Origin of the sequence: Kitasatospora sp. NPDC092286 (assembly GCF_044755565.1) — a bacterium.
Taxonomy (GTDB): domain Bacteria; phylum Actinomycetota; class Actinomycetes; order Streptomycetales; family Streptomycetaceae; genus Kitasatospora.
Map to the genome: position 1 here is coordinate 1 of NZ_JBIVRD010000048.1, position 57,671 is coordinate 57,671.

39 protein-coding genes and 2 pseudogenes (1 of these 41 running past the window's edge) are annotated in these 57,671 nt (G+C 74.9%); 19 read left to right on the forward strand and 22 right to left on the reverse strand.

All coding sequences use genetic code 11. The features are described from left to right. Window positions 1–97 precede the first annotated feature (97 nt). The 3 genes from bioD to bioB are packed head-to-tail and all read right to left on the reverse strand — an operon-like array spanning window position 98 to window position 3,360. A complete protein-coding gene (gene bioD, locus ACIQIB_RS33735) occupies window positions 98–832 on the reverse strand; it encodes a dethiobiotin synthase (protein ID WP_363611490.1) in 735 nt (244 codons plus the stop codon). Beyond that, a complete protein-coding gene (locus ACIQIB_RS33740; protein WP_363611492.1) occupies window positions 829–2,133 on the reverse strand; it encodes an adenosylmethionine--8-amino-7-oxononanoate transaminase in 1,305 nt (434 codons plus the stop codon). The genes bioD and ACIQIB_RS33740 overlap by 4 nt, the downstream gene beginning before the upstream one ends. Before the next feature lie 21 nt (window positions 2,134–2,154). Beyond that, window positions 2,155–3,360, reverse strand: coding sequence for a biotin synthase BioB (bioB, locus tag ACIQIB_RS33745; protein WP_400656760.1), 1,206 nt, complete (start codon window positions 3,358–3,360; stop codon window positions 2,155–2,157). Between the two features lie 225 nt (window positions 3,361–3,585). Here bioB and ACIQIB_RS33750 point away from each other — a divergent pair, with 225 nt between their 5' ends. Then, window positions 3,586–4,407 carry a hypothetical protein gene (locus tag ACIQIB_RS33750; RefSeq protein ID WP_363611496.1) on the forward strand — a complete coding sequence of 274 codons (822 nt, stop codon included), beginning with the start codon at window positions 3,586–3,588 and terminating at the stop codon, window positions 4,405–4,407. Between the two features lie 132 nt (window positions 4,408–4,539). Here the strand turns inward: ACIQIB_RS33750 and ACIQIB_RS33755 are convergent, their stop codons facing one another. Continuing rightward, complete coding sequence (locus ACIQIB_RS33755) at window positions 4,540–7,032, reverse strand: DEAD/DEAH box helicase (protein ID WP_400762733.1); 2,493 nt, start codon at window positions 7,030–7,032, stop codon at window positions 4,540–4,542. 257 nt (window positions 7,033–7,289) lie between these two features. Between ACIQIB_RS33755 and ACIQIB_RS33760 the strand changes: the two genes are divergently transcribed. After that, the gene (locus ACIQIB_RS33760; protein ID WP_400762689.1) at window positions 7,290–8,471 is read left to right on the forward strand and encodes an 8-amino-7-oxononanoate synthase; all 1,182 of its coding nucleotides are present in this window, start codon (window positions 7,290–7,292) and stop codon (window positions 8,469–8,471) included. 20 nt (window positions 8,472–8,491) lie between these two features. Here ACIQIB_RS33760 and ACIQIB_RS33765 read toward each other — a convergent pair whose 3' ends face one another. The 3 genes from ACIQIB_RS33765 to ligD all read right to left on the reverse strand — a co-directional run bounded on the left by ACIQIB_RS33765 (window position 8,492) and on the right by ligD (window position 11,099). Further along, entirely contained in the window at window positions 8,492–9,370 is an 879-nt protein-coding gene (locus ACIQIB_RS33765) for an aminoglycoside phosphotransferase family protein (RefSeq protein ID WP_400762691.1), read from the reverse strand. Then, on the reverse strand, window positions 9,367–10,017 hold the full coding sequence (locus tag ACIQIB_RS33770; RefSeq protein WP_400762693.1) for a GNAT family N-acetyltransferase: 651 nt from the start codon (window positions 10,015–10,017) through the stop codon (window positions 9,367–9,369). Before ACIQIB_RS33770 ends, ACIQIB_RS33765 begins: the two co-directional genes overlap by 4 nt. 74 nt (window positions 10,018–10,091) lie before the next feature. Continuing rightward, window positions 10,092–11,099: a non-homologous end-joining DNA ligase gene (gene ligD / locus ACIQIB_RS33775; RefSeq protein WP_400762694.1), complete on the reverse strand. Its 1,008-nt coding sequence runs from the start codon at window positions 11,097–11,099 to the stop codon at window positions 10,092–10,094. A 66-nt stretch (window positions 11,100–11,165) separates the two neighbouring features. Here ligD and ACIQIB_RS33780 point away from each other — a divergent pair, with 66 nt between their 5' ends. The 4 genes from ACIQIB_RS33780 to ACIQIB_RS33795 all read left to right on the forward strand — a co-directional run bounded on the left by ACIQIB_RS33780 (window position 11,166) and on the right by ACIQIB_RS33795 (window position 24,762). After that, complete coding sequence (locus ACIQIB_RS33780; protein ID WP_400762696.1) at window positions 11,166–12,227, forward strand: ATP-dependent DNA ligase; 1,062 nt, start codon at window positions 11,166–11,168, stop codon at window positions 12,225–12,227. A gap of 424 nt (window positions 12,228–12,651) precedes the next feature. Continuing rightward, complete coding sequence (locus tag ACIQIB_RS33785) at window positions 12,652–15,705, forward strand: amino acid adenylation domain-containing protein (RefSeq protein ID WP_400762698.1); 3,054 nt, start codon at window positions 12,652–12,654, stop codon at window positions 15,703–15,705. A 136-nt stretch (window positions 15,706–15,841) separates the two neighbouring features. Further along, window positions 15,842–21,514 (forward strand): amino acid adenylation domain-containing protein, encoded by a 5,673-nt coding sequence (locus tag ACIQIB_RS33790; protein ID WP_400762700.1) that lies wholly within the window; start codon window positions 15,842–15,844, stop codon window positions 21,512–21,514. Then, the gene (locus ACIQIB_RS33795) at window positions 21,511–24,762 is read left to right on the forward strand and encodes an amino acid adenylation domain-containing protein (protein ID WP_400762702.1); all 3,252 of its coding nucleotides are present in this window, start codon (window positions 21,511–21,513) and stop codon (window positions 24,760–24,762) included. The genes ACIQIB_RS33790 and ACIQIB_RS33795 overlap by 4 nt, the downstream gene beginning before the upstream one ends. Before the next feature lie 81 nt (window positions 24,763–24,843). Here ACIQIB_RS33795 and ACIQIB_RS33800 read toward each other — a convergent pair whose 3' ends face one another. Next, a complete protein-coding gene (locus ACIQIB_RS33800; protein WP_400762704.1) occupies window positions 24,844–26,331 on the reverse strand; it encodes a serine hydrolase domain-containing protein in 1,488 nt (495 codons plus the stop codon). A 239-nt stretch (window positions 26,332–26,570) separates the two neighbouring features. Then, window positions 26,571–29,738 (reverse strand): AMP-binding protein, encoded by a 3,168-nt coding sequence (locus ACIQIB_RS33805; protein ID WP_400762735.1) that lies wholly within the window; start codon window positions 29,736–29,738, stop codon window positions 26,571–26,573. A gap of 372 nt (window positions 29,739–30,110) precedes the next feature. Between ACIQIB_RS33805 and tdh the strand changes: the two genes are divergently transcribed. From tdh to ACIQIB_RS33820, 3 genes are all read left to right on the forward strand, one after another. Then, window positions 30,111–31,139, forward strand: coding sequence for an L-threonine 3-dehydrogenase (gene tdh, locus ACIQIB_RS33810; RefSeq protein ID WP_400762706.1), 1,029 nt, complete (start codon window positions 30,111–30,113; stop codon window positions 31,137–31,139). A gap of 19 nt (window positions 31,140–31,158) precedes the next feature. Next, window positions 31,159–32,352, forward strand: coding sequence for a glycine C-acetyltransferase (locus ACIQIB_RS33815; protein ID WP_363611520.1), 1,194 nt, complete (start codon window positions 31,159–31,161; stop codon window positions 32,350–32,352). A gap of 279 nt (window positions 32,353–32,631) precedes the next feature. Then, complete coding sequence (locus ACIQIB_RS33820; RefSeq protein WP_363611522.1) at window positions 32,632–33,543, forward strand: LysR family transcriptional regulator; 912 nt, start codon at window positions 32,632–32,634, stop codon at window positions 33,541–33,543. 266 nt (window positions 33,544–33,809) lie between these two features. Here the strand turns inward: ACIQIB_RS33820 and ACIQIB_RS33825 are convergent, their stop codons facing one another. Then, window positions 33,810–34,409: a TetR/AcrR family transcriptional regulator gene (locus ACIQIB_RS33825; protein ID WP_400762736.1), complete on the reverse strand. Its 600-nt coding sequence runs from the start codon at window positions 34,407–34,409 to the stop codon at window positions 33,810–33,812. Between the two features lie 53 nt (window positions 34,410–34,462). On the opposite strand from ACIQIB_RS33825, the gene ACIQIB_RS33830 reads away from it, so the two are divergent. The 3 genes from ACIQIB_RS33830 (at window position 34,463) to ACIQIB_RS33840 (ending at window position 37,401) form a co-directional block, all read left to right on the forward strand. Next, the gene (locus ACIQIB_RS33830; RefSeq protein ID WP_400762708.1) at window positions 34,463–35,326 is read left to right on the forward strand and encodes an alpha/beta fold hydrolase; all 864 of its coding nucleotides are present in this window, start codon (window positions 34,463–34,465) and stop codon (window positions 35,324–35,326) included. Between the two features lie 170 nt (window positions 35,327–35,496). Then, window positions 35,497–36,183: a ribonuclease H gene (locus ACIQIB_RS33835; protein WP_363611526.1), complete on the forward strand. Its 687-nt coding sequence runs from the start codon at window positions 35,497–35,499 to the stop codon at window positions 36,181–36,183. 261 nt (window positions 36,184–36,444) lie between these two features. Continuing rightward, window positions 36,445–37,401 carry a rhomboid family intramembrane serine protease gene (locus ACIQIB_RS33840; RefSeq protein ID WP_400762710.1) on the forward strand — a complete coding sequence of 319 codons (957 nt, stop codon included), beginning with the start codon at window positions 36,445–36,447 and terminating at the stop codon, window positions 37,399–37,401. Between the two features lie 153 nt (window positions 37,402–37,554). On the opposite strand, the gene ACIQIB_RS33845 is transcribed toward ACIQIB_RS33840, so the two are convergent. The 3 genes and pseudogenes from ACIQIB_RS33845 to ACIQIB_RS33855 all read right to left on the reverse strand — a co-directional run. Continuing rightward, a complete protein-coding gene (locus tag ACIQIB_RS33845) occupies window positions 37,555–38,952 on the reverse strand; it encodes an FAD-dependent oxidoreductase (protein ID WP_363611530.1) in 1,398 nt (465 codons plus the stop codon). Window positions 38,953–39,048: 96 nt separating this feature from the next. Beyond that, window positions 39,049–39,216 carry a PaaX family transcriptional regulator C-terminal domain-containing protein gene (locus ACIQIB_RS33850; RefSeq protein WP_400762738.1) on the reverse strand — a complete coding sequence of 56 codons (168 nt, stop codon included), beginning with the start codon at window positions 39,214–39,216 and terminating at the stop codon, window positions 39,049–39,051. A 197-nt stretch (window positions 39,217–39,413) separates the two neighbouring features. Next, window positions 39,414–39,557, reverse strand: a pseudogene (locus tag ACIQIB_RS33855) (PaaX family transcriptional regulator); the annotation flags it as partial. Between the two features lie 7 nt (window positions 39,558–39,564). Between ACIQIB_RS33855 and ACIQIB_RS33860 the strand changes: the two are divergent. Together ACIQIB_RS33860 and ACIQIB_RS33865 are read left to right on the forward strand one after the other, a co-directional pair. Next, a pseudogene (locus tag ACIQIB_RS33860) lies at window positions 39,565–39,925 on the forward strand (amidohydrolase family protein). Between the two features lie 58 nt (window positions 39,926–39,983). After that, window positions 39,984–40,289: an IclR family transcriptional regulator C-terminal domain-containing protein gene (locus tag ACIQIB_RS33865; protein WP_400762712.1), complete on the forward strand. Its 306-nt coding sequence runs from the start codon at window positions 39,984–39,986 to the stop codon at window positions 40,287–40,289. Between the two features lie 50 nt (window positions 40,290–40,339). Here ACIQIB_RS33865 and ACIQIB_RS33870 read toward each other — a convergent pair whose 3' ends face one another. Continuing rightward, window positions 40,340–41,110 (reverse strand): TetR/AcrR family transcriptional regulator, encoded by a 771-nt coding sequence (locus ACIQIB_RS33870; protein ID WP_363611536.1) that lies wholly within the window; start codon window positions 41,108–41,110, stop codon window positions 40,340–40,342. A 15-nt stretch (window positions 41,111–41,125) separates the two neighbouring features. Continuing rightward, a complete protein-coding gene (locus ACIQIB_RS33875; RefSeq protein ID WP_363611538.1) occupies window positions 41,126–41,404 on the reverse strand; it encodes a substrate-binding domain-containing protein in 279 nt (92 codons plus the stop codon). 231 nt (window positions 41,405–41,635) lie between these two features. Here ACIQIB_RS33875 and ACIQIB_RS33880 point away from each other — a divergent pair, with 231 nt between their 5' ends. The 4 genes from ACIQIB_RS33880 to ACIQIB_RS33895 all read left to right on the forward strand — a co-directional run bounded on the left by ACIQIB_RS33880 (window position 41,636) and on the right by ACIQIB_RS33895 (window position 47,863). Further along, the gene (locus tag ACIQIB_RS33880; protein ID WP_400762715.1) at window positions 41,636–43,084 is read left to right on the forward strand and encodes a carboxylesterase/lipase family protein; all 1,449 of its coding nucleotides are present in this window, start codon (window positions 41,636–41,638) and stop codon (window positions 43,082–43,084) included. A 397-nt stretch (window positions 43,085–43,481) separates the two neighbouring features. Then, window positions 43,482–45,065 (forward strand): APC family permease, encoded by a 1,584-nt coding sequence (locus ACIQIB_RS33885; RefSeq protein ID WP_400762740.1) that lies wholly within the window; start codon window positions 43,482–43,484, stop codon window positions 45,063–45,065. An 89-nt stretch (window positions 45,066–45,154) separates the two neighbouring features. Beyond that, entirely contained in the window at window positions 45,155–46,792 is a 1,638-nt protein-coding gene (locus ACIQIB_RS33890) for an amidohydrolase (RefSeq protein WP_363611542.1), read from the forward strand. Between the two features lie 171 nt (window positions 46,793–46,963). After that, on the forward strand, window positions 46,964–47,863 hold the full coding sequence (locus tag ACIQIB_RS33895; protein WP_363611577.1) for a Gfo/Idh/MocA family oxidoreductase: 900 nt from the start codon (window positions 46,964–46,966) through the stop codon (window positions 47,861–47,863). A 112-nt stretch (window positions 47,864–47,975) separates the two neighbouring features. On the opposite strand, the gene ACIQIB_RS33900 is transcribed toward ACIQIB_RS33895, so the two are convergent. The 3 genes from ACIQIB_RS33900 to ACIQIB_RS33910 form a co-directional block, all read right to left on the reverse strand. Next, entirely contained in the window at window positions 47,976–48,212 is a 237-nt protein-coding gene (locus ACIQIB_RS33900) for a DUF5302 domain-containing protein (RefSeq protein ID WP_363611544.1), read from the reverse strand. Window positions 48,213–48,362: 150 nt separating this feature from the next. After that, window positions 48,363–49,658, reverse strand: a complete 1,296-nt coding sequence (locus tag ACIQIB_RS33905; RefSeq protein WP_400762717.1) for a lanthionine synthetase LanC family protein — start codon at window positions 49,656–49,658, stop codon at window positions 48,363–48,365. Next, entirely contained in the window at window positions 49,655–53,008 is a 3,354-nt protein-coding gene (locus tag ACIQIB_RS33910; protein WP_400762719.1) for a lantibiotic dehydratase, read from the reverse strand. Before ACIQIB_RS33910 ends, ACIQIB_RS33905 begins: the two co-directional genes overlap by 4 nt. A gap of 248 nt (window positions 53,009–53,256) precedes the next feature. Here ACIQIB_RS33910 and ACIQIB_RS33915 point away from each other — a divergent pair, with 248 nt between their 5' ends. After that, on the forward strand, window positions 53,257–53,388 hold the full coding sequence (locus tag ACIQIB_RS33915; protein ID WP_363611550.1) for a hypothetical protein: 132 nt from the start codon (window positions 53,257–53,259) through the stop codon (window positions 53,386–53,388). Window positions 53,389–53,540: 152 nt separating this feature from the next. Here the strand turns inward: ACIQIB_RS33915 and ACIQIB_RS33920 are convergent, their stop codons facing one another. The 4 genes from ACIQIB_RS33920 to ACIQIB_RS33935 form a co-directional block, all read right to left on the reverse strand. Continuing rightward, window positions 53,541–54,473: a JmjC domain-containing protein gene (locus tag ACIQIB_RS33920; protein WP_400762720.1), complete on the reverse strand. Its 933-nt coding sequence runs from the start codon at window positions 54,471–54,473 to the stop codon at window positions 53,541–53,543. A 582-nt stretch (window positions 54,474–55,055) separates the two neighbouring features. Continuing rightward, entirely contained in the window at window positions 55,056–55,607 is a 552-nt protein-coding gene (locus tag ACIQIB_RS33925; protein ID WP_363611554.1) for a DUF2087 domain-containing protein, read from the reverse strand. Window positions 55,608–55,671: 64 nt separating this feature from the next. Further along, window positions 55,672–56,004, reverse strand: a complete 333-nt coding sequence (locus ACIQIB_RS33930) for a DUF6204 family protein (protein ID WP_400655291.1) — start codon at window positions 56,002–56,004, stop codon at window positions 55,672–55,674. A 124-nt stretch (window positions 56,005–56,128) separates the two neighbouring features. Beyond that, a protein-coding gene (locus tag ACIQIB_RS33935) for an MFS transporter (protein ID WP_400762722.1) crosses the window boundary here: on the reverse strand, window positions 56,129–57,671 show its 3' portion. The gene runs 131 nt beyond the window's last position; 1,543 of the gene's 1,674 nt are visible here — the last part of the coding sequence; the start codon falls outside the window, past its right edge — the gene reads right to left on this strand; its stop codon occupies window positions 56,129–56,131.

The following is a 57,671-nucleotide window of genomic DNA, read 5'->3' on the forward strand; positions in this document are numbered from 1 at the left end:
CCCCTCAAACGCGCCCAACACCGCAACTGGCCACCACCCCAACCAGCCACCGTCACGATCACCAAGCGAGACACGAATTAAGTCACCGGCATTGGCCCTAGGCCGGCCGGTGCGCCCGGCCGAACTCCTCGGCGTCCCACCGGCCGCCCAGCTCCGGGGCCAGCGAGGCGAGCGCCAGGGCGGCGAAGTCCCCGGCGCCGGCGGCCCGTTCGGGCAGCGCGCCGAGCAGGGGCGCGCCCGCCGAGCGCGGCAGGTCGGCGAGGTTGCACCGGTCGGCGAGGCCGGGCGCGTCCGGCCAGGCGCCGATGACCACCCCGAGCAGGTCGAGGCCGCGGGCGGCCAGCGCCTCGGCCGAGAGGGCGACGATGTTGAGCGTGCCCAGACCGGCCGTGGCCACCAGCAGCACCGCCACCGGCAGGCCGCGGTCGCGGGTGGCCCGGGCCTGGTCGGCCAGGGTGCGGCCCTCGTCGTCGTAGCGGACCAGCAGGCCGCCCGCGCCCTCGACCAGGACGAGGTCGTGGCCCTCGGCGAGCTCCGCGACGGTGGCCGCCACCCGCTCGGGCGAGACGCGGGGCAGCCCGGCCCGGCGGGCCGCCGTGTCCGGGGCCAACGGCTCCGGGTAGCGGCCGAGTTCGCGGGTGGTCAGCCGGCCGGCCAGCCGGGCCACCTCCTCGGCGTCCCCGGGCTCGCCCGGGCCGACGCCGGTCTGCCCGGGCTTGAGCACCGCGACCCGCAGGCCCGCCTGGAGGGCGGCGGAGGCGACGGCGGCCGTGGCCACCGTCTTGCCGACCTCGGTGTTGGTGCCCGTGACGAACAGGATCCGGGCGCTCATCCGGCCACCGCCGCGGCCGTCACGGCGGCGCAGATCCGCGCCACGTCCTCGTCCCCCGTCACATAGGGCGGCATGGTGTAGATCAGGTCCCGGAAGGGGCGCAGCCAGACGCCCTCCCGCGCCGCCGCCTCGGTGGCCGCCGCCACGTCCACCGGGTGGTCCAGCTGTACGACGCCGATCGCCCCCCGCACCCGGACGTCCCGCACCCCGGGCGCGTCCGCCGCGCCCGCCAGGCCGTCCCGCAGGGCGACTTCGATCCGCTTCACCTCCAGCTGCCAGTCCTGCCCGAGCAGCAGGTCGATCGACGCGTTGGCGACGGCGGCGGCCAGCGGATTGCCCATGAACGTCGGGCCGTGCGCCAGCACCGGCATCTCGCCCCGGCTGATCCCGTCCGCGACCTCGCTCGTGCACAGGGCCGCGGCCATGGTCAGATAGCCGCCGGTCAGCGCCTTGCCCAGGCACATCACGTCCGGCGAGACGCCCGCGTGGTCGGCGGCGAACAGGGCGCCGCTGCGCCCGAACCCGGTGGCGATCTCGTCGAAGACGAGCAGCACGCCGTGGCGGTCGCAGAGTTCGCGGAGCATCCGCAGATAGGCCGGGGAGTGGAACCGCATCCCGCCGGCGCCCTGCACCACCGGTTCGACGATCACCGCGGCCAGCTCACCGGCGTGACGCTCCATCAGTTCGTCGAACCGGTCGGCGTATTCGGTGTCCAGCGGGGCGTCGAAGCCGGCCGGCGGCTGCGGCGCGAAGAGCTGGTCGGGCAGTACGCCGCCCCACAGGTGGTGCATGCCGCCCTGCGGGTCGCAGACCGACATCGGGTGGAAGGTGTCCCCGTGGTAGCCGCCGCGCCAGGTGAGCAGCCGCCGCTTCTCCGGGCGGCCGACGGACTGCCAGTACTGCAGGCACATCTTCATCGCGACCTCGACGGCCACCGACCCGGAGTCGGCCAGGAAGACGTGCCGCAGCGGCTCCGGCGTGATCTCCACCAGCCGGGCGGCCAGCCGGACGGCGGGCTCGTGGGTGAGCCCGCCGAACATCACATGGCTCATCCGGCCCAGCTGCTCGCGCACCGCCTCGTCCAGCACCGGGTGTCCGTAGCCGTGGATCGCCGCCCACCAGGACGACATCCCGTCGATCAGCTCGCGCCGGCCGCCCGCGACGGGCTCGGCGAGCCGCAGCCGGACGCCGGACGCGGACTCGACCACGTACGGGGTGGCGGTGCCTGGCATCGGCCCGTACGGGTGCCAGACGTGCGCCCGGTCGAGCGCGAGGAGGGTGTCCGCGGACAGCTGGGTCATGATGAGGGTTCCCCCGGATCGTCAGGCGTTGGGCGCGAGTTCGGTGCCGGCGCCGCGTCGGCGGACCCGGACGAGGCCGTTGCGCGGCTCGTCGTTCTGGTCCTCCTCGGCGGCGGGCTCGTCGCCGTGGCCGCCGCAGGGCCCGCAGCCGCCGCCGGTGCCGCAGGGGGAGACGGCGGCGCCGGGGGCGGTGCCGCAGGAGCCGGCCGGGGCCGTGACGTCCGCGCGGTGCCGGGGCAGGGTGGCCTCGCCGGCGCCCTCGACCTCGAAGCCCGCGTCCTTGATCATGTCGAGGTCGGCCTGCCCGGCCTGGCCCTCGCTGGTCAGGTAGTCGCCGAGGAAGATCGAGTTGGCGATGTGCAGGCCCAGCGGCTGCATCGAGCGCAGGTGCACCTCGCGCCCGCCGGCGATCCGGACCTCGACGTCCGGGCAGACGAAGCGGACCATCGCCAGGATGCGCAGGCAGCGCTGCGGGGTGAGGTTCCACTCCTTGGCCAGCGGGGTGCCCTCGAACGGGATCAGGAAGTTGACCGGCACCGAGTCCGAGCCCAGCTCGCGCAGCGCGAAGACCACGTCCACCAGGTCCGCGTCCGTCTCGCCCATGCCCGCGATCAGGCCGGAGCAGGCGGACAGGCCCGCGCCGTGCGCCTTCCGCACGGTGTCCACCCGGTCCGCGTAGGTGTGGGTGGTGGCGATGTCGCCGTAGGTGCCCTCGGAGGTGTTGAGGTTGTGGTTGTAGGCGTCGGCGCCGGCCGCCTTGAGCCGCTCGGCCTGGTTGTCGGAGAGCAGGCCCAGGCAGGCGCAGATCTCGACCGCCGGGTCGGCGCCCTTGATGGCGGCGATGGTGTCGGTGACCCGGTCGATGTCACGGTCCGTCGGGCCGCGGCCGCTGGCCACCAGGCAGACCCGCTTGGCGCCGCCGGAGACCCCGGCCCTGGCCGCGTCGGCGGCCTGGTCCGGCTTCAGCCAGGTGTACTTGAGGATCTCGGCCTTGGAGCCCAGACGCTGGGAACAGTACGAGCAGTCCTCCGGGCAGAGCCCGCTCTTCAGGTTCACCAGGTAGTTGAGCTTCACCCGGCGGCCGAACCACCGCCGGCGCACCCGGCCGGCGGCCGCGACCACGTCGAGCAGCTCGTCGTCGGTGGTGGCGAGGACGGCCAGGGCCTCTTCCCGGGTGGGGGTTTCGCCGCGCAGGCCCTTGGCGGTGAGGGTATCGAGCAGATCCATGGGCCTGATCCTGCCTGCTGGTCCGTGAGCGACGCCAGAGCAAACCCACCAGAAGATCCAGGGGAGGATGTGCGAGTTGTCACAGTGTCGCAGCTCACGGTAGTGGCGCTGGTCACGTCGGCGAGCCGCGGCCGGTGCGGCCCGTTACCCGTCGGTAGCGGACGATGATCGTCAACGACCGCCCCCGTGATCTGCGCCACCCGCGCACTGCTTAGAATCTGCGCCATGACCACGCAGGGGGAGCGCACCCCGTCATCGGGAGAGCAGGAAGAGCACGGATCCGGCACGCCGGCCGGAGCGTACCGGGGGAGAAGGATCAGTGCCCGCCGGGCCGTGGGCTGGATCGTCGTGGTCGGTGTGGTGGCGGCCGGCGGCTGGATCATCACCCGCCCGACGCCCGGCGACTTCATACCCGGCCTCGGCCCGTCCAGCAAGGACGCGAGCAAGACGCCGCGGGTGGTCGGCGCACCGCCGCCGCGCACCGTGACCGACCCCGAGGGCCTCAACGTCGACACCTACTTCCCCGCCCAGCGGCTGGTCGAGGTCGGCGCCTACAAGGGCAAGCGCTCCGGCGTCCGGCAGGGTGTCGACTGCGCCGAGGCGCTCCAGGACCGGACCCAGGACCCGCTGCGCGACAGCGGCTGCCAGGGCTATCTCACCGTCAGCTTCGTCGGCCAGGAGAAGGCGGTGCTCAGCAGCGTCACCGTGCTGCGCTTCCCCGACCAGGCCACCGCCACCAGGGCCACCGAGGCCCTGCGGGCCAAGCCGGGCGCGCTCGCCTTCATCCTGCAGGACGCCACCACCGCCCCCGCGCAGCCGGCCGGTACCGCCAAGCCCGGCTCGGAGCCCCGCGTCGAGGCCGTCGGGCACTACGTGACCGTCACCAGTTCGCGCCCCGGCGAGGGCCGCACCGCGACGGCCACCGCCTCCGGCGGCGCCACCCCGTCCGGTGCGGCGTCCACCGCCGCGGCCGGCTCGGAGCAGGCGCTGGAAGAGGCGACCCGGGCGATCTCCTACTCGGTGGGCCTGCCGTTCATCTGGATGTGACGGTGGCCGCGTCCTGGGGCCGTGATCCGGGCAGCGCCGATGAGCGGAGCCGATGAACAGGGCTGATGATCCGACAACAGCGGGGGCCCGCGCCTGTGCGCGAGCCCCCGCTTCCGTTCCGTCCTCCGGGCGTCAGCCGCCCAGCCGGTCCACGGCGGTGATCCGGACCACCGCCCGGCCCTCCTCGTCCGAGCCGTACAGGTCGACCTCGGCGCTGATGCCCCAGTCGTGGTCGTCCTCCGGGTCGTCGAAGATCTGCCGGACCCGCCAGGCGGAGTCCTCCTCCTCGATCAGCAGCATCTTCGGGCCACGCGCGTCCGGTCCGGTGCCGAGGTCGTCGTACTCCTCCCAGTACCCGTCCATGGCGTCCGCCCAGCGGTCCCCGTCCCAGCCGTTCTCGCCGTCCAGCTCGCCGAGCGCGTCGTAGTGCTCCAGCGCCGCCAGCTCCACCCGGCGGAACATCTCGTTGCGCACCAGCACCCGGAACGCCCGCGCGTTCGCCGTCACCGGCGCCGGCTTGTCGTCCAGGGTGACCTCCGCCGCCTGCGGCTCGGTCGGGTTGGCCAGCTGCTCCCACTCGTCCAGCAGGCTGGAGTCGACCTGGCGGACCAGCTCGCCGAGCCAGGCGATGACGTCCTTGAGGTCGTCCGTCTTGAGGTCGTCGGGGACGGTCTGCTCCAGCGCCTTGTACGCGCCGGCGAGGTAGCGCAGCACGATGCCCTCGGTACGGGCCAGCTCGTAGTGGCCGACGTAGTCGGTGAAGGTCATCGCCCGCTCGTACAGGTCGCGGACCACCGACTTCGGCTGGAGCTGGTGGTCGCCGATCCACGGGTGCGCCCGCCGGTACACCTCGTAGGCGTGGGTGAGCAGCTCCTCCAGCGGCTTCGGGTAGGTGATCTCCTGGAGGCGCTCCATCCGCTCCTCGTACTCGATGCCGTCGCGCTTCATCTCGCCGATGGCCTCGCCGCGCGCCTTGTTCTGCTGCGAGGCGAGGATCTGGCGCGGGTCGTCGAGGGTCGCCTCGACGACCGAGACGACGTCCATCGCGTACGAGGGCGAGGTCGGGTCGAGCAGTTCGAAGGCGGCCAGCGCGAAGGTGGAGAGCGGCTGGTTGAGCGCGAAGTTCTCCTGGAGGTCCAGGGTGAGGCGGACGATCCGGCCCTCGGCGTCCGGCTCCGGCAGCCGCTCGACCACGCCGCCCTCCAGCAGCGAGCGGTAGATGGCGATCGCGGTGCGGATGTGCCGGCGCTGGGCGGTGCGGTCCTCGTGGTTGTCGGTGAGCAGGTGGCGCATCGCCTCGAAGGCGTTGCCGGGCCGGCCGATCACCGACAGCAGCATCGCGTGGCTCACCTTGAAGCGGGAGACCAGCGGCTCGGGATCGGCGCCGATCAGCCGGTCGAAGGTCTCCTCGGTCCAGCCGACGAAGCCCTCGGGGGCCTTCTTCCGGACGACCTTGCGCTTCTTCTTGGGGTCGTCGCCCGCCTTGGCGATCGCCTTGTCGTTCTCGATCACGTGCTCCGGCGCCTGGGCGACCACCTGTCCGACGGTGTCGAACCCGGCCCGTCCGGCGCGGCCCGCGATCTGGTGGAACTCCCGGGCGCGCAGCATCCGGACCCGCACGCCGTCGTACTTGGAGAGCGCGGTGAACAGCACCGTGCGGATCGGCACGTTGACGCCCACACCGAGGGTGTCCGTTCCGCAGATCACCTTCAACAGGCCCGCCTGCGCGAGCCGTTCGACCAGCCGGCGGTACTTGGGCAGCATCCCCGCGTGGTGCACGCCGATGCCGTGGCGCACGAACCGGGACAGGTTGCGGCCGAACTTGGTGGTGAAGCGGAAGTTGCCGATGAGGGAGGCGATGGCGTCCTTCTCCGCCTTCGAGCACATGTTGATGCTCATCAGCGACTGCGCCCGGTCGACGGCCTCCTTCTGGGTGAAGTGCACGACGTAGACCGGGGCCTGACCGGTCTTCAGCAACTCCTCCAGGGTGTCGTGCAGGGTGGTGCGGCGGTACTCGTAGAACAGCGGGACGGGCCGGGTGACGGAGCGGACCACGGTGGTCGGCCGGCCGGTGCGGCGGGTCAGGTCCTCCTCGAAGCGGCGCACGTCACCGAGCGTCGCGGACATCAGCAGGAACTGCGCCTGCGGGAGTTCGAGGATCGGGATCTGCCAGGCCCAGCCGCGGTCCGGCTCGGCGTAGAAGTGGAACTCGTCCATGACCACCTGGCCGACGTCGGCCCGCCGCCCGTCGCGCAGCGCGATCTGCGCCAGCACCTCGGCCGTGCAGCAGATGATCGGCGCGGTCGGGTTCACGCTCGCGTCGCCGGTCATCATGCCGACCTGCTCGGTGCCGAAGATCTTGCACAGGTCGAAGAACTTCTCCGACACCAGCGCCTTGATCGGCGCCGTGTAGAAGGTCCGCTTGCCCTCGGCCAGCGCCGCGAAGTGCGCCCCGGCCGCGACCAGGCTCTTGCCCGACCCGGTCGGCGTCGCGAGGATCACGTTGTTCCCCGACACCAGCTCGATCAGCGCCTCCTCCTGGGCCGGGTACAGCGCGATCCCCCGCTCCTGCGCCCAGACGGCGAACGTCTCGTACAGCGCGTCGGGTGTGGCGGGCTTCGGCATCAGATCAAGGAGGGTCACCCCGCTATCTTGCCTGGTCGCCGTAGTCCCCGGCAAAGCCCGGGGCCGCTCACCGGGCGGGAACGGCGGGCGGGGCGTCCACCGGACCGAGGCCCTCGCGGCGCTCACCGGCGATCGCCCTCCGTACGGTCCGCCGGCCGACGGCGGCCAGGACCCCCCACCCGCGGACGGAACGGCCGGTCCGGCGTGTACCCCGGCGCACGTTGCCCGGCCCGTGGCGCGCGTGCCAGAGTGCCGCCATGGCTCACCGCACCGTGTCCGAACCGCACCTCGCCGCCCCCGCCGCCGTCTTCGACTGGCTCGACGAGGCGGCCGGCCTGCGCGCCGCGGCGGGCCTCACCCGCACCCTGCGCAGCCGGCCGGCCGAGGACCGGGTGCTCGACCTCGCGGGCAACGACTACCTCGGGCTGACCCGCCACCCGGCCGTCACCCGGGCCGCCGCCGACGCCGCCCTGCGCTGGGGCGGCGGCGCCACCGGCTCCCGGCTGGTCACCGGCACCACCGCCCTGCACACCGAACTCGAAACCGAGCTGGCCGAGTTCTGCGGGGCGGAGGCCGCGCTGGTGTTCTCCTCCGGCTACACCGCCAACCTCGCCGCGCTCACCGCGCTCACCGACCCCGACACCCTGATCGTCTCGGACGCCTACAACCACGCCTCGCTGATCGACGGCTGCCGACTCGCCCGCGGCGACGTCCACCGCGCCCCGCACAGCGACCCGGACGCCGTCCGCGCCGTCCTCGCCGGACGCGCCCGGCGGCGGGCCCTGGTGGTCACCGACTCCGTGTTCTCCGTGGACGGCAACGCCGCCCCGCTGCCCGAACTCTCCGCCGCCGCCCGCGCGCACGGCGCCGCGCTGCTGGTGGACGACGCACACGGGCTCGGCGTTCTCGGCCCCGGCGGCGCCGGGGCGCTGGCGGCCGCCGGCCTCGCGGGGGAGCCGGACACCGTCGCCACCGTCACCCTCTCCAAGTCGCTCGGCGCGCAGGGCGGCGCGGTGCTCGGCCCGCGCCGGGTGATCCGCCATCTCACCGAGACGGCCCGCACCTTCATCTTCGACACCGGCCTCGCCCCGGCCGCCGCCGGCGCCGCCCTCGGCGCGCTGCGCCTGCTGCGCGCCGAACCGCACCGGGCCGACCGCGCCCGCGAGGTCGCCCGCACGCTCGCCACCCGGCTCGCCGCCGCGGGCCTGCACGCCTCCACCCCGGACGCCGCCGTCGTGTCGGTCCGCGCCCCCGGCCCCGAGGCCGCCGTCACCTGGGCCGCCGACTGCCGCCGGGCCGGGCTCGCCGTCGGGTGCTTCCGCCCGCCCTCCGTCCCGGACGGCGTCTCCCGGCTGCGCCTCACCGCGCGGGGCGATCTGACGGACGCCCAGATCGCCGACGCGGTGCGGATCGTCGCGGCCACCGCACCCACCCAGTAGCCCGGCGCCCGCCGGCCCGGTCAGACCCCGGCCAGCTCCAGCAGGAACGCCGTCCCCGCGTCGCGCCGGCCCGCCGCCGCCCGCGGAGCGGCGATGAGCACGGCGGTGGCGCGGCACCAGGCGAGCACCCGCTCCGGGTCGGAGCCGGGGACGAGGGCGGTCAGGCCGGTGATCCGTTCCTCCAGGGCGGGCCGGTCGGTGACACCGTCGATCACCCAGTCCACCAGGTCGAAGTCCGGATCCCCGAGGGACGGCCGCGGGTCGATCGCCACCGGGCCGGCCGGGCCGTCCAGGACGTTGCCCGGGTGCAGATCGCCGTGGACCAGCGCGAGCGGACCGCCCGCCGCCAGGTCCAGCGCGGACGCCCGCGCCCGGGCCGGCACCGCGCCCGGGGCCCGCCGCCCGGTGAGGTCGAACAGGAAGTCCACCCGCCCGGCCAACGGCGACAGCACCGACCCGCCCGCCGGTCCCGCCACGGGAACCGACCGCAGCGCGGCCAGCAGCGGCGCGACCTCCGCCGGCCGCCAGGTGCGCTCCCGCAGCGTCGAACCCGGCCTGACGTCCGCCAGCAGCAGCGCGCTCGACGCCGCGTCGTACTCCAGCAGCCGCACCACCGAGGGCAGCCCCGCCCACGCCCGCAGCGCGGCGGCCTCCTGCGCGGCCACCGAGGGGTCGGGGGTGAGCTTCAGCCAGACGGTGTCCCCGGCCGCCCGCGCGCAGCGGAAGACCCGGGCCGTCCCGCCCCCGTCGGCCGCCCGGACCGTCAGGCCCCAGCGCCGGGCCAGCCCGTCCACCAGCGCCGGCAGCGCCTCGCACCACGCCTCGGCGGACGGCCCGAACCGGACCGCCAGCCGGGCCCGCACCCCGTCCGGGACCACGGACAACCGCTCCGCGCTCACGGGCGCCCCGCCACCAGCAGCGTCTCCGCGCCGACCGGGCGGTAGCCGGCCGTCTGGAACGCCCGGACGCTCGCCGCGTTGCCGGGCGCCTGCTGTGCCCAGATCCACTCGCCCTCCGGCAGCAGGTGCCGGGCGCTCAGCGCCAGCGCCCGCCCGAGACCCCGGCCGCGCGCCCGCGGCCCGACCTCGATCGCGCCCTCCCACCGCCCGGCCACCCCGCGCCCCAGGACCAGCACCCCGCCGTCCACCGTGAACACCCGCACGTCCTCCCGGTAGCGCAGGGCGCGCACCACCCTGGGGTGCTCCCGGTCCGTGACCGGCTCCAGCGGCAGCGGCGGCACACCGGGCAGCCGGCCCGCCACCGTCAGCAGGTCGATGCTGCCCGCCACCCGGCCGGTGCGCTCGGTGAACGCCGTCAGAAAGGGCGGACAGAGCGGGGCGGCCAGCGGATCGCCCGGCACGGCGGCGAGCACGCCCCGCACCCAGGCCGGGTCCTCGTCGGTGAACACCACCGCATGGGCGGAGAACGACAGCACCCCGGCCTCGCGCGGCGACGGCTGCGGCACCACCGTCACCCCGCCGTCCGGCGGCGGGAACGCCCCCTTCGCCGCGTCGGCCAGGATCTCCCGCAGCCCGCGCCCGCCCATTCCCGCACCCCTCCGCCACCACCGGCCCCCGAAGGGCGTCAGCCTACGTGATCACCGCCGGGCCGGCGCCGGGCTCACCGCTTCCTGGCCCGGCTCGGCTGCACCCGGGGCGGCTCCCCGGCCGCCTTGGGGTGGTCCGGCGGATACGGCAGCTCGCCGAGGCCGTCGTCCCGCAGCTGCCGCTCGTACAGCTCCAGCAGCGCGTCCAGCCGGTACGCCTCGCCGTCCATCCCGGCCTGCGGATCGCCGACCTCGGCGAACCGGGCGGGCACCGTCCGCAGGTCGAAGTCCTCCGGTACGGCGTCGTCCAGCTCCTCCCAGCGCAACGGCGTGGAGGCCGTCGCACGCGGCCGGGCGCGCAGCGAGTACGCGGACGCGATGGTCCGGTCCCGGGCCATCTGGTTGTAGTCCACGAAGATCCGCTCGCCGCGCTCCTCCTTCCACCACGCGGTGGTCACCCGCCCCGGCATCCGCTGCTCCAGCATCCGGCCGAGCGCGATCACCGCGTGCCGGCCGTCGGTGAACGTCCACCGCGGCTCCAGCGGCACGTACACGTGCAGGCCGCGGCCGCCGGACGTCTTCGGCCAGCCGCGCAGCCCGTACTCCTCCAGCAGCGCGCGCAGCTCGTGCGCGGCCCGGACGGCGTCGCGGAAGTCGGTGCCGGGCTGCGGGTCGAGGTCGATCCGCAGCTCGTCCGGGTGGTCGGTGTCGGAGCGCCGCACCGGCCAGGGGTGGAAGGTGAGACAGCCCAGGTTGGCCGCCCAGAGGACGGCGGCCGGCTCGGTCGGGCAGATCTCGTCGGCCGACCGCCCGCTCGGGAAGCTGATCCGGGCCGTCGGCAGCCACTCGGGCAGGCTCTTGGGCGCGCGCTTCTGGTAGAAGAACTCGCCCTCCACACCGTCCGGGAACCGCTGCAGCGTGGTCGGCCGGTCGCGCAGCCCGCGCAGCACGCCGTCGGCGACCGCCAGGTAGTACTCCGCGACGTCCAGCTTGGTGAACCCGCGCTCCGGGTAGTACACCTTGTCCGGGTTCGACAGCCGGACGCTGCGCCCGGCGACATCCAGTTCCACGGCTGAGCCCATGCCTCTCACGCTAGGCGGGGTCCGCCCGACGCGCGCCCGGTGGCCGTGCGCGCGAGGATCGGAGCCATGGACCTGCCCGTGATGCCGCCGGTGGCGCCGATGCTCGCCAAGTCCGTGGCCGAGATCCCGCCGGGGATGCAGTACGAGGCCAAATGGGACGGCTTCCGCACCGTCGTGTTCCGCGACGGCGACGAGGTGGAGCTCGGCAGCCGTACCGGAAAGCCGCTGACCAGGTACTTTCCCGAACTGGTGGAGGCGCTGCGGCGGGAGCTGCCGCCGCGCTGCGTGCTGGACGGCGAGGTGGTGATCGCCCGGGAGGGGCGGTTGCGGTTCGAGGAGCTGCTGGAGCGCATCCACCCGGCGGCGAGCCGGGTGCGGCTGCTGGCCGAGCGGACGCCGGCCTCCTTCGTCGCCTTCGACCTGCTCGCGCTCGGTGATGCCGCGCTGCTGGACGAGCCGTTGTCGCGGCGGCGTCCGGCGCTGGAGGCGGCGCTGGCCGGCGCCACCGACCCGGTGTTCACCGCGCCCGCCTCCCTGGACCGCGAGGTGGCGCGGACCTGGTTCGCGCAGTACGAGGGGGCCGGGCTGGACGGGGTGGTGGCCAAGCCGCTGGACCAGCCGTACCGGCCGGGGGCGCGGACCATGTTCAAGATCAAGCACGAGCGCACCGCCGACTGCGTGGTGGCCGGTTACCGAGAGCACAAGAGCGGCCCGGTGGTCGGCTCGCTGCTGCTCGGCATCAACGACGCGCAGGGGCGCCTGCAGCACGTCGGCGTCTGTGCGGCGTTCCCGATGGCGCGCCGCCGGGAGCTGGCCGAGGAGCTGGCACCGCTGCGGATGACCGATGTCTCCGCCCACCCCTGGGGAGCCTGGGCGGAGGAGGCGGCGCACGCCGGCGCCCGGCTGCCGGGTGCGCAGAGCCGCTGGACCGGCGGCAAGGACCTCTCCTGGGTGGCGCTGCGGCCCGAGCGGGTGGTCGAGGTGGCGTACGACCACATGGAGGGGGCACGTTTCCGGCATACCGCGCAGTTCCGCCGATGGCGCCCGGACCGGCGGCCGGAGAGCTGCACCTACGAGCAGCTGGAGGAGCCGGTTTCCTACGATCTCGCCCAGGTGCTGAGGAGTTGACGGCTTGTCAGTGAAGCTGCCCGTTCGGGTGGCCCGAACGGGCATCCCCGCAGGCTGGGCGCGTACATGACGGCCTGCGGCGGGTGCGTGGACAACCCTTGACGGGGCATGGGGTCTATGCGAATCTCTCGGCAGGTCTGGGCCATTGGTCTTTCACGGGGGGAAGACCGGATCCGTTTCGGCGCATCAGGGGGGTGATCCTGGGATGCCGGGCGGGCCGGGCCGCAGCGGCCTGTCGGCCGGTCCCGGGGGCGGGCCGGACACCACCCGGCGGCCGTGCCGTCAACAAGCCCGGGGTCGCCATCGTTGTCGCCGTCCGGGTGCGCGCCCCGCACCGTTCTCCGACTGTCGAAGCGAGCCGCAGATGCCTGAACTCCTCCCCGCGTCCGACCCTGTCGCTCCGGCACCGCCCGTATCGCCCGCTGTGCCGGCTTCGCCCGCCCAGCAGGGGATCTGGCTGACCGAGCGGCTGGGCCTCGCCCGCGAGGCGTTCCACATGCCCGTCCGGATCTCCTTCGACCGGATCGACGCCGAGGCGCTCGCCCGCGCGGTCGACGCCGTGACGCGACGTCACCGGACGCTTTCGGCCCGGCTGGTGGAGCGCGATGGACAGGTCGTGCTCGAACCGGCCGACCGGGAAGCCCGGTTGGAGCTGGTGGACGCCTCCGCGGACGCCATCGGCGGCCTGGAGAAGCGCCTGGCCGAGGAGACCGCCCGCCCCTTCGACCTGGAGACCGGCCCGCTCGCGCGGTTCACCCTCTACCACGGGCCCGGCGGGGCCGCCGAGTTGCTGGTCGCCGCCCACCACGCGGTCTTCGACGGCAACTCCAAGGACATCCTGGTCGCCGACCTCGCGACCGCCTACGGCGAGGCCCTGTCCGGCGCCACCCCCACCCTCCCCGGCCCACCGGCACCAGCACTGATACCGGCACCGGCCGCACCGGACCTCGTCCGGCGCGCCGCCGACCGGTACGGCCCGCGCTGGGCCGCCGCCACCGAACCCGTGCTCCCCGGAGCCCCGCGCGCGACCACCGCCGCCGGGCCGGGCGAGGCCGTCGGCCACCGGCTGGACGCCGCCGGGCGCGCGGCCCTGGACGCGGCCGCCCGGGAAACCGGCGTCACCGTCTTCGAGTTCGTCCTCGCCGCCCTGCACGCCCTGCTGCGCCGGTACGGCGGCGAGGCCGTGCCGGTCTCCGTCCCGCTCTCCACCCGCACCCCCGAACAGGCCGGTGAGCTGGGGCCGTTCGTCAACGAGCTGCCCGTGCACGCCCCGACCGGCCTGCCCGCCGAAGCACCCTTCGCCGACCACGCCCGGGCCGTCCGCGCCGAACTGCGCGGCGGCTACCCCTTCCGCACCGTGCCGTTCGGCACGGCCGTAGGCGGGCTCACCCCCCGGATCGGCCTGGCCCCCGTCTCCCTCGGCTACCGGAGAAGGACCGACCGGGAGCCCCGGTTCGCCGGCACCGACGCGCGGACCGACTGGGCCGTGTACAACCGCACCGCCCGCAACACCCTGCACCTCCAGGCCGTCGAAACCACCGACGGCATCGACTTCTCCCTCCAGTACGACCCGTCGGTGCTCGCCCCCGAGACCGCTCAGCGCATCACCGGCCACTACACCACCCTGCTGGCCGCCGCCGTCGCCGACCCGGACACCGCGGTCGACGCGCTGCCGCTGCTGGACGCCGCCGAGCACCACCTGGTCACCGAGGCCTGGAACGACACCGCCCGGGCCTACCCGGCCGACCGCACCGCCCTCGACCTGGTACGCGCCCAGGCCGCCGCCACCCCGGAGGCCGTCGCCGTCACCGCCGGCGGGACCCACCTCACCTACCGCCGGCTGATCGCCCGCGCCGACGACCTGGCGCAGGCGCTGACCGCCGCCGGGATCCGGCCCGGCGACCTGGTCGGCCTGCACCTCGACCGCACCGCCGACCTGCCGGCCGCGCTGCTCGCCGTCCACGCCGCGGGCGCCGCCTACCTGCCGCTCGACCCCGGCTACCCCGCCGAGCGGCTGGCGTTCGTCCTCGCCGACTCCGGCGCCGCCCTGCTGCTCACCGACGGCGAGCCCGCACCCGAGGTGGCCGCCGCCGCCCCGGCCGTGCTGCGCCTCGCGGACGCCCGGGGCGGCGGCGAGGCCGTACGCACCGAGCCGGGGAACGTCGCCTATGTGCTGTACACCTCGGGGTCGACGGGGCGGCCGAAGGGGGTGGCGGTGGGGCACCGGGCGTTGGTGAACCTGCTGACGTCGTTCGCGGACCGGCTGGGGTCGGGGGCGGGGGACGTGTGGCTGGGTCTGACGTCGTTGTCGTTCGACATCTCGGGTCTGGAGCTGTGGCTTCCGCTGGTGACGGGCGGCCGGCTGGTGGTGGCGGCCGGGGGTCTGGCGGTGGACGGTGCGGGGCTGCGGGCGCTGGTGGCCGGGGAGGGGGTGACGCATGTGCAGGCGACGCCGTCGGGCTGGCGGGTGCTGCTGGCGGGCGGGCCGGTGCCGGGGGGTGTGACGGCCCTGGTGGGCGGCGAGGCGCTGCCGTTGCCGCTGGCGCGGGAGCTGCGGGCGGCCGTGGGCCGGTTGTTCAATGTGTACGGGCCGACCGAGACGACGGTGTGGTCGACGTGCGCGGAGGTCGCGGCGGAGCCGGAATCGGTGGGGATCGGGCGGCCGATCGCCAACACCCGGGCGTATGTGCTGGACGGGCGGCGCCGCCCGGTGCCGGTGGGCGTGGCGGGTGAGCTGTATCTGGGCGGTGACGGCGTCGCGGAGGGCTATCTCGGGCGCCCGGAGCTGACCGCGGAGCGCTTCGTGACGGATCCGTTCGGCGGGCCGGGGGACCGGCTGTACCGGACGGGCGACCTGGCGACCTGGACGGCCGGGGGTGAACTCGCCTTCCTGGGGCGGATCGACGACCAGGTGAAGATCCGCGGCCACCGGATCGAACTCGGCGAGATCGAGGCGGCGCTGCTGGAACACCCGGCCGTCGCCGAGGCCGCCACCGCCGTGCACGAGGAGAACCCCGGCGAGCCCTTCCTCGCCGGCTACCTCGTCCCCGCCCCCGGCACCGCCGCGCCGGCCCCCGCCGAACTGCGCGAGCACCTGCTCCGCACCCTGCCCGGCTACATGATCCCGCAGCGCTTCCTGACCCTCGAACGGCTGCCCCTCACCCCCAACGGCAAGCTCGACCGCCGCGCCCTGCCCGTCCCGCCCCGCGAGACACCGGCCGCCACCGACCCCGGGCAGGCCCCGGGCGACGCCCTCGACGAGGTGACCGCGACCGTCCTGCGGATCTGGTCCGAGGTGCTGGACCTGCCCGACCTCGGCCCGGACGAGGACCTGTTCGACCTCGGCGGCCACTCACTGACGATCATCCAGATCAGCGCCCGGATCCGCGCCGCGCTCGGCGTGGAGCTCGCCTTCGACGTCTTCTTCGACGTCCCGACCCCGGCCGGCATCGCCGCCGCCGTCCGCGAGCACCTCTGATCCCGGGGCGGCCCGGGTGGGCGACGGCCGGCCCCGCGGCCCGCCGTCGCCCACCCGGGCGCCCGCCCCTGCCCGACGCACGTTCCGCCCGCCTCACACGGTCCGCTTCCCCGCCGTGCGCCCGAATGGAATACCGATGACCGATACCCAGGACCTGCCTGCCGACTGGTCCGCGACCAAGCGCGCCCTGCTCGCCCAGCGCCTGCGCGGTTCCGCCGCGCCCGCCAGAGCGGTCGACCCCCGGCCCGCCGGGACGGTTCCGCCGCTCTCCAGCGGCCAGGAACGGCTCTGGTTCATGGAGCAGTTCGCGCCCGGCAGCACGGCGTACGCGCTGGCGCCGGCCCGGCGGCTGCGCGGCCCCCTCGACCGGGCCGCGCTGGACGCGGCGCTGACCGGGCTGGTGGCCCGGCACGAGGGCCTGCGGATGGCCTTCCCGACCACCGAGGACGGCACCGCCGAGGTGCGCATCGCCGACCCCGCGCCCTTCCCCGCCCGCTTCCTGGACGCCTCCGCCGACCCGGCCCCCGAACGGCGCGCGGCCGACGAGATCGGTGCCCTGGTCACCGAACCCTTCGACCTCGCCGCCGGGCCGCTGCTGCGCGTCCTGCTGGTGCGGATCGCCGAGGAGGACCACGTCCTCGCCCTGGTGATGCACCACATCATCTGCGACGGCTGGTCGATCGACATCCTGAACCGCGAGATCGACGCCCTGTACGCCCAGCACGCGCACGGCACCCTGGCGGAACTCCCCGCCCTCGACGTCCAGTTCGGTGACTACGCCCGCTGGCAGCGGGACCGGCTGGAGAACGGCCCGCTCGCCGCCTCCCGGGACTACTGGCGGGCCGAACTCGACGGCGTCCCCGCGCTGGAACTGCCCACCGACCGGCCCCGCCCGCCGCTGCTCACCTTCGACGGCGCCGCGCTGGAGTTCCACTGGGGCGAGGAACTGGCCAACGGCGTCCGGGAGTTGTCGCGCGCGTACGGGGCCTCCCCGTACATGGTGCTGATGGCCGCGCTCCAGGTCCTGCTCGGCAGACACTCCGGCCAGCGGGACTTCGCGATCGGCTCGGCCGTGGCCGGCCGGCTCCACCGCGAACTGGAAGGCGTGGTCGGGGCCTTCGTCAACATGCTGCCGATCCGGGCCCGGCTGGACGAGGAGCTGGGCTTCGGACGGCTGGTCGGCCGGGTGCGCGAGACGACGCTGAACGCGTACGCCCACCAGGAGGTGCCGTTCGAGCAGATGGTGGCGGACCTGGAGGTCGAGCGGGACGTCAGCCGCTCGGCGGTCTTCCAGGTGACGTTCGCGTTCCAGAACTACGGCGACCGCGCGGCCGCAGGCGCAGCCCCGGCGCTCGACTCCGAGGGCTTCGGGTACGAGGCCACCACCACCCACGGCGACCTCGCCCTCTACATGCGGGAGAAGAAGGACGGCGGGCTCTACGGCCTCCTCACCTACCGGACCGACCTCTTCGACGACGTCACCGTCCAGCGGCTCGCCGAGCGCTTCGAGCTGCTGGTCACCGCCGCCGTCGCCGACCCCGACCTGCCGGTCTCCCGGCTCCCGCTGCTGACGGCGGGGGAGCGGCGGGACGTGCTGGAGCGGTGGGCCGTCGGCCCGGAGCTGCCGGAGGGCGGTCCGGCGACGCTGACGGCCCTGCTGGCCGGGACGGCGGCGCGGACACCGGCGGCGCCGGCCCTGGTCTTCGAGGACCGGGTGGTGACGTACGGGGAGCTGGAGGCCAGGGCCAACGGGCTGGCCCGGCGGCTGCGGTCGCTGGGGGTGGGCCGGGACGACCGGGTGGCGGTCTGCCTGGAGCAGTCGCCGGAGCTGGCGGTGGCGCTGGTCGCGGTGCTGAAGGCCGGTGGCGGCTATCTGCCCCTGGACCCGGAGCAGCCGCCGGCCCGGCTGGCGCACCTGGTGGCGGACGCGGGTGTGTGGGTGCTGGTCACGGACTCGGTGTTGCGTGAGCGCTTCGGCGACCACTCCGGTGCCCAGGTGCTGACCGACGTCGACGACCTCACCGGCGACGACGGGCCGCTGGCGGAGGTCTCGGGGCCGGACGACCTGGCGTACGTGATCTACACCTCGGGCTCGACCGGGACGCCCAAGGGCGTGGCGGTGCAGCACCGGCAGATCCTGAACTACCTGGCGGGTGTGCGGGAGCGGTTGCGGGTCGAGCCGGACGCCTCCTACGGACTGCTGCAGTCCCTGTCGTTCGACTTCAGCATCACGATGCTCTACCTGGCGCTGTCCACCGGAGGACGGGTGCATCTGCTGCCGCGCCGGATCGCCGGGGTCGAACTCGCCGACGCCGTCGAGACGCTGGGGATCGACTATCTCAAGATGACGCCCTCGCACCTGGCGGCGCTGACGGCGGACGTGCCGGTGGAGCGGCTGCTGCCGCGCCGGGCGCTGGTGCTGGGCGGGGAGGCGTCGTCCTGGGCGTGGGCCGCGGAACTGGCGCAGCCCGGCCGGTGCGCGGTGTTCAACCACTACGGTCCGACCGAGGCGACGGTCGGGATCACCGTGCACGAGGTGGTGGCCGGCGCGGCGGCCGGGCACGGGAGCACGCCGATCGGCACGCCGCTCGCCGGCGCCCGCTGCTACGTCCTCGACCAGGCGCTCCAGCCGGTGCCGCCGGGGGTGACCGGGGAGCTGTTCCTGGGCGGTGACCGGCTGGCGCGCGGGTATCTGGGCCGCCCGGAGCTGACCGGGGAGCGCTTCGTCGACGACCCGTTCGGCCCGCCCGGCGGGCGGATGTACCGCACCGGCGACCTGGCGCGCTGGCGCGCGGACGGCGCGCTGGACTACCTGGGCCGCAGCGACGACCAGATCAAGGTGCGCGGCTACCGGGTCGAGCCCGGGGAGATCGAGGCGGCGCTGACCGAACTGCCCGGCGTCACCCAGGCCGTCGTCCTGGCCCGCGGTGAGGGCGTCAAGCAGAACCTGGTCGCCTACCTGGAACGGCCCGGCGACCCCGAGCCGCTGGTGCCCGCCGAACTGCGGGCCCGCCTGCTGGACGTGCTGCCGGACTACATGGTCCCGGCCCGGTACGTGTCGCTGGAGGGCTTCCCGCTCCAGGCGCACGGCAAGGTGGACCGCAAGGCGCTGCCCGAACCCGAGGACGGCCCGGTGAGCGGCGCGTTCGTCGAGCCGGACGGCGAGGCCGAGACGCTGATCGCCGCCATGTGGGCCGACCTGCTGGACGTGGAACGGGTCGGCGCGCTGGACGACTTCTTCGAGCTGGGCGGCCACTCCCTGCTCGCCACCCAGGTGGTCGCGCGGCTGAGACGGGCGTTCCCGGAGCTGCCGACACCGGTCGGCGTGATGGACCTCTTCAAGTACCCGACGGTCCGTCGGCTCGCCGCACTGGTGAGCGATCCGCAGGCCGACCGCGGCCCGCGCCGGCTCCTGCACCGCCTCACCCCGGAGCGCCGCCGCACGGCGGGCAGCGTCGTCTGCGCACCGTACGGCGGTGGCAGCGCGCTGATCTACAAGCCGCTGGCGGACGCGCTGCCCGAGGACTGGGCGCTGCACTCGATCGCCGTGCCCGGCCACGAACTGGGCGAGGAGGCGATGGACACCGACGAGGTCGCCGCCCTCTGCGCGCAGGAGATCATCGAGAACGTCGAGGGCAGGGTCGTCCTCTACGGCCACTGCGGCGTCGGCGTGCGGCTGGCGGTGGAGATCGCGCGCCAGGTGGAGGCGGCCGGGCGCGAGATCGAGGCCGTCCACCTGGGCGGGATCTTCCCCTTCGCCCGCCCCCAGGGGCGCGGCGCGGCCGTGGGCGAGTGGTTCGCGGAACTCGCCGACAAGTGGCGCAGCGACCAGGGCATGATCAACGCGCTGGCCGCCGCCGGTCTGGACACCGACGAGGTGGAGGCCGAGCAGCTGCGGCTGATCGTGCGCAACCGCCGGGTCGGGACCAAGGAGGCGGAACGGTACTTCACCCGCCTGTTCGAGAGCGAGGGCGGCACCATCAAGGCGCCCGTCATCGCCGTCTGCGGTGACCGCGACCCGGCGACCGACTTCTACCAGGAGCGGTTCCGCGAGTGGCACCGGATCACCGGCACCACCGCCGTGGTGGTGCTGGACGAGGCCGGGCACTTCTACCTCAAGTACCGCGCGGCCGAGCTGGCCGACATCATCACGACCGTCCACCGCTCCGTCGCCGCCGGCCTCGAGGACGCCCACCGCCGCGCCGACGACTCCACCTGGTGGCTGGCCGGCGTCTCGCGGGACGCCGAGGCCCCGGCGCCCGGGACCGAGACCGGGACCGAGGCCAGGACCGGGACCGAGGCCGAACCGAAGGCCGCGCCGATCCGCCCGACCATGCGGCGCTTCCTCACCGTCGCCTCCGGGCAGCAGGTGTCGATGATCGGCTCGGCGCTCACCGAGTTCGCCCTGCCGATCTGGATCTACCTCAAGACCGGCTCCCTCGCCCAGTTCGGACTGCTGGCCGCCTTCGGCCTGGTCCCCGGCATCCTCGCCGCGCCGATCGCGGGCGCCATCGTGGACCGGGGCGACCGCCGCCGGATCATGCTCTACGGCGACATCGCGGCCGGCGCCACCCAGGCGGTGATGCTCGCGCTCTACCTCTCCGGAGGCCTGGAGGTCTGGCACTCCTACGTCCTGATCGGCGTGCTCTCCACCGCGCTGACCTTCCAACGCCTCGCCTGGGGTTCGGCGGTGCCGCAACTCGTCCCCAAGCGCTTCCTCGGCCGGGCCAACGGCGTGGTCCAGATGGCGTTCGGCTTCGCCCAGTTCCTCGTCCCGCTGTTCGCCGTCGGCCTGCTCTCCGCGATCGGCCTCGGCGGCATCCTCACCCTCGACGTGACCAGCTATGTCGTCGCCACCGGCATCACCCTCGCGGTCCGCTTCCCGGACGTGATGGCCTTCAGCCGGCGGGAGAGCGTGGGCGCCGAGATCCGGGCCGGCTTCCACCGGGCCCTCGGCAGCCGCCACTTCCGGGCGATGCTGTTCTTCTTCGCGGTGCTGAACATCTTCCTCTCGCCGCTGTTCCTGCTCACCACCCCGCTGGTGCTCTCCTTCGCCCCGCTCTCGGCGGCCGGCTGGGTCTCGACGGCGGCCGGCGCCGGCGCCGTGCTCGGCGGCATCACCCTGCTGGTCTGGGGCGGCCCGCGCCACCTGCGGCTGCGCGGCGTGCTCCTCTCCACCCTCGCGCTGGCCGCCGCCTGCCTGGTCACCGGCCTGCACCCGTCGATCCTGGTGGTCGCCCTCGGGGCGTTCGGCATGACGTACGGGCTGGCGCTGGTGAACGGCGTCTACGCGACGATCATCCAGACCAAGGTGCCGCTGCGCTTCCACGGTCGCGTGATCGCCGTCAACACCATGGTCGCCTGGTCCACCCTGCCGGTCGGGTTCGCGCTGGTGGCGCCGTTCGGGCCGAAGCTGCTCCAGCCGCTGATGGACGAGGACGGCGCGCTCGCCTCCACCGTCGGCCAGGTCATCGGTACCGGCGAGGGCCGCGGCATCGGCCTGCTCTACCTGGTGTTCGGCCTGGCCATGGCCGCCCTGGCGCTGATCTGCCTCTGCATCCCGGTGCTCGCCCGGTTCGACCAGGAGGTGCCGGACGCCGAGTCCGACGACCTGGTGGGCCTGGAGGCCGTCCAGGCCCGCGTCCGGCAGACCACCCGGCCCGCCGCCCAGTCCGCCGCCCGGTCCACTCTCCAGCCCACCGTCGAGCCCACCACCCAGCCCGTCGGCCGGTCCGCCGCCGAGCCCGTCGCCATGGCCGCCGCCACCGTCGCGGCCGTGCACCACCCCGAGAACGAGGTCGCCCGATGACCGGCCCTGACCGCAACGGCGCCGACCGCGCGCCGAGCCCCGTCGCCACCCACCCGCTGACGGACGAGCAGCGCCGGCTCTGGTTCCTCCAGCAACTCCACCCGGACGACGCCGGGTTCAACATGTACCTCAACCGGCGCTGGACCGGCCCGATCGACCCGGCCGCCCTGCGTACCGCGCTCCACCGGCTGACCACCCGGCACGAGATCCTGCGTACCCGCTTCGCGCTCGACGGCGAGGAGCCCGCCCAACTCGTCCAGCCCCCGGCCGAGATCGACCTCGTCCGGGTCGAACTCCCGGACGGCGCCACCGAGCAGGACTTCACCGAGGCCTGCCGCCCGTTCGTCAACGCGCCGTTCGACCTCGCCGCCCGGCCGCCGCTGCGGGCCGCGCTGATCAGCGCCGGAGAGCGGCAGCACGCCCTCTGCGTGGTCCTGCACCACATCGTCTCCGACGGCTGGTCCTTCCGCACCATGTGGCGCGAGCTGCTCGCCCTCTACCGCGAGGCGATCGGCGAGGCGCCCGCCGGCCTGCCGCCACTCGACCTCCAGTACGGCGACTTCGCCCGCGCCGAACGGGCCCGGGCGGACGGCGGGGCCGCCGAGGAGGCGTTCCGCTACTGGACCGAGCGGCTGGCCGGCACCGGCACCCTGCGGATGCCGCTCGACCACCCCAGGCCCGCCGAACCGGCCCACCCGGCCGGGTTCCTCACCGTGGACCTCGACCCCGCGCTCACCGCCGGACTCGACCGGCTGGCCCGCGAACAGCGCTGCACCCCGTTCATGGTGCTGCTCGCCGCCTACCAGAGCGTGCTGGCCCGCTGGACCGGCAGCCACGACTTCGTCGTCGGCACCCCGCTGGCCGGCCGCAACGAGACCGCGTACGAGCCGCTGCTCGGCTACTTCAGCAGGACCGCGGTGATCCGCGCCGATCTCACCGGCGAGCCGGACTTCCGGACCGTCCTGCGCCGCGCCCGCTCCGCCACGCTCGCCGCGCTCGGCCACCAGGACGTGCCCGTCGAGCGGGTCGCGGCCCACCTCGGCCTGCCCGCCGAGGCCGGCGCCGGGCCGCTCTACCAGGCCGTCTTCGTCCACCAGAGCCAGTACGAACTGGCCGACGGCAGCGGCGAGCCGTCGCTGCCCGCCGGCGTCCGCACGGCGAGCATGGACTCGGGCTTCGAGCAGGCCAAGACCGATCTGCTGCTGGACAGCTGGCGCACCGCCGACGGCGGGATGGCGCTCTCCTTCTGCTTCGACCGGGAGGTCTTCGAACGCGCCACCGTCGAGGCGCTCGGCCGGCGCTGCCGCACCCTGTTGTCGCGGGTCGTCGGCGATCCGGAACTCCCGCTGCACGGCGACTGGCTGATCGGTCCGGAGGAGCGTGCCACCCTGCTCGCCCTCGGCACCGGGCCCACCGTACCGGCGGCGCCCGAGGCACCCGACGCGGCCCGGCCGGTGCTGACGCGGTTCGCCGAGCAGGTCGTGGCCCGGCCCTCGGCGCCCGCCCTGGAGTGCGAGGGAGAGCACCTCACGTACGCCGAACTCGACCACCGCTCCACCGTGCTGGCCGGCCTGCTCGGACCGGTGGCCGGCCGGGCGGTGGCGGTCCGGATGGCGCCCTCCTTCGACCTGGTCACCGCGCTGCTGGCGATCTGGAAGGCCGGCGCCGGCTACCTCCCGCTCGACCCCGCCCACCCCGAGGAGCGGCAGCGCCTGATGCTCCACGAGGCCGACGCCGCCCTCCTCCTCACCACCGGCGGACCGCGGCCGGACCTGGGCGTGCCGACCCTCGCGCCGCCCGCCGACTGGACCGCCCACGGGACCGCCGGGCCGCCCGCGCCGTTCGCCCCGTCCGACCCGGCCGGCCTCGCCTACGTCCTCTACACCTCGGGCTCCACCGGCACCCCCAAGGGCGTCGCCGTCGAACACGCCGCGCTCGCCGCCCGCGTCGACTGGATGGCGGGCCCGGACGGCTACGCGCTCCAACCCGCCGACCGGATCGTCCAGTTCGCCTCCATCGGCTTCGACACCCACGCCGAGGAACTCTGGCCCGCCCTCTCCGCCGGCGCCTGCGTCGTGCTGCTCCCCGGCGGCGGCCGGACCCTGCCCGACCTGCTGCGCGGCCCCCAGGGCGCCTCCGTCACCGTGCTCGACCTGCCCACCGCCTACTGGCAGGAGCTGGTCTCGCTCGACGACCAGGCGCCCTGGCCGGCCGCCCTGCGCCTGCTGGTGCTCGGCGGCTCCGAGGCCCGCGCCGACACCGTCGCCCGCTGGCGCGACCGGCACGGCGACACCGTCCGGCTGGTCAACACCTACGGCCCCACCGAGGCCACCGTCATCGTCACCGCCGCCGAACTCGGCGCACCCGACGAGACCCGCCGGCCCCCGCTCGGCCGCCCGCTGCCCGGCGTCCGCCTCTACGTGCTCGACGAGCGCGGCGCCCTGCTCCCGGCCGGCTCCGAGGGCGAGCTGTACATCGCCGGCACCGGCCTCGCCCGCGGCTACCTGAACCGGCCCGAGCTGACCGCGGCCTCGTTCCCGCCGGACCGCTACGCCCCCGACCCGGCGCCCGGCGCCCGCATGTACCGCACCGGCGACCGGGCCCGCTGGCGGGCCGACGGGCAGCTGGAGTACCTCGGCCGCGCCGACGACCAGCTGAAGATCCGCGGCTACCGGATCGAACCCGCCGAGATCGAGGCCGCCCTGACCGCCCACCCGGCGGTCGCCCGCGCCGCCGTCGTGGTCCGCGACGGGCGCCGGCTGCTCGGCTACGCCGTCCCCCGCCCGGGTGCCGCGCTCCGGCCCGCCGAACTGCGCGAGCACCTCGCCCTGCGGCTGCCCGCCTACATGGTCCCCGACACCGTCGTCCCGCTCGACCGGCTGCCGCTGACCGCCAACGGCAAACTCGACACCACCGCACTGCCCGAGCCCGACCCGGCCGCCGGGACGGGCCGCGAGTACCTGGCACCGCGCACCGACGCCGAGCAACTGGTCACCGAGCTGTGGCAGGAGGTGCTCGGGGTGCCCAGGGTAGGCGTGCTGGACGACTTCTTCGAACTCGGCGGCGACTCGCTGCTGGTCACCCGGGTCGCCGCCCGCATCCGGGCCGGGGTCGGCCTGGACGTGCCGATCCGCGACGTCTTCGAGAGCCCCGTCGCGGCGGCCCTCGCCGCCCGGATCGAGGCCCTGCTGATCGCCGAGATCGACGCCCTCACCGAGGCCGAGGCGGCCGGCCGGCTCGCCGGGTAGCCGGCCCGGCGCCCGCGGCCCGGCGTACTGCGGCCCGGCCCCTCGGTACCGGGGGGCCGGGCCGAAGTTTCACGACCGGACTCAAGCCACCTCGGGCGACGGCGAGTTGGAGGCGGTGGCCGGCGGGAAGGAGTAGACGTTCCCCGGTGAGACGATCTTCGTGATCGCCTGCCCGAACAGGGTCGACGGCTCCTCGCCCTGGTACGAGATGTCGGTGTTCAGCAGGACCACCAGCGTGGCCTGCGCCTGCGGCAGATACACCGTCAGGCTCTGGTACCCCGGCAGCGAGCCGTTGTGCCCGATCCACCCGTGGTTGGAGAACACGCCCAGGCCGTACCCGATGTCCGCCGACGAGGTCGGCAGCGACTTCAGCCGCTCGGCCTGCGTCGCCGGGCTCAGCAGCGAACCGGTGGCCAACTCCTTCGCCCAGGCCTGCAGATCGGACAGGTCGGAGATGACCGCCCCCGCCGCCCACGCCCAGGACGGGTTCCAGTCCGTGGCGTCCGTGACCGACCCGTCCGGCGTCTGGTTGGTGTAGCCGCGCGCGTGCGGCTGCGGGAACGACGCGTCCGTCGGGAACACCGTCCGGTTCAGCCCGGCCGGGTCGAACACCTGCTGCTTCAGGTAGTCGCCGAGCGACTGCCCGCTGAGCTTCTCCACCACCAGGCCGAGCAGCACCGTATTGGTGTTGGAGTACTCGAACCGCGCGCCCGGCGCGAAGTTCGCCGGGTGCTTGAAGCTGTACGCCAGCAACTGCTGTGGCGTGAAGACCCGGTTCGGATCGCCGATCACGGCCTGCGTGAAGTCCGGGTCCGAGGTGTACGGGAAGAGGCCGCTGCGCATCCCGGCCAGCTGCCGCAGGGTGATGGCGTCCCCGTTCGGCACGTCCGGGACGTACGCGGAGACCGGGTCGTCCAGCCCCGCCTTGCCCGCGTCCACCAGCCGCAGCAGGCCGGTCACCGTGAACGTCTTGGTCACACTGCCGATCCGCATGTTCAGCCCGGTGACCATCGGCGTGCCCGCGACCTTGTCGGAGACCCCGAAGGCCCGCTGATAGCTGCCGCCGGGGGTGGTGAGACCGACGATCACACCGGGCACGGACGCCTGGCTGAGCACCTGCTTGACCGCGTCGTCCAGTTTCGCGGTGACGTCGGGGGTGAGCGCCACCACGCCGCCGCCCGACGCGGAGGCAGAACCGGACGGGCCGACGCTGCCGGACGGGCTGGCCGAACCGGACGGGCTGGCTGAACCGGACGGGCTCGCCGAACCCGTGGCACTGGGGGAGCCGGTGGCACCGGGAGAGCCCGTGCCACTGGGGGAACCGCTGCCGGGGGAACCGGGGGAGCCGGCGGGGTACGACACCGACGGGCTCACCGCCGTCGGACTCGGCGCCGTCGGGCTGGCCGCCGCCGGAACGGCCGTCACCACCGGCCCGCCCGGGGCGGCCGCCTGCGGGTCACCGGAGCAGCCGGCACCCGCCAGCAGCCCGGTCAGGGCCAGCGCGGCGGCGGTCACCCGCCCGCCGGGGCGGGGAGCGGCGGAGTGCGGCCGTCGTTTCTTCGTCGTCATGTTCGAGGCGCCTCTCTGGCCGGACGGCCCCGGAGCGGCGCTCCACGAGGCCGTGGGGGAGCGATCGCCACCGTATGCGCGCCACGACCGCCCCGCGCGGCGGCCGCCGACCCGCTGGCCCGAACGGACCCACCGCTCAGCCGAGTGCCCCAACCCCGCTGGCGCCCCGCGCCGTTCTCCCCCAGAGTCCCCTGTCCCACCCCCGGGCGGGCCCCGCCGCACCCCGCCCGGACCGCCGGTCAGCAGCCCGCCGCCGAGGCCAGCGCCGCCTCGAACTCCCCGGCCAGCTCCGCGATCGCCGCCGCCGGGAACGCGTACTCGTTGTACCGCAGCCAGCACCGCAGGCTCCCGTCCGGCTGCTCGGCCGCCATCAGCTCCGGCACGTGCAGGTCCCCGCCGGGCAGCGGCCACGGCACCGTCGTGTTGCGCGGCAGCTCCCACTCCTCGCACGCCACCCCCGGCAGCTGCGCCGGCGCGTTCCAGCTCTCGTACCGCAGCCAGGCGGCGAACGGGGCCCGCGGGCTGAACTCGGCGAACGGGTACAGCTGGTGGTCCAGCGCGCCCGTCGAGGCCGCCCGCACCCGGTCCAGCAGCTCGGCGAAACCGGGGGAACCGCTCGCGTCCACCCGCACCAGCAGCGACTGCACGAAGCACCCCACCGCCCGCTCGGCCTCCGGCCGCGGCCGCCCCGGCACCGGCGTCATCAGCACCAGGTCCGGCTGCCCGCTGCGCGCCGCCAGCAGCCCGCTCCACACCGCCGCCACCGCCAGGAACGGGGTCGCGCCCAGCTCCGCCGCCCGCGCCCGCAGCGCCTCCGCCCGGTCGGCCGGCACCGTGAACCGGTGCGCGTCACTGAGCACCGTCTCGGTCACCCGACGGCCCGGGAACGGGTCGATCGCCTCCGGCGCCCCCGCCAGCGTCCGCCCGAAGTACGCCCGCGAGACCGGCCAGTGCCCGTTCGACCACTCCACCAGCTCGCGGTACGCCGGGCCCGGCCGGGGCGCCGGCACCGGACGGCCCCGCCGCAGCGCCGAGTACAGCACACCCAGCTCGCGCAGCAGCACCCCCACCGACCAGCCGTCGGCGACGATGTGGTGCACCGCGAGGAGCACGATGTGCTCCTCCGGTCCCCGGCTCACCACCGCCAGCCGGGTCATCGCCCCCTCGGCCAGGTCCGTCAGCCGGTCCCGCTCGGCGATCAGCCGCGCCGAGACCTGCTCGTCGCTCTCCCCGGGCGCCTCCACCAGCAGCACGTCCGCCCGCGGCTCCTCGTCCACCACCGTCCGCACCACGCCCTCCCCGGCGTCCGGCACCGGCACGAACCGGGTACGCAGCGCCGGATGCCGCCGGACCGCCTCGCGCAGCGCCTCGGCCAGCACATCCGTCCGCAGCGCCTCCGTCACCCGGAACACCACGGCCACCGAGCCGACGTTGCGGCCCTGCGCCTCGGCCATCCAGCGCAGGAAGTTCTCCTGCTGCGCGGTGAGCGGCACCTCGTGGGGCTGCGCCCGCAGCGCGCGCAGGAACGGTGACACCTCGGTGTGCTCCCGTACCGGCTCCACCGGTCCGGCCGCCCCCGCCTCGCCGAGCCAGGCGGCCTGGGCCCGCAGCGAGGGCCGCTCGAAGACCAGCGCCGTGCCGGCCGTCACGCCGAACTCGGCGGAGATCGCGGCGGCCAGCTGCACCGCCCGGAAGGAGTCGCCGCCGAGCGCGAAGAACTCCTCCTCGACCGCGCGCACCGGCCGCCCCAGCACCCGCCGCCAGAGCGCGGCCAGCGCCACCTCCCGGTCCGTCGCGGGCGCGGTTCCGGCGCCGTCGTCCGCCGCGGGCTCCGTGAACCGGGCCCGCAGCTCGTGCTTCACCACCTTGCCGCTGGGGTTGCGCGGCAGCCCGTCCGTCACCAGGATCCGCACCGGCAGCTCGGGCCGGGCCAGCCGGGCCCCCAGGAAGAGCCGCAGCGCGTCCACGTCCAGCCCGCCCGCCGCCGGCACCACGGCGGCCACCGGCACACTGCCCATCACCGGGTGCGGCACGCCCAGCGCCGCCGCGTCCGCGACCTGCGGGTGCTCGTGCAGCGCCTCCTCGATCCGCAGCGTGGAGACCTTCAGCGCACCCGACTTGATGATGTCGCTCTCCCGGTCCACCAGGTACAGGAAACCGTCCTGGTCCAGCCGGCCGAGATCGCCCATCCGCACCCAGCCGTCCCGGAAGACCGCCTCCGACCGCTCGGCCGCGCCCACGTACCCGCGCGGCGGTCCTGGCTGGCGCAGCCAGATCTCCCCGGTGCCGCCCGGTGGCACCGGCTCGCCGTCGGCGCCGAGGACGCGCAGGTCGGCCGGATCGGCCGGGCGGCCCACCGAGCCGGGCCTGCGGGTGTCGACGATGGCCGAGATCTGGGCGGGCGAGGCCTCGGCGGAGGTGTAGGTGTTGACCAGGGTGGCCTTCGGCAGCGCGGCGGCCAGCCCGGCGGCCACCGCCCCCGGCAGCGCCGCGGCAGAACAGCTGACCAGCAGCACGCCGCCCAGGTCGCGCCGCCCGGCGACACCCGAGTTCAGCAGCTCCACGGCCATCGACGGAACCAGGAAGACGGTGCCCGCCCGGTACTCCTCCACCACCCGTCCGAACTCCTCCGCGTCGAAGCGGGGCAGGCAGATCGTGGCCGGCTGCGCGGTGAGCGCGTTCACCAGCACCACCTGGGCGGCGTTGGTCCCGATCGGAAAGGCGTGCACCGCGAACCGGGAGTGGGCGTACGGGCGCGGCCGCGGGTCGGCCACCAGCCCGGCGGTGAGGCTGGCGTGCGCGGCACGCACGCCCTTGGGCGCGCCGGTCGTGCCGGAGGTGCCGATCACCTGGGCGACGTCCCCGGGCGCCGGCCGGTGCGGCGGCTCCCCGCCGGGACCACCGGCGGCCGTCAGCGCGTCCAGCCGGAACGAGGCGAGCCCGGCGGCGGCGCCGCGGCCCTCCCCGGGCGAGTCGCCGGATATCGCCCAGCGCGCCCCGGCGGCCGCGACCAGCCGGTCGGTGTCGCCCTGCGACAGGTCCTCGCGGATCACCAGGGCCGCCGCCCCGGCGTAGTGGGCGGCCAGGAACGCGACGGCGTACCCGTCCCACTCCCGGTTGGCGAACAGCAGGGCGATCCGGTCGCCCGGCCGCACCCCGGCCCGGGCCAGCCCGTGTGCCGTCCGTACCGCCCGCTCCCGCCACCGCCCGTAGGTGAGGGAGCCGCCGCCCGGCACCAGCAGGGCCACCCGCTCGGGATGCCGGGCTGCCCGGTGGTCCAGCAGATCGGGGAGGGTGAGCGGCGGGTGCGCGGTGCGGGCGGTGCTCTGGGCGTTGATGACGACTCCCGGGATGGCCGGCTGCGGGGCGGTGCGACCGCGGGCCTCCCGGGTCGCCGACTGGTCCAGACCGTAGCGGAGCCGTGAAGCCGTGCGCTACACCTCACTACACATCGTCAAGGATCTTCACGGCCAAGGAAGTTCGCCCCCGGACGGTTCCGGGCGCCCGCCGCCCACTCGTCGCTCGCCCATTGGGCGCGCCGTCGGGCGCTCCGCCGAACGGGTGCCGCCCGGCACGCCGCACCGCCCACCGGGCCGGGCTCGGGCACGATCGTTTAGCCCAGCTGTGGCGGCCCTTAAGAATTCCTCGATGGACCGCACCCCCTCCCACCAGGCAGATTGCTCCATGCCCGGTGCGACGGAGGCAGGAGCAGCCACCCCGCCGGGCCCCGCCGGCCTGCCCACACCAGGCCGCCCCCTCGTGCGTCAGGAGCCGCCGCAGTGAAGGCACTCGTCAAGCAGAAGGCCGAGCCCGGGCTCTGGCTGATGGACGTACCCACGCCTGCCATCGGCCCCGGCGAGGTGCTGATCAAGGTGCTGCGCACCGGCATCTGCGGCACCGATCTGCACATCCGCAACTGGGACGGCTGGGCGCAGCAGACCATCACCACCCCGCTCGTCCTCGGCCACGAGTTCGTCGGCGAGGTCGCCGAGGTCGGCGCGGCCGTCGCGGACATCGCCGTCGGCGACCTGGTCAGCGGCGAGGGCCACCTGGTCTGCGGCAAGTGCCGCAACTGCCTGGCCGGCCGCCGCCACCTGTGCCGCAACACCGTCGGCCTGGGCGTCGGCCGGGACGGCGCGTTCGCCGAGTACGTCACCCTGCCCGCCGCCAACGTCTGGGTGCACCGGGTGCCGGTGGACCTCGACGTCGCCGCGATCTTCGACCCGTTCGGCAACGCCGTGCACACCGCGCTGACGTTCCCGCTGGTCGGCGAGGACGTGCTGATCACCGGCGCGGGCCCGATCGGCATCATGGCCGCCGCCGTCGCCAAGCACGCCGGCGCCCGCAATGTGATGATCACCGACGTCTCCCCGTACCGCCTCGACCTCGCCCGCAAGGTCGGCGTCACGCTGGCGCTGAACGTCGCCGAGCACACCATCGAGGAGGGCCAGCGGCAGCTCGGCCTGCGCGAGGGCTTCGACGTCGGCCTGGAGATGTCCGGCCGCCCCGAGGCGATGCAGTCGATGATCGCCAACATGACGCACGGCGGGAAGATCGCCATGCTCGGCCTGCCCGCCGAGCAGTTCCCGGTGGACTGGGCCTCGATCGTCACCTCGATGATCACCATCAAGGGCATCTACGGCCGCGAGATGTTCGAGACCTGGTACGCGATGTCCGTCCTGCTGGAGGGCGGCCTCGACCTCAACCCCGTGATCACCGGCCGGTACGCCGCCACCGACTTCGAAGCCGCCTTCGACGACGCCGCCGGCGGCCGCTGCGGCAAGGTCATCCTCGACTGGACCGTCTGACACTCTGTAGGGAGACACCGTGTTCGACAACGTGCGCGACGACCTGGCCGCCACCCTCGACGAGATCCGCGAGGCCGGCCTCTTCAAGCCCGAGCGGGTGATCGGCAGCCCGCAGAGCGCCGCCGTCACCGTCACCACCGGCGGGCGCCCCGGGGAGGTGCTCAACTTCTGCGCCAACAACTACCTCGGCCTGGCCGACCACCCCGAGGTGATCGGCGCGGCCAAGGAGGCGCTGGACCGCTGGGGCTACGGCATGGCCTCGGTGCGCTTCATCTGCGGCACCCAGGACGTCCACAAGGAGCTGGAGGACCGCCTCTCGGCCTTCCTCGGCCAGGAGGACACCATCCTGTACTCCTCCTGCTTCGACGCCAACGGCGGCGTCTTCGAGACCCTGCTCGACGAGCGGGACGCCGTCATCTCCGACGCGCTCAACCACGCGAGCATCATCGACGGCATCCGCCTCTGCAAGGCCCGCCGCCACCGCTACGCCAACCGCGACCTGGCCGACCTCGAACAGCAGCTCAAGGAGACCGCCGACGCCCGCCGCCGGCTGATCGTCACCGACGGCGTCTTCTCGATGGACGGCTACGTCGCCCCGCTGCGCGAGATCTGCGACCTGGCCGAGCGCTACGACGCCATGGTCATGGTGGACGACTCGCACGCCGTCGGCTTCGTCGGCCCCAACGGGCGCGGCACCCCCGAGCTGCACGGCGTGCTGGACCGCGTCGACATCATCACCGGCACCCTCGGCAAGGCCCTCGGCGGCGCCTCCGGCGGCTACGTCGCCGCCCGCCGGGAGATCGTCGCCCTGCTGCGCCAGCGTTCGCGGCCGTACCTGTTCTCGAACTCGCTCGCCCCGGTGATCGCCGCCGCCTCGCTGAAGGTGCTCGACCTGGTCGAGCGTTCGACGGAGCTGCGCGAGCAGCTGGCCGCCAACACGGCGCTGTTCCGGTCCAGGATGACCGAGGCCGGCTTCGAGATCCTGCCCGGCGACCACCCGATCGCCCCGGTGATGATCGGCGACGCCGCCAGGGCCGGCCGGCTCGCCGAGCTGCTGCTGGAGCGCGGCGTGTACGTGATCGGGTTCTCGTTCCCGGTCGTCCCGCACGGCCAGGCCCGGATCCGGGTGCAGCTGTCCGCCGCCCACTCCACCGAGGACGTCGAGCGCGCCGTCGCCGCCTTCATCGACGCCCGGGCGGCCCTGGGGGAGTAGCCCCCTGGGGCGGCTCCGCTCGGCTCGGCTTGGCGCCCGGGCGCCCCTCGCCGGGTGCGCCCCACCGGACCGCCCGTGGCCCGTCCGCTCGGAACCGGACGCGCCACGGGCCCCAAGCCGCCGTGCGGCGGAGGCTGGACCAGCCCGCCTCCGCCGCACGGCACACCAGACCACCTGCCCCACCCTCCTGCCCCGGAGTGAGAAGTCGGCCCTGTCGACTTTCCACTCCGGTTTCCACTCCGGGGAGGGCGGGCCGCGCCGCACTGGCAGAATTGGCCCGTGATCGACGCACGACGGCTGCGGACCCTGCGGGCCGTGGCGGACCACCGCACCGTGACCGCCGCGGCGGCCGCCCTCTACCTCACCCCCTCCGCCGTCTCCCAGCAGCTGACCGCCCTGGAACAGGAGACCGGCCACCACCTGCTCGCCCGCGAGGGCCGGGGCGTCCGGCTCACCGCCGCCGGGGAGATCCTGCTCGGTCACGCCGACGCCGTACTCGCCCAGCTCGAACGCGCCGAGGCCGACCTCGCCGCCTACAGCGCGGGCGTCGCGGGCGAGGTCACCGTCGCCTCCTTCGCCACCGGCATCGCCCTCGTCCTCGCACCCGCCATCGGCACCCTGGTGACCCGTGCGCCCGGCGTCCGCCTCAAGGTGCTGGACGCCGAGGGGGACGCCAGCCTTCCGATGGTCCTCGACGGGCGGGCCGACCTCGCCGTGGCCGTCGAATACCGGGGCGCGCCGCGCGCCGACGACGCCCGGCTCACCCGCGTGCCGCTGTACGCCGAACCGTTCGAGGCGGTGCTGCCGCTCGCCCACCCGCTGGCGGCCGGCCGGGGCCCGATCGCCGTCGCCGACCTCGCCGCCGAACCCTGGATCGGCCCCTACCCCGGCAACCCCTGCCACGACGTGGTCCTGCTGGCCTGCGAGCACGCGGGTTTCCAGCCGCGCCTGGTGCACTCCTCGGACGACTTCCGCGCGGTGGTCGCGCTGGCGTCGGCCGGTGCCGGTGTCGCCCTGGTGCCGCGCTCCGCGCTGCGCGGGGTGGACCTCGGCCAGGTCGCGGTGCGGCCGGTGGACAGCGCCCTCGCGACCCGCCGGGTCTTCGCCGCGGTCCGGGCCGGGGCGGACGGACACCCGCTGATCCGTCCGGTGCTGGACGCCCTGGCCGAGGCGGCGGCGGCCACCGGGTGAACGACGGGACCCTCGCTGACATCGAGGAATGCGCCTGCCTCTGGGACGGGTCGGAGCCCGGCCGGGTTCTCCGCCGGGGCGGGATCGTCGACATCCCGACGATCTTCAACCGGATCACCCGCATGGTCCTGCTGATGGAGGACGGCGATGAACGGCGTGCGGTGACGGAGCGGATGCTGGACCACGGCGTTCCGCTGCCGGACGGCATCGGCCGAGGAACAGCCGGAAGGGGCGGGCCCAGTGGGCGGGTGGTCGGCTGTCCCGGCTCAGGGCGATCGGAACAGCTCGTCCAGGTGATGGGTGAGGATCGCCAGCGCGGCGTCACCGGTGCGCTGGCCGCCGAGCACGCTTGAGCCCAGGCCGTTGACCAGGGCCAGCAGTCCGGCGGCGGTCATCTCGGGGTCCTTGCCGGGGTCGATCTCCCCGGCCTGCCGGGCGGCGCGGATCTGCTTGGCGAGGAAGCCCTCCAGCAGGTCGGGCTGGGCCGTCCCGTGCTTCTCCAGCACTTCGGGATCGCTGAGCACCAGCGTGTAGTACGCGGCGTAGGTCCTGGTGATCCGGCGGCTCTCCGGATCGGTCGGCAGGATGCTCGACAGGACCGCGGTCACCAGCCCGCGCGGTGTGGACGGGGAGCCCGCCGCGCCGATCCACTGCGCCATCCGGGCCTGGATCTGGGCGCCGAGCCGGTCCAGCGCGTCCAGCAGCAGCCCTTCCTTGGTCGCGAAGTAGTACTGCACCAGCCGCAGGGAGACGCCGGCCTCGGCGGCGACCGCCCGCATGCTGGCCGACTGCAGACCCTGGGTGTCGGCGATGCGCAACAGTGCCTCGGCGATCTGCCGTCTGCGTTCCTCGTGATCGACCCGCACGTTCATGTGCACCTCCCTGGTACACCCGTATCATGTCGTGATACACACGTATCATGCGAATCAGCCAGTTCAGGAACGACCAGGCCAGGGACCGATTTCGGGCCGCCTACGAGCGGACTCTGGCGGACCTGTGGCCCGGCCCGCGGACGGCGCTGGACCTTCCGACCACGTTCGGGACCACCCGCGTCTACCGAGCCGGCCCGCAGAGCGGCGAGCCGATCGTGCTGCTGCCCGGCTCGGGCGGAAACGCGCTGATGTGGTACCGGTACATCGACGTGCTGGCTCGGCACCGCCCGGTCATCGCCGTCGACGCGATCGGCGAGCCGGGCGCGAGCGTGCAGACCGCCCCGATCGGCGACGGCCGGGACGGAGCCGACTGGCTGGACGAACTCCTGGCCGCACTGGAGGTGACGGCCGCCCAGGTCGTCGGCTGCTCCTACGGCGGCTGGCTGGCGCTCAACCACCAGATCCACCGCCCCGGCCGGGTCGCCTCCCTCACCCTGCTGGACCCCGCGGGCTTCGCCGGCACCGGCCCCCGGTTCTACGCCTGGCTGATCGCCGGCGGACTCGCCGCGGCCGCGCCGCGCCCGCTCCGCCCCCGGCTGGCCCGCCTGGTCGGCAACAGCGCCATCCTGGAGAGCGAACTGATGAGCCTGCTGCGGGCGTCGATGGGATTCCGCCGCGCACTCCCGGTGCCCCCGGTCTTCTCCGACGAGGAACTGCGCCGCCTGCGTGTCCCCGCGCTGTTCCTGCTCGGGGCGCGCAGCGCCATGCACGACGCGCGCGAGGTCGCCGACCGCCTCGGCCGGCTCGTCCCCTCCGCCCGGGTGGAGATCGTGCCCGGCGCCGGCCACGCCTTGCCGACCGACCGGCCGGACCTGGTGGCCGACCGCATCCTCCACACCGCCGGTCGGTAGTGCCACCGGGCCGGTCCCGGCGGGCCGCCGCCGATGAGCCGCGGCCGGCCGGGAGCCCCCGTCGCGGCAGTGCCGCCCGGATCGGGCTTTCGGCCGCGGTCCTCGGGTGCGCGGGCGGGGTCGGTGGCCCCTGTTTTCGAGGCGGGTGCCGGGCCTGGCATGATCGGTGCATGGTCGAACGAGTCATCGCAGCCTGTGACGGAGCCGCCAAGGGCAACCCCGGCCCGGCGGCCTGGGCCTATGTGGTTGCGGACAGTGCCGGGGCTCCCCAGCGCTGGCAGTCCGGTCCGCTGGGGCACAGCACCAACAACGTCGGTGAGCTGACCGCGCTGGAGCGACTGCTGGCCGCGACGGATCCCGCCGCGCCGCTGGAGGTCCGTCTCGACAGCACGTACACCCGCGACGCGGCGACGAAGTGGCTGGCGGCGTGGAAGCGCAACGGCTGGAAGACCGCGGCCGGCAAGCCGGTGGCCAACCGCGAGCTGATCCAGCGCATCGACGCGCTCCTGGAGGGGCGCGACGTCACCTTCGTCTATGTCCCCGCCCACCAGGTGAACGGCGACCCGCTGAACGCGGTCGCCGACAAGGCCGCCAGCGATGCCGCCCGTACCCAGGAGGGTGCCGGTGGCACCGCTGCCGACCTCCCGGTACCGGATCCCGTTCCGGCCCCGGCGCCGCGGGGCGGGCGCCGCGCCTCCTCGCCCGCGGCGAAGAGGACGTCCTCGGGCGCTCCGAGGACGCTGTCCGCGCGATACCCCGGGACGTGCGCGTGCACCCGCCCCTACGCCAAGGGCGACACGATCACCAAGGTCGGCACCGGCTGGGGACACCCGCAGTGCGCGGGTGCGCAGGCCTGAGCCCCGGCCAGCGGCCGTACCCGGGGCGTCGTCACCGGCATGACGGCAGGTAGGGGGACCTGAGCACCTGAGCCCGCCGTACCCCGGCGGGCCGACGCCGCCCGAGGGCCCGCCGGCGGATCGTGACGGCCCCTGCTCCGCCGTCACCTGCGCGGTTTCGCTATCTTGTTCGCTGCATCGCCGCGAAGCCGCGGCCATCGGGTCGCGGTCGCCACGTCGCGGCGGCGCAACCCGCCGTCAGGATCCCGGAGCCCACTTTCCATGGACGCCGTACCCGTCGCCGAGGGGCCGCAGGCCCCCGAGACGCCGCCCACCACCTGTTTCCGGCATCCCCGCCGGGAGTCGTACATCCGGTGCACCCGGTGCGAGCGCTACATATGCCCCGACTGCATGCGGGACGCGCCGATCGGCCACCAGTGCCCGGAGTGCGTGAGGGAGGGGCAGCGCAGCGTCCGGCAGGCCCGGACGGTCTTCGGCGGACGGCTCGTCAGCACGCCGGTGCTGACGTACCTGCTGATCGGCGTGAACGTCCTGGTGTACCTGCTGGAGCTGGTCCGGCCCTGGGCGGTCGAGCGCTTCGAGAACCTCGGCCAGGGCGTGCTGGGGCCGGACGGCCACCTGTACGTCGTCGAGGGCGGGGTGCTGCCGCCCGGCTTCCACGAGGCCGGGGTCGCGCACGGCGAGTGGTACCGGCTGATCACCTCGGCCTTCATGCACCTGCCCGCCACCGAGGGGCGGTTCGGCATCGCGCACATCCTGCTGAACATGTACTCGCTCTGGCTGTTCGGCCGGGTGATCGAGCATCAGCTCGGCCGCACCCGCTTCCTGGCGCTCTACCTGACCGCCGCTCTCGGCGGCTCCGTCCTCGGGTACGTGGTCGCGCCCGAGCAGGCCTCGCTGGGCGCGTCCGGGGCGATCTTCGGCCTGGTCGGGGCGTACTTCCTGATGACCCGGCGGATGCACCACGATCCACTCGGCGGCGGACGCCAGCTGGTGGGCTCGCTGCTCTGGCTGGTGCTCTCGGCCGGCTACACCTCCTGGCAGGGCCACCTCGGCGGACTGCTGGCCGGCGGCGCGCTGGGGGCCGCCCTGGTCTTCGCGCCCCGTACCGGCCGGGCGGCGGTGCAGACGGCCGGGGTCCTGGTGGTGCTCGCCGTGCTGGTACTGCTGGTGGTCGGCAAGACCTCCGAACTGTCCGCCGCCTCCCCCTGGGGCTGACGGGCCGTACGGGCGGTCCGTCAGCGGGCGGGGTCGGCCGGTGGCCGGACCCGAACGCCTCCCGGGCGGGGTCGACAGATCGCGTCGAGAAACCACGGTCGGTCGCCCGGCGGGTCGGGAACCGCCGGGCGACGCTCAGGAACGTCCGTGCTGTCAGCTGTCGAAGCCGAGGCCGAAGCGGTCGAGGGTGCGCAGCCAGAGGTTGCGCCGGCCGTTGTCGGCGTCGGCGCGGGTGAGCGCCCACTGGGTGATGCCGATGCCGATCGAGCGGGCCGGCTCGGGCGGGAAGGGCACCGGCTTGCGCCGGACCATCTCCAGAGCGGTGCGCTCGGTGCGCTCGCCGGCCAGCAGATCGAGCATCACCTCGGCGCCGAAGCGGGTGGCGCCGACGCCGAGGCCGGTGAAGCCGGCGGCGTAGGCGACCCGGCCGCCGTGCGAGAGGTCGAAGAAGGCGCTGAACCGGGTGCAGGTGTCGATCGCACCGCCCCAGGCGTGGCTGAACCGGACGTCGGCCAGCTGGGGGAAGGTCTGGAAGAAGTGCCCCGCGAGTGTCGCGAAGGTCTCCGGCCGCTGGTCGCGCTCCGCCCGGACCCGGCTGCGGAACTGGTGGACCACGTCGTACCCGCCCCACAGGATGCGGTTGTCGGCGGAGAGCCGGACGTAGTGGAAGTGGTTGGCGCTGTCGGCGAAGCCCTGGCGGTTGCGCCAGCCGACGGAGGCGAGCTGTTCCTCGCTGAGCGGCTCGGTCATCAGCGCGTAGTCGTAGACCGGCACGGTGTAGAGCCGGTGGCGGCGCAGCAGCGAGGGGAAGGCGTTGGTGGCGAGGGCGACGCGCCGGGCGCCGACCCGGCCGTACGGGGTGCGGACGGTGATCCCGCGCGGGGAGTCGGTCAGCGCGGTGGCCCGGGTGTGCTCGTGGATGCGGACGCCCAGGTCCAGGCAGGCCTGCTTGAGGCCCCAGGCGAGGCGGGCGGGGTTGACCATGGCCACGCCCTCGCGGTCCCACAGGGCGCCGAGGAAGGCGGGGGAGTCGATCTCGGCGCGGACGGCCTGGCGGTCGAGGAAGTCGAGTGTGCCGCCGTAGCGGGCGGCGAGTTCGGCGAACTCGTGCAGGCCGTCGACCTGGTAGGGCTCGGTGGCGACGACGAGTGAGCCGGTGCGCTCCCAGTCGCAGTCGATGCCGTACCGCTTGACGGTGTCCTCCATGGCCTGCAGGTTGGCGGCGCCGAGCCGCTCCAGCGTGGCGAGTTCGCCCGGCCAGCGCTGGTGCCCGTTGGCGAGGCCGTGGGTGAGGCTGGCCTCGCAGAACCCGCCGTTGCGCCCGGAGGCGGCCCAGCCGATCTCCTGCCCCTCGATCAGCACCACGTCGAGTGAGGGGTCGCGTTCCTTGGCGATCAGCGCCGTCCACAGCCCGCTGTAGCCGCCGCCGACCACCAGCAGGTCGCACCGGACGTCACCGACCAGGGCGGAGGCGGCCGTGGGACGGCCGGGGTCGTCGAGCCAGAACGGTACGGGCTGGGTGTCCTGGAGGGCGCGGACGGGGTCGGCCATGGCGGTGGCTCCTTCGGTGCATGGAGGGTCAGGGCCTCTGGATACGGTCATCAGACCGCCGGGCCGCTTTCAACGTCAATGGTGTTGACATAAGCCTCACGCCGCCGGGACCTCGATCCGGTCCAGGATCTCGGCGGCGATCGCCTCGGCCCCCGGCTCGTAGCGGTGCGCCAGGTCGCGGAACAGCCGCTCGGCGGCCTCGGCCGGCCAGTCGGCGGGCAGATGCCCGGCCGGCAGGTGCGGATCGCCCCGGACGAGGTCCAGTCAGTCGGTGTGCAGCAGGAGCCGGCGGGCCAGGTCGTCCTCGGCCGCGCGCCGGGCTCGGCGCCGCCCCAGCGGGCCAGGAAGGCGCGGTAGCCGACGGCGGTCGAGGCGAGGTCGAAGGCGGCCGGCAGGCCGGCGGCCTCGGTGGGGGCGGCGGCCCGGCCGTGGAAGATCCGCAGGTGGCCCTCCAGCCCGAGCCCCTCGACCAGGGCGGCCACGTCCACCTCGCCGGGCGCCGTCCACAGGCCGCTCTGCAGCGGGGCGAGCCCGCCCCGGACCAGCCGGGAGCGCAGGTCGTGCCGTTCGCGGCGCCAGGCCCCGGGGAGGGAGAAGCCGACCACCGTCCAGGTGCCGTCCCACTCCCGGTTGACGGCGCCGGTGCGCCAGATCCGGCCCCTGGTCGAGGAGTTCGGGGTGAAGGGCTTCAAGTTCCACCCCAGTATCCAGGCCTTCCACCCCAATGACCGGCTCTCCTGCCCGCTGTACGAGGCCATCGAGGAGGCCGGTGCGATCGCCGTCTTCCACACCGGCCAGACCGGGATCGGCGCGGGCGCGCCCGGGGGGCGGCGGCATCCGGCTCGAGTACTCCAACCCGATGGACGTGGACGACGTCGCCGCCGGCTTCGCCGCGCCGCCGGTCAAGGACGAGGTCCGCCCGAAGATCCTCAAGGAGAACGCGGCCCGGCTGCTCGGCCTCGACGGGAGGTGAGGAGGCCCATGCGCAACCAGGGCTGACCGAATCCGAACGCGCATTCCGGATCGGCGATATGACGACCCATCATCCCACCTCCGCCACCGTGACCGACCCCGCCGCCCTCGCCGCCACCATCACCTCCGCCGCCCGTGACGGTCGCGCCCTGGTCGACCAGGAACTGGAAGAAGGCCTGCGCTCGCTCGCCGTCCCCGTCCACGACGGCCACGTCGTCGCCGCCGTCAACGTCGCCCTCCACGCGGGCCGTGGCACCCCCGCCGAAACCCGCGCGATCCTCCTCCCGCCGCTGCGCGAAACCGCCGCCGCCATCACCGCCGACCTCGCCACCGTCCGCCGCTGGTCCGGACCGCCGATCCCCTGACTCGCCGTAGGGCGGTCTCCGTGCCGCGGTCGGCAGCGTCGGCGACGCGATCAGGGTCCTGTTCGGCGGGCCTCCTGGCTGACGGACGGCCCCGGTGCTTCGAGTCGGCTCCGCCGCGTGCCCGCCGCAGGGAGGCGGGCCGCGGCGGCGTCGAGGAGGAGGTCGAGGGCGTAGGGGTAGCCGCTGCGGCGCATGTCGGTGGCGAGGAGGTGGGCCGTGGCGGCGATGTGGGGGTGGGTGGTGGCGTCGAGGCGGGCGTAGGAGGCCTGCCAGACCTCGAGGTCCGCTGTCTGGGCGGCGACGGGCAGGGCGAGGGCGGCGGCGTCGAGGGCGGCGAAGCCGAGGCTCTGGTCGACGAAGGCGTGGTAGATCCGGACGGCCTCGGGGTCGGGGAAGCCCGCCGCGCGCAGGATTCCGAGGAGGGTTTCGACGGCGGCGATCTCGTGGGTGCGGCCGGTGGTGCGGTGGGCGGCGAGCAGGGCGGCCTGCGGGTGGGCCTGGTAGGCGGAGTGGATGCGCAGGCCGAGGGAGCGCAGATCGGCGCGCCAGTCGCCGGTGGGCTGCCAGCCGGCCCGGGCGCGGCCGATGAGTTCGTCGGCGACGGCGAGCAGCAGGTCGTCGGTGCTGCGGAAGTAGCGGTAGACGGCGCTGGGGTCGGCGCCGAGCGCGGCGCCGAGCCGCCGTACGGTGAGCGCTTCGGCGCCGTGCTGGCCGATCAGCCGGAGCGCGGTGTCGACGATCAGCTGCGCGGAGAGGACGACACCCTGCTTGGTGGGCCGCCTGCGCCGCCGCTGGGGCTCGGGGACTACGCGTTCGCTCATGCCGGGAAGGCTATGTCAACGTCCTTGACGTAGGAAGGGCCGGACGGAGGAGGGCCGGATCTCCAGCAGGGTGGGGACGAGCGCGCCGGTCGGTTCCCGGCTGCCGCTCTCCAGGGCGGCCATCAGCAGCTCGATGCCCTTCTCCGCGACGAGGGCGGGCTGGAGGCTGAGCGTGCTGACCGGGGGGTGGGTGTCGGCGGCGGAGGCGTCCTCGCTGGCGCGGACCAGCAGCAGGTCGTGCGGGACGGCCCGGCCGGCTCTCCGGCAGCCCAGCGGATCCGACAGCTTCGACATCGCGCTCGGCGTCTGCGAGCACCGAGACCGCCCCGGGCGCCGACGCCACCGCCCTGCTGCGGGACGGCCGCATCTCCGTCACCCCCGTCACCGCCGATCGCACCTATGGTGTCCGCACGGTTGACCCCCAGGAGCTCAACCGGCTCCGGCACTACATCGAGCACGAGGCCCCGCGCCCGTGACCCCAACGCGGGGCCCCGAGCCCGTGACCCCCAGCGGAAAGAGCAGCGCATGACCACCGCAGGACCGCAGGACCACCCGGTCGTCCCGACCCGCCAGGGCCCGGTGCGCGGCGAGCGCCGCGCCGGCGGCAGCGTCCGCTTCCTCGGCGTCCCGTACGCCCAGCCGCCCGTCGGCGACCTGCGGTTCGCCGCGCCCGTGCCGCCCCGGCCGTGGACCGGGGTGCTGGACGCGACCGCCTACGGGCCGACCGCCCAGCGCCGCCCGTTCGGCGAGGTCACCACCATCCCCGAGCCGACCATCCCCGGCGGGTCCATCCTCAACCTCAACGTCTTCACCCCGGATCCCGCCCCGGCCGCCGGCCTGCCGGTGCTGGTCTGGATCCACGGCGGCGGCTTCGTCGCCGGCTGCTCCGCCAGCCCCTGGTACGACGGCGCGGCCTTCAACCGGGACGGCGTGGTCGTGGTCTCGATCGGCTACCGGCTCGGCATCGAGGGCTTCCTGCACCTGCCGGACGCCCCCGACAACCGGGGCGTGCGGGACTGGATCGCCGCGCTGGAGTGGGTCCGCGACAACATCGCGTCCTTCGGCGGCGACCCGGCGAAGGTCACCGTCGCCGGGCAGTCGGCGGGCGGCGGCGCAGTGCAGACACTGCTCGCGACCCCGGCCGCCCGGGGGCTGTTCCGCGCGGCGATCTCGGCCTCCGGCGCGGTGATGCGGCCGCAGGACCGCGCCTGCGCGGAGTCCGCCACCCAGCTGTTCGCCGACCGCACGGGGGTGCCCGCCACGGCGGCCGCCCTGCGGGACGCCACCGACGCGGAGCTGCTGGCCTTCCAGGACGCGCTGGACGCCCCCGGTGAGGGACGGGACGGGCTGCCTGCGCTGCTCCTCGCGCCCTTCGCCGATGGCGAGCTGGTCCTGGTGCCGGTGCAGGAGGCGCTGGCCGACGTGGACGTGCCGCTGCTGCTCGGCTTCACCGCGCACGAGTTCGCGGCCCCGGCGGAGGAGGGCGTTTCCCCGGCGGAGGCCGAACTGCTCGGCCTGCTCGCCGAGTTGGGACTGGACGACAGCCGTGCCGCGCGCTTCCTCGCCGAGCGCCCGGGAGCGGGCGGCGGCGAGGCGATCACCGACTGGCTGTTCCGCGCCCCCGCCCTGGCGGCCGCCGACGCCCGGTCCGAGGGCGAACGCCCCACCTGGCTCTACCAGTTCGACTGGTCGGGCACCGCTCCCGGTCGCACCGGGCAGGCCTACCACTGCATCGACCTGCCCTTCGCCTTCGACCTGCTGGACGCCGAGGGAGCCGAGGCGGCCCTCGGCGCCCACCCGCCGCAGGCGCTGGCCGACGCCGTCCACGGCGCCTGGGTCGCCTTCGTCCGCGACCTCGACCCGGGGGCGGCCTGGCCGTCGTACCGGGACGGGCGCGCCACCATGCGATGGGGTGTCGAACCCCGGGTGGAGCGCGACCCGTTGCGCGCCGTCCGGGAGATCTGGCTCCTCTGACGCGGGGAACCGGGGGAGTCTACGTGCGGCCCGGAGTTCGGGACCTGCCTCCCGCCCGGGCCGCCCGGTCTGCTGCTCGCCCTGATCGCGAGGAGAGGCCGGGGCCGGCACAGTCGACCGCCCCACCTGAGGCAACCGGAGCGGGACGGGCGACCGCGCCCGCCGACACCGTCGGCGGGCGCGGTCGTGTCTTCCCGGCCTCGGTCCACCGGCCCGTCGGCGCCTGCGCGTCGGCTCGGTCTTCTCCGTCGCCGCCGCGGTTCGGGAGTCACCCGCTCGGCCATGGGGCGCTTATGACAACAGCATTGACCTGTGAAGGGCTTGCGGGTTGCATGGCCTGCCACCGGCCCGTTCGGCCGAACCCCCCCACGAAGACGGCGGTGACCCGTTGGCAAACTTGCTCAACGACGCGGGCCCAGACCCGAGAACCCGGACCACCGGGACCACCCGGCCCGCACTGCGCAGGTCGCTGGGCGTCGGCGGCGCCGTGGCGCTCGCCGCATCGAGTACGGCGGCCACCAGCAGTATCGGCATCGGACTCGGTCTGATGGCAGGCATCGTCGGTCTGCACCTGCCGGCGATCATGGGACTGGCCTTCCTGCCCGTCCTCGCCATCGCGGGCGGCTACGGACGGCTCAACCGGGTCGACCCCGACGCCGGGAGCAGCTACCGGTGGGTGGGCGCGGCCCTCAACCCCTGGCTGGGCTTCCTGACCGGCTGGGTCAACATCCTCGGCACGGTCGTGTTCATGGCCTACACCACCACGGTGACCGGATCCGCGCTGATCCAGCTGCTCGGTGCGGCCGACGTGCACAGTGTCGCGGGCCTGTCCCTGAGCCCGGACTCCACCCTTCAGTGCACCGCCCTCGGCATGGTCGTGCTGATCGCGTCGGCGCTGGTCGCGGTGCGCGGGCTCGACCTCGCCGCCCGGCTGCAGAAGTACCTGCTGATCTTCGAGTACGTCGTGCTGCTCGGCTTCTGCGGATACGGCCTGTTCGCCGGCGACCAGCCCTTCTCGCTCGACTGGTTCAATCCGCTGGCCATCCCCTCGTTCCACGCCCTCGCCCAGGGCATGGTGCTCGCGGTGTTCTGCTACTGGGGCTTCGAGTCGGTCTTCAGCGTGGGCGAGGAGGTCCGCGACCCGCGCGACGCCTCGCGCGGCGGCTTCATCGCCCTCACCGTGATGATGCTGCTCTTCGTGCTCGCCGGCACCGCCTTCCAGCGCGTTCTCCCCATCGACGAGTTGGTCGGCAACGGGGCGCAGGGCCTGACGTACTTCGGCAACCGGCTCGCCGACCAGCCGCTCGCCGCACTGCCGCTGATCGCCCTGACCTTCTCGGCCATGGCCTCGCTGCAGGCCTCCGTCGTGCCCACCGCGCGCGGAATGTTCGCGATGGGACGCGACGGCACCCTCGGACCCGTCTGGACGCGCCTGCACCCCCGCCACGGGACCCCCGCCGCGGGCACCCTGCTGGTCACGGCGATCGCCACCGCCCTCGCCCTGCTGTCGCTGGTCATTCCCACCGTCAGCTCGCTGATCTCCGCCACGGTCAACGCGATCGGCATCGTCGTCGCCCTCTACTACGCCCTGACCGCCGTCGCCGCCGCCGTCCGCTTCCGGTCCCTGCTGCGCACCTCGCCCGTCGAGGCGCTGCGGGCGGTCGTCGCCCCGCTGCTCGGCGCGGCCACCCTGCTCGGCGTCGGCGGATACCTCGCCTGGAGCTTCTACGACTCGGCCGACCACTTCGAACTCTCCGCGGAAAACGGCTGGTTCGAGCTGCTGATCCCGGTGCTGATGGTCGGCTCCGGCCTGCTGGCCGCCGCCTGGGCCCGCTGGCACCGCCGATCGCCGTACTTCACCGCCGGGTTCGGAGCGGGCAATGCCGACGGCCGGGCCGGTGCCGACAGCCGGGCCGGCGACGACGGCCCGCTCGCCGCCGACATCCCGGCCGGCAGCGGCAGTTCGGCCCGCACCGTCTGACGGACGCCGCGCGGTCCCGTCCGCGCGCTGCGCCGCCCTTTCCCACCGCGGTCCCCCCGAAGACCGCCGACCCCAGTTGGAGCACGTCCATGCACCAGGCAGACCTGGTATTCACCCACGGTCCCGTCCACACCGGGGACTCCGCCCGGACCCGGGCGAGCAGCCTCGCCGTGACCGGGGAGCGGATCACGGCCGTCGGCCACGACGAGGTACGGGAGCTGATCGGCCCGAAGACCGAAGTGATCGACCTGCGAGGCAAGTTGCTGCTCCCGGGCTTCCAGGACTCGCACATCCACGCCGTCTACGGCGGCGTGGAGCTCGCCCAGTGCGACCTCACCGGCACCACCGGTGTCGACGAGTACCTCCGGCGCGTCCGCGAGTTCGCCGATACCCACCCCGAGCGGGCGTGGATCACCGGCGGCGGCTGGTCGATGGAGAGCTTCGACGGCGGCCTGCCGACCCGGCAACTGCTCGACTCCGTGGTCCCCGACCGCCCGGTCTACCTGCTGAACCGCGACCACCACGGTGCCTGGGCCAACACCCGCGCGCTCGAACTCGCCGGTCTCACCCGGCAGAGCCCGGACCCGGCCGACGGCCGGATCGAGCGGGAGCAGGACGGCACGCCCAGCGGCGTCCTCCAGGAGGGCGCCACCGGCCTGGTCGCCCGGCTCGTCCCGCCGACGAGCGCGGCCGAACGGCTGGCCGGGCTGCTGCGGGCCCAGGCGCTGCTGCACTCGCTCGGCATCACCGGCTGGCAGGACGCCCTGCTCGGCGAGTTCAACGGCCAGCCCGACCCCTCGGACGCCTACCTCGCCGCCGCCCGGGACGGCTCCCTCACCGCCCGGGTCACCGGCGCCCTCTGGTGGGACCGCGATCGGGGCGCGGAGCAGATCCCGGAGCTGGTCGCCCGGCGGGCGGCGCTGCGCCACGGCCGCTTCCGGGCGGACTCGGTCAAGATCATGCAGGACGGCATCGCGGAGAACTTCACCGCGGCCCTGGGCAGCCCGTACCTGGACGCCTGCGGCTGCGCCACGGCCAACTCCGGTCTGAGCTTCGTCGATCCGGTGGCCTTGCGGTCCTACGTCACCGAGCTGGACGGGCTCGACTTCCAGGTGCACTTCCACGCGCTGGGCGACCGCGCGGTGCGCGAAGCACTGGACGCCGTCGAGGCCGCTCGGGCCGCCAACGGCCGCCGCGCGACCCGGCACCACCTCGCCCATCTGCAGGTGGTCCACCCCGACGACGTGCCACGCTTCGCCCGGCTCGGCGCGATCGCCAACATCCAGCCGCTGTGGGCCGCCCATGAGCCGCAGATGGACGAGCTGACCATCCCCTTCCTCGGTCCCGAACGCGCGGCCTGGCAGTACCCGTTCGGTTCCCTGCTGCGGGCCGGTGCCACGCTCGCGGCCGGCAGCGACTGGCCCGTCAGCAGCCCCGACCCGATCGCCGGCCTGCACGTCGCGGTCAACCGGATGGAGCCCGAAGCCACCGACGGCCGGGTCTTCCTTCCCGAGCAGCGCCTCGACCTGGCGAGCGCCATCGCCGCGTACACGGCGGGCTCGGCCCACGTCAGCGGCCTGGACGACACCGGGATTCTGCGGGTCGGCCGGCTGGCGGACCTGGTGGTGCTCGACCGCGACGTCTTCGCCGCGCCGGCGGAGGAGATCTGCGAGGCCAGGGTCCTCCGGACCTATACGGGGGGCGCGTTGGTGCACTCGGCCGAGTGAGGTCCGGCGTCCTGGCCGTGGCCCCTCGCCCGCCCCGTCCTCCGCACGTGACACGTGCGGAGGACGGCCCCGGCTGTCGCCGGTGCCCGACGCGTAGGGTGGATCCGCCTGATGACCGTCCGTCCCGTAGCAGGAGCTTCCATGAGTGAGACCGCCGTTCCCGATGCCGTGCTGCCGGTCGGGGTGATCGGCCTCGGCGACATCGCGCAGAAGGCCTACCTGCCGGTCCTCACCGCCCTGCCCGGACTGGACCTGCGGCTGATGACCCGGGACCGGGCCAAGCTCGACCGCCTCGGCGAGACCTACCGGATCGCCGCCGGGCACCGCTTCACCGACCTCGGTGAGCTGATCGGCTCCGGCATCCGGGCCGCCTTCGTGCACGCCGCCACCGACCAGCACGTCCCGATCGTCGAGCAGCTGCTCACCGCGGGCGTGGACGTCTACGTGGACAAGCCGCTCGACTACACCCTGGACGGCGCCCGCCGGCTGGTGGACCTCGCCGAGCGCACCGGCCGCTCGCTCATGGTGGGCTTCAACCGCCGCCACGCCCCGGGCTACCTGCTCGCCAAGGAGCGCCCGCGGGACCTGATCGTCCTGCAGAAGAACCGCGAGGGCCTGCCCGAGGCGGCCCGGTCCCTGGTCTTCGACGACTTCATCCACGTGGTGGACACCCTGCGGTTCCTGGTGCCCGGCGAGATCGAGCACGTGGACGTCCGCTCCCGCACCCGCAACGGTCTGGTGGAGCACGTCGTCCTCACCCTCGCCGGTGAGGGCTTCACGGCGCTGGGCATCATGAACCGCGTCTCGGGTTCGACCGAGGAGATCCTCCAGGTCTCCGGCGCGGATTCCAAGCGCGAGGTGGTCAACCTCGCCGAGGTGATCGACCACCGCGGCCAGCCCACCGTCCGCCGCCGTGGCGACTGGGTCCCGGTGGCCCGCCAACGCGGCATCGAGCAGGTGGTGCAGTCCTTCCTGGAGGCCCTCCGGGCCGGAAAGACCCTCACCGCCCGCGACGCGCTGCGCACCCACGAGCTGTGCGAGCTGATCGTCGAGCGGATCGAGTCCGCCTGACACCGGCGGCGGCCCGGCACCGCCGGGCCGCGACCCGCGCCGGGCGCCCCGGTACGAGCGAGGGGCGGGCGGCCTCGTCCGAGACCGCCCGCCCTGTTCACCCCGGTGAGGCTCAGCCGCCGCTCTTGCGGCGGAAGTTGCGCTTGCCGCCGGCCGCGCTGTGCGCACCGTGGATCTTGCCGTCGGCGCCCGGGCCGCCGCCCGCACCGTCCGTGCGGACGCCGTGCTTGCGCTCCAAGGCGGCGAGGAACTTCGCCTTGACGTCGTCCTGGGCGGGCGCGGCGGCCTCGCCGGCCGCGGGTGCCTCGGAAACGTCGGTTGCCGCTATGTCATGCGTATCGCTGCTCATGCAGGACCTCCTGGACGGGGTGGAGCCGGATCACGCGCTCACCGCACACAATGCCACGTCCCGAGGGGTGCGCCGGCCGCGCGGCCACCGGCCGGCCCCTCAGGTCCGTCGACGTGAGGGGCCCGGCCGGTGCGGCGGACCGGCAGATCATCAGCAGATCAGCAGGAAAGCGTCCCATTCCTGGCCGGTGTCGCCGGCACGGGCGTGGGCGTGCAGGGCGAGGGCCGCGCCCGCCGTCCCCTCCAGCAGGCCGGACGGCCCGTCGGCACCGAGCGCGGTGTCGAGCCCGGCCGCGACCGCGGCGGCGAGCGCGGGCAGGTGTGCGGCCAGCTCGGCGGATCCGGACTCCTCGGCCATGCGCTGCGCGATCCGCAGCAGGCCGCCGGTGCCGTGGCAGAGGCCGGGACCGTCGAGATTCCAGCCGGACGGGTCGCGCAGCGTGTCGGCCAGGGCCGCGACGGCGGTGGCCCGCCAGTCGGAGCGGCCCAGGGCGGTGCCCGCCAGGAAGAGCGCGCGGGCCGCACCGGGGGTTCCGTAGCACCAGGCCGCCCGGGTCGGCGGGTCGGCGGGCAGCCGGCCGGCCTCCTCGTCCTCGATGCGCACGGTCATCGGCCAGGAACCGCCGGTGCCGGGGTGGGCGGTGTCGGCGTGGGCGGTACCGGGGCCGCCGGTGCCGGGGCGGGCGGGGACCCGCCGGGCGGCGAGCCAGCCCGCCAGCGCCTCGATCGCCTCGTCCTGGCCGGGCACGCGTGCGCCGTGCAGCCGGGCCAGCGCCAGCAGCGCGAGCGGTCCCGGAACCCCGTGTGCCAGACCGAGGTTGAGATGGCCCCGGGGGTGCTCCGGATCCGCGCCGGGCAGCCCCGGTCCGCCGGCGGTCCACCAGCGCGGCAGCACGCCGTCGCCCGGCCCGGCCAGTTCGACCAGCGCGGTGAGCAGGTCGGCCAGCGCCGGTCCGTGCGGCTCCAGTGCGAGCAGCAGCCGGCCGAGGCCCGCCGCGCCCGAGACGGTGTCGAAGGTGTGCGCGCGCAGGCCCGCGCCGGCGGCCAGGTCGGCGCGGAGCCCCGCGGTGCGGCCGGCGGCGGCCTGCCGGACCCGGGGCACCAGCCCGTCGAGCAGCGTGCGGTACTCGTCGGGGCGCCGGGCCATGGTGCGGGCGGCGAAGGCGATCGCGGCGGCACCGGAGTAGAGCCCGCCGCCCCGCATCGCCCCGGGGGACCGCACGGCGGCGGCGAGGTGCCCGTGTGCGGCGCGGCGCAGCCCGGCGTCGTCCTCGCCCAGGACGGCGAGCGCGAGCGCGGCACCGCTGCGACCGGAGCCGAGCGCGTGCGCCGCGCCCTGCGGCGAGCCGCCGGGCCCGCCGTCGGCGGCCGGGCCGCCCGGCGGCTCGGCCGCGTCGGGCCTGCTGAGCAGCTCGGTCACCGCGCGCACGGTCTCCGTCGCATTCATCGTGCCTCCCTCGGGCTCGACCGGCGGGCCCGGTGGGCCTCGACGGCTCCTCTGGCCAGCGCGTAGGCCCGGCGCTCGGCCTCGCGGTCGATCCCGACCAGCCGGTTGTGGCCCATGTGCAGCAGCGAGGCCAGCACCGGGTCGACCGACGGCGGGTCCAACCGGGCCGCGTACCGCGCGAGTTCGGCCGCCCGCTGCTGCCAGGCCGCGAGCAGCGCGGGATCGGCGGGCAGCAGGCCTCCGGCCGGGGCGGTCGGCCCGTCGGGGCCGATCGCCCGCAACGCGGCCGCGCGCAGGGCCCGGAACGCCTGGTGGTGCTCGTGCGACTTCGGGTACACCGCGGCCAGCCACGCGCCGGCCGACGGTCCGCCGGGTGCGGCTGCCGGGGGCCGGGGTCCGGCTCCGGGACCACGTGACCCGGCGTCGGCGACGGTGCCGGTGTCGGCGGCAGGACGGTCCGCCGGCGGCCCACCGCGGCCGGCCAGGAAGGACTGCGCGGTGCCGGCGATGTTCACGGCGGCCAGCAGCTCCCGGGAGAGCCCGCGTTCGGCCCGGGCCAGCCGCAGCGCGGCGAGCGCGACCAGGCTGTCGGCGTGGAAGACCCGTTCGGCGTCCGCGAGCACCTCGGCGCCGCCGTAGCGGTCGGTCTCCGGGGCGTAGCTCTCCAGGCGCAGGTCGGCGGCGAGCCCGGCCCGGCGCAGTTCCAGCGCCCAGTCGTGCAGCGCGGGCAGCAGGTCCCCGGCGAGGGCCTGCGGTGCGCCGTGGAAGCGCAGTCGCAGATGCGGTGCCGGGTCCTGGTAGCGGATGAAGAACCAGCGGTCCACCTCGCCCGGCAGCGTGCCGACCAGCCGGGGCAGGTGGTCGGCCAGGATCTCGTCCTGACGTGCCTCGGTGGCCACCAGCCGGGCGAACAGCCAGGAGCCGCCGGGCAGTTCGACGGTCCGGTGGTGCCGGGCGGGCAGCGGGCGGCGGGGCCGGGCCGCCGCCGGCGGGGTCGCCCTGCGGCGCAGCGGGACCACCAGCTCGGCGGTCCGCGCGCCGTCCGGCCCGCGCAGCCAGCCGCCGTCGCCGACGGGGGCGAGTTCCTCCTGGAGCACGGTGGGCCCGGCGGAGCGCGCCTGGCTGTGCAGCAGCTGCTGGTGCCACGGGAGGTTGAGGTCCAGGCTGATCCGCTGGTCGCCGCTGACCAGCCGGACGGCGGCCGGCACCCCCCAGCGGCGGCGCCAGCGGGCCAGCCCCTCGGCCCACTGCTCGAACGGGGCCGAGGCGGCGGGGACGGGCGCGGTCAGCCGCCAGGCGGCCGGGGCCAGCACCACCCGGCCCCGGCGGACCCGGGGCAGCGCGGGCGTGCTGCTCGCCGCGCCCCAGTCCCAGGGCTGCCAGGGCCGCTGCCCGGTCAGCGTCACCTCCTGAAGGAAGCGGGCCGCGTTGGGCGCGCCGCTGCGCAGGTTGAGCGCGTGATGGGTGGTGGCCCTGACCTCCCGGCCGAGGCGGCGGGAGTACACCGCGAGCCGCTCGGGATCGGCCAGCACGACCAGGTCGTCCAGCGGCAGCACGGCGGGGCCGCCCGGGTCGGCGAAGGCGCTGACCACCACCCGGTGGTCGAGCCAGCGCGGGGTCAGCGCGATGTTGGCGTGGCGCGGACGGTACGGGGTGAACTCCAGGTGCGCTTCGAGCGCGTCGTCGTCGCCGGCCCCGGCGGCCTCGGCCAGCAGCGCCGCACCGGCGAGGGCCGGGTCGTCCGCCGGCGCACCCGCACCCGGCGCACCCGCGACCAGGGTGGCGAAGCGGCCGAAGGTGGCCCCGGCGCGGTCGCTGCCGGCCACCGGGGAGAGCACGAGTCGGAAGTCCCCGGCGTCCAGCGCCTCGACGGAGTCCGCCGCCAGTTCGGCGTACAGCTCCAGGGAGGCGGGAGGGGTGTCGGCGGCGCCGTCCGTCCCGTTGCGCGGCGGCGTCAGCCGGGCCAGCAGGTCGTCGTCCAGGACCACTTCGGGCAGCAGGCCGTCCGGCCCCCGGTCGGCGAGGGCGCCCGCCGCCAGTTCGGCCAGCAGCCGGTCGCGGGCCGCGTCGGCGTCGGTACGGGCGCGGGACGGCTGCGGGTTGGCCGAGCCGCGCCCGCCGGCCGGGCGCCGGTAGCCGGCCGGCGGCCCCAGGCCGGTGTCGGGGTCGAGCAGTTCGGCCAGCGGGACGGGGCTGTCCGTCCCGTACCGCTCGATGAACTCCACGTGGTACGAGCGCAGATGCTCGGGTGCGGTGGTCGGCGGCGACAGCCGCCAGAGGACCGCGGCGGCCTGCTCCAGCTCGGTGCGGACCTGGTTCGGCAGGACCACCTCGGCGTCCAGCGCGAGGTCCGCGTGGAGCGGGCGGTCCGCCGGGGCGAGCCGGGTCATCCGGGCCCGGGCCTCGCGCAGCAGGCCGGTGGCCCGTCCGCGCGGCAGGGCGGCGGCTCGCGTCAGCACGTCCCGGACGGCGGCGAGTTCGGCGTGCACCGGGTGGCCGGCGGGCAGCCGGTCGAGGACATGGCCCAGCAGGTCGGTGCTGTCCGGCGGGGGCGTCAGGTCGGTGAGCAGGAAGCCCTGTCCGACCAGCGAGCGGACCAGCGCCGCGACCGCCTCGGCCGGGGCCGCCGGGAACTCGGCGGCCAGCGCGGCAAGCAGTTCGGCGTGCCGGACCGGTTCGGCGGCGGCCTCGACCGCGGCCCGGACCACGGCGGTGGCCCGGACGGTCCGCTCGGCGACCGGCTGCGCCTCGGCGCCGGCGCGGGGCCGGCCCTCGGGCAGGTAGGGCAGGACCAGCCGGTCACCGCGCAGGCGGGCCTGCTGGTCCACGGCCAGCCGCAGCCCGGGCAGCACCGCCGGGTCGGTCCGCAGCCGGTCCAGCAGGGGGAGCAGCCAGCCGAGGTCGGGCCGGAAGACGCGGCGGTCCGCCCCGTCCCAGCGGACCTTGGCCGCCGCGTCGAACCGGGCCGGTGCGACGGCGGCCATCAGTCCGAACGGGGTCGGCCGGGTGGCCATCCGCAGCCGGTAGCGGCTGACCGCCTCGGCCGCCCGGCGCAGGGCGGCGGGGCGGGGCGTGGCGCCGGCGGCGGTCTGGTCGAGCAGGTCGGCCAGGGAGGGGCTGGAGACCTCGATGGCCTCCCGCAGGGCCGGGTCGGCGGCGGCCTCGGCGAGAAGGGCCCGCAGCGCGGCGCCGTCGGGCCCCGGCGTCGGCGAGTGTGCCGGGCCGGCCGGGTGCTCGGGGCCGGCCGGGACCGTGCGGCGCTGCGAGCGCGGCAGCGCCGGTGTCCGCAGCAGGACCGGGCCGGTCGCGGTGAAGGGTCCGTCCTGCCGCGTTCCGTGCGTCTCGCCCACCGTGCTCCTCGTGCCGCGTGCCGATGCCGTCACCGCCGTGGTGCGGGCGTGGGTCGCGCCCCTGACGGCGGGTCGGGTCGTGTCTATCCCGGAGATCGAAAGCTGTCTACTGTTGATCGAGGGCTGTCAATAGTTGGCTGAATTTGTCTATTCATCTGTGCGCAGTCATTGTCGGACCCATGCACGAGTGCCTAGCGTCCGCATCAGTTCGCCGCGGTCAGTCGCGGCACTGACGAAGGGAGGCCCCCATGGCCACCGACATGCAGGAGCTGTTCGACCTCGACGTGCAGGACCTGGTCTCGGCCGAGATCGGCGAGCAGGAGGAGGCTGTCATCAGCATCTCCTGTGAGGGGTCCTGCACCCGCCCGTACTGCATCTGATCCAGAGGCAGCACCGGTACCGGAGGGCGCGGTTGCCCGGACCGTTCATTCGGTCCGGGCGGCCGCGCCCTTGCGCGTCCAGGCAGGCCAGAGGGCACCGGCGGATCGCCGGTGCCCTCTGCCGTTCCGCTCCGCCGTTCCCGGCCGTCCGCTCAGCCGCCGGCGGCCAGCGGTCCCCGGCCCGCCGCGGCCGGACCGTCGTCCGCCACCGGCCCGGGCAGCGGCTCGGGCAGCGGTCCCCGGGCCAGCCGCAGCAGTTCCTCCGGGGTCAGCCCGGCCAGCCGGGCGCGGCCCAGCCGGAGCACCTCGGCGGCCGTGGCCAGCAGCTCCGCCGTGGTCGCCGGGCGCTCCGGCAGTCCGTCCGCCCAGCCGCCGCCGGCCAGCCACTCGCCGACGGCGCCGCGCAGCTGTCCGGTGCCCACCTCCCGGACGGTGAACGAGAGGTGCACCGACAGCCCCTGACGGCCCGTCGCGCTGTGCGGGGCACCTCGCGGCACGTACAGCACCTCACCGGGCCGGAGCACCGTGCTGAGCGCCACCGCCCCGGGCTCCGGGGCCAGCCCCGGGCGCCAGCGCCCGTCGGCGGGGGACTCGTGGACCGTCCACTCCTTCTCCCCGGCGAGCTGCACGACCAGCACGTCCGCGTCGTCCCGGTGCACGTCCAGCCCGCGTTGGCCGGCACCCGTGGCGAAGCAGAACGCCTCGGTCCTGCGGCCCAGTTCGACCGCGATGTCGGCGGCCAGCGCGCGCACGGGCGCGTGCCACTGGTCCAGCTGCGGCAGCAGCAGCGAGGCGCCCTCGGCCAGCAGGGCGGCGATCCGGACCGGATCGGCGAAGCCGTCCTCCCGGCGCCCGGCCACCGTCCGGACCGCGCAGAACTCCGCGGCCGGGACGACCGCGCCGGCCTTGACCATCTCGACGTACGGCACCCGCAGCAGGCCGCCCCACAGCACGGCGTCCAACTCGCTCGGCCGGGGCAGCCCGGGCGGCCACTCGGCGGTGCGGAACACCTCCGGCCGGCGTTCCTCCAGCATCCTGGCGAAGGCCGCCGTGTCCCCCACCAGACCGGCCAGTACTCGTGTCATCGTCCATTCCCTCCATTCGGCGGCCCACCACCTGCTGACCGCTGGATAACCTACGGGTGAACACCGGGAACCGGTTCACCGACCGGTTCGCCGCCCGACCGGGACCGGTCGGCTTCACGCCACATCGGGACGGTCGGCGCGCACCACCCGCCGAACCCGCCCTCAGGACGGATCGCCGCCCCGACCGGGCGGCCGGCGGTCACGCCGTCGACGGCCACCGGCACCCCCGGCCGCCGGCCGGATCCCGGTCCTCGCTGGTCAGCGCGGTCCGGAAGGGCGGACCTGGCCCGCTCCCGGCGCGGGCCCGCACCGGCCGCCGCCCCCGGCACCACCCCCGACCGGCCGGCCGGCGCCGGCGCCGCCCCGAACGCACGCTCCGGTCGATCCGGGCACGCGTGGGGAACATCACATCCGCGGGGACCGGCCTTGGCGTGGACCGGGTGGTCCACCGGTTGCCGGGAGGAACGGCCGGCCGCGACGGCCCGGCGCGGCCTGAGCGGAGTCGGCGGCGGAGTCGGCGGGAGACCTCGGAGGGGTGACGACGGGTCCTGCCTGCGGGGGGTTCACGCAGGACCCGTTGGCTCATGGCTGGGTACCGTCCACCGGCGTGGCGAGCCGGTAGCGGCCGGCGTCGCGCTGAAGGGCCCCGGCGTCGACGAGGCTGCGCCGCAGGGAGACGGCATCCGGCGCGCCGTCCGCGCACCACGGCTCCAGCCGGTCGGTCACCGTGCGCTCGTCGTACTCCTCCGCGCGCTCGAAGGCCGTCTCCGCCACGTGCCGCAGCACCGCCGGGCGGGCCTCGTCGCCCTCCTCCGGCAGCCTGACCAGGACATCGCCGCGCACGAAGCCGCGCAGGCGCGGGTCGGGCTGCTCGGCGGCGGCCTGCTCCTCCTGCCGGGCCGCCGCGGTCGCGGCCGCCGTGGCGAGGGCGTCGCCGTCCAGGGTGAGCCGGCCGCGCCCCTGGGTGAGCACTCCGGCCCGGACGAGCTGCCCGATGGCCTTGGCGGCCTCCGGAGTGGCGAGCCCCGAGGCGCCGAGGATCTCCGAGGAGGTCTCCGAGCCCAGGGCGACCGCGGCGAACACGCGCCGCAGGGTGGGGTCGGACAGGACAAGGGTGAGTTCTTCAGGTGTCATCAGTCTGTTCGCTTCCTGCTGCCGGGTGCCGGCGGCCTGGACGGCCCGGCACCCGGCGGCCGGATCAGCGTCCCTTCCGCTTGATCTTGATGCTGTCGAGGTCGGTCGACCTCGATTTGAGGTCGCGGAAGCCGGCCCCCAGCCTGCGGACGGCCTCGGCGGTGAGCTTCTCCGCCTTCTCCAGGACGATCTCGGGCTTGTCCTCGGGGGTGGCCGGGACGAGGACGCGGAAGGTGAACGTCAGCAGGGCCCGGTCGTAGGTGACGGTGCCCTCCTCGGTGAACCTGGCCTTCATCAGGTCGTGTTCGTCGGCCTGGGCGAGCAGGGCGGCGCGCTGCTCGTCGTCGAGCGGGGCGAACTTGCCCTGGGTGATGACCTGGTAGGTCTTTCGGCTCATGAGCGCGGATCTCCAGACAGGGATTCGAGCGGCACCCGGCGCCACGGCGGTCGCCGGTGGCGTGAACCAATCGGGCGCTGCCGGGCGGAAGTTGGGGCGGTGGCGGCAGTCGGGCTGCCGTGGATCACGCCTCGGCCGGTCGGTGGGGCCGGTGCGGCAGCAGGAACAGCAGACAGGTGACCACGGCCAGACCGCCGGCCGCCCAGTACAGTGCCTCGCTGTAGGTGGCGACGAAGGTCCTGGCGCGGATCTCGTCGAGCGCGCCGCCGATCGCGTCCTGGCTGCCCCGGTCGCTGGTCGCGGCGAGCGCGGTGCAACTGGCCGGAACCGCCGTGAGGTCGTCCTGGCCGAGCGAGTCGGTCGCGCAGGCCCGGATGCCGTCGGCCTGCTGGACGGAGACCGCCTGGACGGTCGGCACGACGCGGTCGGCCTGCGCCCCGACGTTGCCCGCCAGGGCGGAGAAGAAGATCCCGCCGATGACGGCGACACCCAGCGCGGCGCCGAGCTGGCCGGTGGCGTTGATGATGCCGGACGCGGCGCCCGCCTCCTGCGGCTTGACCTCACGGAGGATCAGGCCGGTGAGCGGGGCCATCAGCAGGCCCATGCCCGAGCCGAGCAGCAGCATGGACGGCGCGGCGTGCCAGGAGGTGATGCCCGTGCCCAGATGCTGCGCCACCCAGGCGTACGAGGCGACGCCGGCCGTCATCATCAGCGAGCCGGCCATCAGGCAGTACCGCCCGTACCGGGGGAACAGCGTGCGCACGGCGATGGTGCCGACGATCGGGACGCCGAGCGAGAACGGGATCGCGGTCAGGCCGGTGTGCAGCGCGGACCAGCCGAGGCCGCCCTGCAGATACAGCGTCCAGCTGAGGAAGAACCCCGCCGGTACGCAGCTGAAGAGCAGTTGGGTGCCGATGCCGGCGCCGAACGCGCGGACCTTGAACAGCGAGAGGATGACCAGCGGCGAGCCGTCCTTGCGGGTCTTGTGGCGCTCGTAGCAGACGAACAGCACGATGACCGGAACGGCGGCGACGAGCGAGACGACGCTCCACACGGGCCAGTCGAGCTCGCGCCCGAGCATGAGCGGCAGCATCAGCAGCAGCAGTCCGATGATCGCCAGCACCATGCCGACGGGATCCAGCCGCATCGCGTGCGGTGACTTCGATTCGCGCATCCACGCCCAGGCGCCGGCCAGCGCGGCCAGGCCGACCGGAAGGTTCACCACGAAGATGCTCCGCCAGCCGAGGCCCAGCGGGCTCCAGTCGACCAGGACACCGCCCAGGATCGGGCCGGCGACGATGGCCAGGCCGATCATGCCGGCGTAGAGGCTGACGACCCGGCCGATCTCCTGGGGCGCGAAGGTGACGTGGATGATCGCCAGCACCTGCGGCACCATGATCGCGGCGGCGAACCCCTGCAGGATCCGGGAGCCGACGAGCATCTCCGAGTTCTGGGCGACCGTGCACAGCGCGGACGCCGCGATGAACCCGGCGACGCCGGTCAGGAACATCCGCTTCCGGCCGAAGATGTCACCGAGCCGCCCGCCGGTGATCAGGATGACGGCGAAGCTCAGCGTGTAGCCGGCGGTCATCGCCTGGAGGGCCACGGCGGAGGCGCCGAGGTCCTGCTGGATGCTCGGGATCGCCACGGTGACGATGTTGACGTCG

Excerpts from the sequence above, each read along its gene's own strand:
- bioD (WP_363611490.1), bottom strand. The coding sequence starts at position 832 with ATGAGCGCCCGGATCCTGTTCGTCACGGGCACCAACACCGAGGTCGGC.
- ACIQIB_RS33740 (WP_363611492.1), bottom strand. The coding sequence starts at position 2,133 with ATGACCCAGCTGTCCGCGGACACCCTCCTCGCGCTCGACCGGGCGCAC.
- bioB (WP_400656760.1), bottom strand. The coding sequence starts at position 3,360 with ATGGATCTGCTCGATACCCTCACCGCCAAGGGCCTGCGCGGCGAAACC.
- ACIQIB_RS33750 (WP_363611496.1), top strand. The coding sequence starts at position 3,586 with ATGACCACGCAGGGGGAGCGCACCCCGTCATCGGGAGAGCAGGAAGAG.
- ACIQIB_RS33755 (WP_400762733.1), bottom strand. The coding sequence starts at position 7,032 with ATGCCGAAGCCCGCCACACCCGACGCGCTGTACGAGACGTTCGCCGTC.
- ACIQIB_RS33760 (WP_400762689.1), top strand. The coding sequence starts at position 7,290 with ATGGCTCACCGCACCGTGTCCGAACCGCACCTCGCCGCCCCCGCCGCC.
- ACIQIB_RS33770 (WP_400762693.1), bottom strand. The coding sequence starts at position 10,017 with ATGGGCGGGCGCGGGCTGCGGGAGATCCTGGCCGACGCGGCGAAGGGG.
- ligD (WP_400762694.1), bottom strand. The coding sequence starts at position 11,099 with ATGGGCTCAGCCGTGGAACTGGATGTCGCCGGGCGCAGCGTCCGGCTG.
- ACIQIB_RS33780 (WP_400762696.1), top strand. The coding sequence starts at position 11,166 with ATGGACCTGCCCGTGATGCCGCCGGTGGCGCCGATGCTCGCCAAGTCC.
- ACIQIB_RS33790 (WP_400762700.1), top strand. The coding sequence starts at position 15,842 with ATGACCGATACCCAGGACCTGCCTGCCGACTGGTCCGCGACCAAGCGC.
- ACIQIB_RS33795 (WP_400762702.1), top strand. The coding sequence starts at position 21,511 with ATGACCGGCCCTGACCGCAACGGCGCCGACCGCGCGCCGAGCCCCGTC.
- ACIQIB_RS33800 (WP_400762704.1), bottom strand. The coding sequence starts at position 26,331 with ATGACGACGAAGAAACGACGGCCGCACTCCGCCGCTCCCCGCCCCGGC.
- ACIQIB_RS33830 (WP_400762708.1), top strand. The coding sequence starts at position 34,463 with ATGCGAATCAGCCAGTTCAGGAACGACCAGGCCAGGGACCGATTTCGG.
- ACIQIB_RS33835 (WP_363611526.1), top strand. The coding sequence starts at position 35,497 with ATGGTCGAACGAGTCATCGCAGCCTGTGACGGAGCCGCCAAGGGCAAC.
- ACIQIB_RS33840 (WP_400762710.1), top strand. The coding sequence starts at position 36,445 with ATGGACGCCGTACCCGTCGCCGAGGGGCCGCAGGCCCCCGAGACGCCG.
- ACIQIB_RS33845 (WP_363611530.1), bottom strand. The coding sequence starts at position 38,952 with ATGGCCGACCCCGTCCGCGCCCTCCAGGACACCCAGCCCGTACCGTTC.
- ACIQIB_RS33865 (WP_400762712.1), top strand. The coding sequence starts at position 39,984 with ATGACGACCCATCATCCCACCTCCGCCACCGTGACCGACCCCGCCGCC.
- ACIQIB_RS33870 (WP_363611536.1), bottom strand. The coding sequence starts at position 41,110 with ATGAGCGAACGCGTAGTCCCCGAGCCCCAGCGGCGGCGCAGGCGGCCC.
- ACIQIB_RS33875 (WP_363611538.1), bottom strand. The coding sequence starts at position 41,404 with ATGTCGAAGCTGTCGGATCCGCTGGGCTGCCGGAGAGCCGGCCGGGCC.
- ACIQIB_RS33880 (WP_400762715.1), top strand. The coding sequence starts at position 41,636 with ATGACCACCGCAGGACCGCAGGACCACCCGGTCGTCCCGACCCGCCAG.
- ACIQIB_RS33890 (WP_363611542.1), top strand. The coding sequence starts at position 45,155 with ATGCACCAGGCAGACCTGGTATTCACCCACGGTCCCGTCCACACCGGG.
- ACIQIB_RS33900 (WP_363611544.1), bottom strand. The coding sequence starts at position 48,212 with ATGAGCAGCGATACGCATGACATAGCGGCAACCGACGTTTCCGAGGCA.
- ACIQIB_RS33905 (WP_400762717.1), bottom strand. The coding sequence starts at position 49,658 with ATGAATGCGACGGAGACCGTGCGCGCGGTGACCGAGCTGCTCAGCAGG.
- ACIQIB_RS33915 (WP_363611550.1), top strand. The coding sequence starts at position 53,257 with ATGGCCACCGACATGCAGGAGCTGTTCGACCTCGACGTGCAGGACCTG.
- ACIQIB_RS33920 (WP_400762720.1), bottom strand. The coding sequence starts at position 54,473 with ATGACACGAGTACTGGCCGGTCTGGTGGGGGACACGGCGGCCTTCGCC.
- ACIQIB_RS33925 (WP_363611554.1), bottom strand. The coding sequence starts at position 55,607 with ATGACACCTGAAGAACTCACCCTTGTCCTGTCCGACCCCACCCTGCGG.
- ACIQIB_RS33930 (WP_400655291.1), bottom strand. The coding sequence starts at position 56,004 with ATGAGCCGAAAGACCTACCAGGTCATCACCCAGGGCAAGTTCGCCCCG.